Annotated in this window: 51 protein-coding genes and 2 pseudogenes (2 of these 53 running past the window's edge); 27 read left to right on the top strand and 26 right to left on the bottom strand. The window is 72.2% G+C overall.

Annotation, left to right across the window (positions count from 1 at the left end):
- Nucleotides 1-176 carry the 3' portion of a saccharopine dehydrogenase C-terminal domain-containing protein gene (locus tag ACFZCP_RS09135; protein WP_391425458.1) on the top strand. The gene continues 1045 nt to the left of window position 1, outside the view, so only the last 176 of its 1221 coding nucleotides appear in the window; its start codon lies beyond the left edge, outside the window; it ends in the stop codon at nt 174-176.
- A 95-nt stretch (nt 177-271) separates the two neighbouring features.
- Nucleotides 272-517, top strand: coding sequence for a WhiB family transcriptional regulator (locus ACFZCP_RS09130; protein WP_391425456.1), 246 nt, complete (start codon nt 272-274; stop codon nt 515-517).
- Between the two features lie 21 nt (nt 518-538).
- On the opposite strand, the gene ACFZCP_RS09125 is transcribed toward ACFZCP_RS09130, so the two are convergent.
- Genes ACFZCP_RS09125 through ACFZCP_RS09110 form a run of 4 tightly spaced genes read right to left on the bottom strand, consistent with a single transcriptional unit; the run spans nt 539 to nt 4696 of the window.
- On the bottom strand, nt 539-2368 hold the full coding sequence (locus ACFZCP_RS09125; protein ID WP_391425454.1) for an ATP-binding protein: 1830 nt from the start codon (nt 2366-2368) through the stop codon (nt 539-541).
- Complete coding sequence (locus tag ACFZCP_RS09120) at nt 2365-3072, bottom strand: response regulator (protein WP_391425452.1); 708 nt, start codon at nt 3070-3072, stop codon at nt 2365-2367. Before ACFZCP_RS09120 ends, ACFZCP_RS09125 begins: the two co-directional genes overlap by 4 nt.
- Nucleotides 3073-3083: 11 nt before the next feature.
- Nucleotides 3084-3233, bottom strand: coding sequence for a hypothetical protein (locus ACFZCP_RS09115; protein WP_391425450.1), 150 nt, complete (start codon nt 3231-3233; stop codon nt 3084-3086).
- A 41-nt stretch (nt 3234-3274) separates the two neighbouring features.
- Complete coding sequence (locus tag ACFZCP_RS09110) at nt 3275-4696, bottom strand: M1 family aminopeptidase (protein ID WP_391425448.1); 1422 nt, start codon at nt 4694-4696, stop codon at nt 3275-3277.
- Between the two features lie 165 nt (nt 4697-4861).
- On the opposite strand from ACFZCP_RS09110, the gene ACFZCP_RS09105 reads away from it, so the two are divergent.
- Nucleotides 4862-5212: a DUF488 family protein gene (locus tag ACFZCP_RS09105; RefSeq protein WP_391425446.1), complete on the top strand. Its 351-nt coding sequence runs from the start codon at nt 4862-4864 to the stop codon at nt 5210-5212.
- A gap of 16 nt (nt 5213-5228) precedes the next feature.
- On the opposite strand, the gene ACFZCP_RS09100 is transcribed toward ACFZCP_RS09105, so the two are convergent.
- Both ACFZCP_RS09100 and ACFZCP_RS09095 read right to left on the bottom strand, forming a co-directional pair.
- Entirely contained in the window at nt 5229-6902 is a 1674-nt protein-coding gene (locus ACFZCP_RS09100) for an FAD-binding dehydrogenase (RefSeq protein ID WP_391425528.1), read from the bottom strand.
- A gap of 35 nt (nt 6903-6937) precedes the next feature.
- A complete protein-coding gene (locus tag ACFZCP_RS09095) occupies nt 6938-7564 on the bottom strand; it encodes a TetR/AcrR family transcriptional regulator (RefSeq protein WP_362695815.1) in 627 nt (208 codons plus the stop codon).
- A 118-nt stretch (nt 7565-7682) separates the two neighbouring features.
- Between ACFZCP_RS09095 and ACFZCP_RS09090 the strand changes: the two genes are divergently transcribed.
- Both ACFZCP_RS09090 and ACFZCP_RS09085 read left to right on the top strand, forming a co-directional pair.
- The gene (locus ACFZCP_RS09090; protein ID WP_391425444.1) at nt 7683-8312 is read left to right on the top strand and encodes an alpha-ketoglutarate-dependent dioxygenase AlkB; all 630 of its coding nucleotides are present in this window, start codon (nt 7683-7685) and stop codon (nt 8310-8312) included.
- A 42-nt stretch (nt 8313-8354) separates the two neighbouring features.
- Nucleotides 8355-9632, top strand: a complete 1278-nt coding sequence (locus ACFZCP_RS09085) for a DUF4032 domain-containing protein (protein ID WP_391425442.1) — start codon at nt 8355-8357, stop codon at nt 9630-9632.
- On the opposite strand, the gene ACFZCP_RS09080 is transcribed toward ACFZCP_RS09085, so the two are convergent.
- Complete coding sequence (locus tag ACFZCP_RS09080) at nt 9633-10499, bottom strand: universal stress protein (RefSeq protein ID WP_391425440.1); 867 nt, start codon at nt 10497-10499, stop codon at nt 9633-9635. It lies immediately after the preceding gene.
- A gap of 56 nt (nt 10500-10555) precedes the next feature.
- Between ACFZCP_RS09080 and ACFZCP_RS09075 the strand changes: the two genes are divergently transcribed.
- From ACFZCP_RS09075 to ACFZCP_RS09060, 4 genes are all read left to right on the top strand, one after another.
- Nucleotides 10556-10912 (top strand): VOC family protein, encoded by a 357-nt coding sequence (locus ACFZCP_RS09075; protein ID WP_391425438.1) that lies wholly within the window; start codon nt 10556-10558, stop codon nt 10910-10912.
- 155 nt (nt 10913-11067) lie between these two features.
- Nucleotides 11068-12747, top strand: coding sequence for an FAD-dependent oxidoreductase (locus ACFZCP_RS09070; RefSeq protein ID WP_391425437.1), 1680 nt, complete (start codon nt 11068-11070; stop codon nt 12745-12747).
- Nucleotides 12744-14219 (top strand): ATP-binding protein, encoded by a 1476-nt coding sequence (locus tag ACFZCP_RS09065; RefSeq protein ID WP_391425435.1) that lies wholly within the window; start codon nt 12744-12746, stop codon nt 14217-14219. The genes ACFZCP_RS09070 and ACFZCP_RS09065 overlap by 4 nt, the downstream gene beginning before the upstream one ends.
- A complete protein-coding gene (locus ACFZCP_RS09060; RefSeq protein WP_362695801.1) occupies nt 14216-14566 on the top strand; it encodes a UBP-type zinc finger domain-containing protein in 351 nt (116 codons plus the stop codon). The genes ACFZCP_RS09065 and ACFZCP_RS09060 overlap by 4 nt, the downstream gene beginning before the upstream one ends.
- A gap of 115 nt (nt 14567-14681) precedes the next feature.
- Here the strand turns inward: ACFZCP_RS09060 and ACFZCP_RS09055 are convergent, their stop codons facing one another.
- The 5 genes from ACFZCP_RS09055 to ACFZCP_RS09035 form a co-directional block, all read right to left on the bottom strand.
- Nucleotides 14682-15896, bottom strand: coding sequence for a GDSL-type esterase/lipase family protein (locus tag ACFZCP_RS09055; RefSeq protein ID WP_391425526.1), 1215 nt, complete (start codon nt 15894-15896; stop codon nt 14682-14684).
- A gap of 26 nt (nt 15897-15922) precedes the next feature.
- A complete protein-coding gene (locus ACFZCP_RS09050; RefSeq protein WP_391425433.1) occupies nt 15923-18277 on the bottom strand; it encodes a glycoside hydrolase N-terminal domain-containing protein in 2355 nt (784 codons plus the stop codon).
- Nucleotides 18278-18397: 120 nt separating this feature from the next.
- Complete coding sequence (locus ACFZCP_RS09045; protein WP_391425431.1) at nt 18398-20191, bottom strand: carbohydrate-binding protein; 1794 nt, start codon at nt 20189-20191, stop codon at nt 18398-18400.
- Nucleotides 20192-20228: 37 nt separating this feature from the next.
- Entirely contained in the window at nt 20229-21416 is a 1188-nt protein-coding gene (locus tag ACFZCP_RS09040; protein WP_391425429.1) for an ROK family protein, read from the bottom strand.
- A gap of 167 nt (nt 21417-21583) precedes the next feature.
- Nucleotides 21584-23368: a M4 family metallopeptidase gene (locus tag ACFZCP_RS09035; RefSeq protein WP_391425428.1), complete on the bottom strand. Its 1785-nt coding sequence runs from the start codon at nt 23366-23368 to the stop codon at nt 21584-21586.
- A 304-nt stretch (nt 23369-23672) separates the two neighbouring features.
- Here ACFZCP_RS09035 and ACFZCP_RS09030 point away from each other — a divergent pair, with 304 nt between their 5' ends.
- From ACFZCP_RS09030 to ACFZCP_RS08995, 8 genes are all read left to right on the top strand, one after another.
- Nucleotides 23673-24899 (top strand): serine hydrolase, encoded by a 1227-nt coding sequence (locus ACFZCP_RS09030; RefSeq protein ID WP_391425426.1) that lies wholly within the window; start codon nt 23673-23675, stop codon nt 24897-24899.
- A 485-nt stretch (nt 24900-25384) separates the two neighbouring features.
- On the top strand, nt 25385-26659 hold the full coding sequence (locus tag ACFZCP_RS09025; RefSeq protein WP_391425425.1) for a CAP domain-containing protein: 1275 nt from the start codon (nt 25385-25387) through the stop codon (nt 26657-26659).
- Nucleotides 26660-26715: 56 nt separating this feature from the next.
- A complete protein-coding gene (locus ACFZCP_RS09020) occupies nt 26716-27393 on the top strand; it encodes an AIM24 family protein (RefSeq protein ID WP_362695787.1) in 678 nt (225 codons plus the stop codon).
- 155 nt (nt 27394-27548) lie between these two features.
- Nucleotides 27549-28589: a tetratricopeptide repeat protein gene (locus ACFZCP_RS09015; RefSeq protein WP_391425423.1), complete on the top strand. Its 1041-nt coding sequence runs from the start codon at nt 27549-27551 to the stop codon at nt 28587-28589.
- Nucleotides 28586-29617, top strand: a complete 1032-nt coding sequence (locus tag ACFZCP_RS09010) for a polyprenyl synthetase family protein (RefSeq protein ID WP_391425422.1) — start codon at nt 28586-28588, stop codon at nt 29615-29617. The genes ACFZCP_RS09015 and ACFZCP_RS09010 overlap by 4 nt, the downstream gene beginning before the upstream one ends.
- 502 nt (nt 29618-30119) lie before the next feature.
- On the top strand, nt 30120-31754 hold the full coding sequence (locus tag ACFZCP_RS09005; protein ID WP_391425420.1) for a protein kinase: 1635 nt from the start codon (nt 30120-30122) through the stop codon (nt 31752-31754).
- Between the two features lie 132 nt (nt 31755-31886).
- Complete coding sequence (locus tag ACFZCP_RS09000) at nt 31887-32927, top strand: hypothetical protein (protein WP_391425418.1); 1041 nt, start codon at nt 31887-31889, stop codon at nt 32925-32927.
- 149 nt (nt 32928-33076) lie between these two features.
- The gene (locus ACFZCP_RS08995) at nt 33077-33730 is read left to right on the top strand and encodes a DUF2238 domain-containing protein (RefSeq protein ID WP_391425416.1); all 654 of its coding nucleotides are present in this window, start codon (nt 33077-33079) and stop codon (nt 33728-33730) included.
- A gap of 522 nt (nt 33731-34252) precedes the next feature.
- On the opposite strand, the gene ACFZCP_RS08990 is transcribed toward ACFZCP_RS08995, so the two are convergent.
- The 6 genes from ACFZCP_RS08990 to ACFZCP_RS08965 form a co-directional block, all read right to left on the bottom strand.
- Complete coding sequence (locus tag ACFZCP_RS08990) at nt 34253-34747, bottom strand: DUF6328 family protein (protein ID WP_391425414.1); 495 nt, start codon at nt 34745-34747, stop codon at nt 34253-34255.
- Between the two features lie 52 nt (nt 34748-34799).
- The gene (locus tag ACFZCP_RS08985; RefSeq protein WP_391425412.1) at nt 34800-35783 is read right to left on the bottom strand and encodes an aldo/keto reductase; all 984 of its coding nucleotides are present in this window, start codon (nt 35781-35783) and stop codon (nt 34800-34802) included.
- Between the two features lie 284 nt (nt 35784-36067).
- The gene (locus ACFZCP_RS08980; RefSeq protein WP_362695769.1) at nt 36068-36664 is read right to left on the bottom strand and encodes a TetR family transcriptional regulator; all 597 of its coding nucleotides are present in this window, start codon (nt 36662-36664) and stop codon (nt 36068-36070) included.
- Nucleotides 36661-38154 carry an MFS transporter gene (locus tag ACFZCP_RS08975; protein WP_391425409.1) on the bottom strand — a complete coding sequence of 498 codons (1494 nt, stop codon included), beginning with the start codon at nt 38152-38154 and terminating at the stop codon, nt 36661-36663. Before ACFZCP_RS08975 ends, ACFZCP_RS08980 begins: the two co-directional genes overlap by 4 nt.
- A 110-nt stretch (nt 38155-38264) precedes the next feature.
- Entirely contained in the window at nt 38265-39086 is an 822-nt protein-coding gene (locus tag ACFZCP_RS08970) for a lipase family protein (protein WP_391425408.1), read from the bottom strand.
- A 64-nt stretch (nt 39087-39150) separates the two neighbouring features.
- Complete coding sequence (locus ACFZCP_RS08965) at nt 39151-40362, bottom strand: FAD-dependent monooxygenase (protein WP_391425524.1); 1212 nt, start codon at nt 40360-40362, stop codon at nt 39151-39153.
- Nucleotides 40363-40712: 350 nt separating this feature from the next.
- On the opposite strand from ACFZCP_RS08965, the gene ACFZCP_RS08960 reads away from it, so the two are divergent.
- Entirely contained in the window at nt 40713-41087 is a 375-nt protein-coding gene (locus tag ACFZCP_RS08960; RefSeq protein ID WP_391425406.1) for a tyrosinase family oxidase copper chaperone, read from the top strand.
- Nucleotides 41088-41121: 34 nt separating this feature from the next.
- Complete coding sequence (locus ACFZCP_RS08955) at nt 41122-41943, top strand: tyrosinase family protein (RefSeq protein ID WP_391425405.1); 822 nt, start codon at nt 41122-41124, stop codon at nt 41941-41943.
- Here the strand turns inward: ACFZCP_RS08955 and ACFZCP_RS08950 are convergent, their stop codons facing one another.
- Nucleotides 41944-42636 carry an RNase H family protein gene (locus ACFZCP_RS08950; RefSeq protein WP_391425522.1) on the bottom strand — a complete coding sequence of 231 codons (693 nt, stop codon included), beginning with the start codon at nt 42634-42636 and terminating at the stop codon, nt 41944-41946.
- Nucleotides 42637-42717: 81 nt separating this feature from the next.
- On the bottom strand, nt 42718-43512 hold the full coding sequence (locus tag ACFZCP_RS08945) for a VOC family protein (RefSeq protein ID WP_391425403.1): 795 nt from the start codon (nt 43510-43512) through the stop codon (nt 42718-42720).
- Nucleotides 43513-43820: 308 nt separating this feature from the next.
- Here ACFZCP_RS08945 and ACFZCP_RS08940 point away from each other — a divergent pair, with 308 nt between their 5' ends.
- The 4 genes from ACFZCP_RS08940 (at nt 43821) to ACFZCP_RS08925 (ending at nt 48297) form a co-directional block, all read left to right on the top strand.
- Nucleotides 43821-45263 (top strand): family 2B encapsulin nanocompartment shell protein, encoded by a 1443-nt coding sequence (locus tag ACFZCP_RS08940; protein ID WP_362695755.1) that lies wholly within the window; start codon nt 43821-43823, stop codon nt 45261-45263.
- 16 nt (nt 45264-45279) lie between these two features.
- Nucleotides 45280-46332, top strand: coding sequence for a family 2 encapsulin nanocompartment cargo protein terpene cyclase (locus tag ACFZCP_RS08935; protein WP_391425401.1), 1053 nt, complete (start codon nt 45280-45282; stop codon nt 46330-46332).
- 65 nt (nt 46333-46397) lie between these two features.
- Nucleotides 46398-47276 (top strand): geranyl diphosphate 2-C-methyltransferase, encoded by an 879-nt coding sequence (locus ACFZCP_RS08930; protein WP_362695751.1) that lies wholly within the window; start codon nt 46398-46400, stop codon nt 47274-47276.
- Nucleotides 47277-47406: 130 nt separating this feature from the next.
- The gene (locus tag ACFZCP_RS08925; protein ID WP_391425398.1) at nt 47407-48297 is read left to right on the top strand and encodes a phosphotransferase; all 891 of its coding nucleotides are present in this window, start codon (nt 47407-47409) and stop codon (nt 48295-48297) included.
- Between the two features lie 19 nt (nt 48298-48316).
- Here the strand turns inward: ACFZCP_RS08925 and ACFZCP_RS08920 are convergent, their stop codons facing one another.
- Nucleotides 48317-48799 carry a VOC family protein gene (locus ACFZCP_RS08920; protein ID WP_362695747.1) on the bottom strand — a complete coding sequence of 161 codons (483 nt, stop codon included), beginning with the start codon at nt 48797-48799 and terminating at the stop codon, nt 48317-48319.
- 121 nt (nt 48800-48920) lie between these two features.
- On the opposite strand from ACFZCP_RS08920, the gene ACFZCP_RS08915 reads away from it, so the two are divergent.
- Nucleotides 48921-50126 carry an alpha/beta fold hydrolase gene (locus ACFZCP_RS08915; protein ID WP_391425396.1) on the top strand — a complete coding sequence of 402 codons (1206 nt, stop codon included), beginning with the start codon at nt 48921-48923 and terminating at the stop codon, nt 50124-50126.
- Nucleotides 50127-50133: 7 nt separating this feature from the next.
- Here the strand turns inward: ACFZCP_RS08915 and ACFZCP_RS08910 are convergent, their stop codons facing one another.
- A complete protein-coding gene (locus ACFZCP_RS08910) occupies nt 50134-50526 on the bottom strand; it encodes a helix-turn-helix domain-containing protein (RefSeq protein WP_391425394.1) in 393 nt (130 codons plus the stop codon).
- A 231-nt stretch (nt 50527-50757) separates the two neighbouring features.
- On the opposite strand from ACFZCP_RS08910, the gene ACFZCP_RS08905 reads away from it, so the two are divergent.
- Nucleotides 50758-51645: a SigB/SigF/SigG family RNA polymerase sigma factor gene (locus tag ACFZCP_RS08905; RefSeq protein ID WP_391425392.1), complete on the top strand. Its 888-nt coding sequence runs from the start codon at nt 50758-50760 to the stop codon at nt 51643-51645.
- A gap of 184 nt (nt 51646-51829) precedes the next feature.
- Here the strand turns inward: ACFZCP_RS08905 and ACFZCP_RS08900 are convergent, their stop codons facing one another.
- Entirely contained in the window at nt 51830-52282 is a 453-nt protein-coding gene (locus ACFZCP_RS08900) for an ATP-binding protein (RefSeq protein WP_391425390.1), read from the bottom strand.
- A gap of 92 nt (nt 52283-52374) precedes the next feature.
- Here ACFZCP_RS08900 and ACFZCP_RS08895 point away from each other — a divergent pair, with 92 nt between their 5' ends.
- Nucleotides 52375-52890 (top strand): hypothetical protein, encoded by a 516-nt coding sequence (locus tag ACFZCP_RS08895; protein ID WP_391425388.1) that lies wholly within the window; start codon nt 52375-52377, stop codon nt 52888-52890.
- Here the strand turns inward: ACFZCP_RS08895 and ACFZCP_RS08890 are convergent.
- Nucleotides 52874-53278, bottom strand: coding sequence for a DUF6777 domain-containing protein (locus ACFZCP_RS08890; RefSeq protein WP_391425520.1), 405 nt, complete (start codon nt 53276-53278; stop codon nt 52874-52876). The two genes, ACFZCP_RS08895 and ACFZCP_RS08890, sit on opposite strands and share 17 nt — an antisense overlap.
- A pseudogene (locus tag ACFZCP_RS08885) lies at nt 53266-53394 on the bottom strand (DUF6777 domain-containing protein); the annotation flags it as partial. The gene ACFZCP_RS08890 and the pseudogene ACFZCP_RS08885, both read right to left, overlap by 13 nt.
- 636 nt (nt 53395-54030) lie before the next feature.
- On the opposite strand from ACFZCP_RS08885, the gene ACFZCP_RS08880 reads away from it, so the two are divergent.
- On the top strand, nt 54031-55320 hold the full coding sequence (locus ACFZCP_RS08880) for a streptophobe family protein (RefSeq protein ID WP_391425387.1): 1290 nt from the start codon (nt 54031-54033) through the stop codon (nt 55318-55320).
- Here the strand turns inward: ACFZCP_RS08880 and ACFZCP_RS08875 are convergent.
- Nucleotides 55317-56131, bottom strand: a pseudogene (locus ACFZCP_RS08875) (serine/threonine-protein kinase) (it continues 161 nt past the right edge of the window). The gene ACFZCP_RS08880 and the pseudogene ACFZCP_RS08875 overlap by 4 nt on opposite strands.

The following is a 56131-nucleotide window of genomic DNA, read 5'->3' as shown; positions in this document are numbered from 1 at the left end:
ACGGCTGCCAGGCGGTGGTGTGGCAGACGGCGGTCAACCCGGTCGTCGCCCTCGAACTCCTTGCCACCGGTGCCTGGTCGGGTGCGGGCGTCCTGGGCCCGGAGGCGTTTCCCGCCGGTCCGTTCCTCGATCTGCTGACCGCGTACGGCTCCCCGTGGGGCCTGCGCGAGCAGTGACCGGATACCGTTGTTTGGCGGTCGGCTCGACGGTGACCCGAACTCGCGTTACACAGATGCAAGGGCGCGGACGACATCGATCGCAGGTGACTTCCATGGGCAACTGGCGAGACCTGGCCGCGTGCCGCCACGCGGACCCCGACCTCTTCTTCCCGATCGGCACGACCGGACCCGCGACGGTGCAGACGCAGCGCGCCAAGGCCGTGTGCGCATGCTGCCGCGTCCGGGAGCAGTGCCTGGACTGGGCGTTGGGAACAGGCCAGCCGGTCGGCATCTGGGGCGGTACGACGGAGTCGGAACGCCGTGCGCTGCACCGGCGCGGGGGTGTGCGGCGCCCCTGATCGTGCGCAGGGCGCCGCTGCTCATCCCTCCGCCGGCGGTGCCGCCACGGGCAGCCGCAGGGTGAACACCGCGCCTTCGCCGGGCTCGCTCGTCACCTCGGCCGTGCCGCCGTGGGCCGCGACGAGGTGGCGGACGATCGGCAGGCCGAGGCCGCTGCCGCCGGTGCGGCGGCTGCGGGACCTCTCGGCGCGCCAGAACCGGTCGAAGACGTGCGGCAGGTCCTCGGACGCGATGCCCGTGCCGGTGTCGGCGACGCTGAGGACGACCTCGTCGCCGTCGCAGCGGGCGGTGAGGGTGACCGTGCCGTCGGCGGGTGTGTGGCGCAGCGCGTTGGAGACCAGGTTCCCGAGGGCCTGTCGCATCCGCACCGGGTCGGCCTCCAGCCAGGCCGTGTCGTCGGCCTCGGTGACCAGGGCGACGCCGGCGGCGTCGGCGGCCACCCGGTGTGCGGCGGCGACCTGCCCGAACAGGTCGCCGGCCGGGACCGGTTCGCGGTGCAGGCGCAGGGTGCCCGCGTCGGCGGCCGCGAGGTCCTGCAGGTCGTCGATGATCCGCTGGAGCACCAGCGACTCCTCGTGCAGCGAGGCGAGCAGGGCGGGATCGGGGTCGACGACGCCGTCGCGCACGACCTCCAGCCACCCCCGGATGTTGGTGAGCGGGCTGCGCAGTTCGTGGGCGATGTCGCTGACCATGGCCTTGCGCTGGGCCTCCAGGCGCTCGCGGCGCTCGGTCAGGTCGTTGAACGCCTCGGCGAGGATGCCGGTCTCGTCCCGGGTGGTCACCGGTACCCGTACATGCAGTTCGGGCGGTTGCTGCGCGGCCGCGGTCAGCGCGCGCAGGGGCCGTACCAGCCGCACGGCGACTACGGCGGTCACGGCGACGGTGACGGCGAGGACCAGCCCGGCCGCGCCGATCACCTTGGCCTTGTTGGCGGCGGACATGTCGAAGCGGGAGGGGTTCTGGTCCCCGATGCCGAGGAACAGCTCGGCCACCGGGGCGACATAGGGCTCCAGCTGGGTGCGGCGGGCGCCCAGCACACAGAGCTGCTCGGCCTGCCCGGCAGCCTTGACGTTGCGTGTCTTCGCGTACTTGAGCAGATAGCCGGCGCCCAGGGGATCCTTTCCGCTGGGGTCGAAGGTGAGGTACAGCGGGCCGCCGAAGTCGATGCCCGCCCGCTTCAGGCAGGGGCGGGCCAGCCCCGCGAGGTCGGTCAGGGCCCGCTCTTCGGTCGGGGTGGGGATGTTCAGCTCTCCGTCCGCGCAGCTCTGGGCGGCGTAGGAGGTGTCGGTGCCCTCCGGGCTCCTGAGCACGGGGCGTCCACTCGGGGTCCGTGCCACGGTGGCGTCGACACCGAACCGCTCGTAGCACGCCCTGCGCTTGGCGGCGAGCGCGTCCAGCCGGTCCCGTTCCTCGGCCGTGACCCGGTACGGGCCGACCACGCGCGGGTCGATGCCGCTGAGCTGGGCCCCGGTCTCGGTGTAGGTGTCGGTGCGCAGGGGGTCGACGGCGGCGGCGGGCCGGGGCGGCAGCGGGGTGCCGCGCGGCGCGGAGTCGGCGACCAGGGAGCGGTCGGCGCTGGTGAGGGCGATCCGCCGGCCGGTCTCGTGGGCCAGGTCGCGGACGGTGCGCCGGACGTCCGACCAGTCGGGGTGGGTGGCCGCGTAACCGCTGAGCCGGGCCAGGATGCTGTTGTCGGCGGCGAGGTCCTGGCCCTGTTCCTCCTTGAGGGCGCTGGTGGTGGTCGTCACCGCGAGCCAGGCGGTGGCGGCGACCGAGCAGACGGCGATGAGCGCCGAGACGGACAGCAGCCGGACGAGCAGCCGTTTGCGCAGCGGTATCCGGCGCTTCACGGCCGTGCCCCGCTCAGCTTGTAACCGACGCCGAACACGGTCACGAGGCGGACCGGCCGCCGTGGGTCGGCCTCGACCTTCCGGCGCAGGTTCATGATGTGCACGTCGACGGCCCGCTCGGTGGAGGCACGGTCGAAGCCGCGGGTGCACTGCAGCAGTTGCCGCCGGGAGAAGACCCGGTCCGGCTCCGCGGCCATGGCGAGCAGGATCTGGAACTCGGCCGGGGTGCAGTCGACCGGCGTCCCGTCGCAGCGCACCTCGTGCCGGACCGGGTCGACGCTGATCCCCGCGGCGCGTACGAGGGGGTCGTCGTCCCTCAGGCTCGCGCCGCGCCCGCCGCGTCTGAGGACCGTGCGGATGCGGGCCATCAGCTCGCGCGGGCTGTACGGCTTGGTCATGTAGTCGTCGGCGCCCAGTTCCAGGCCGAGCAGCACATCGTCCTCGGTGGCGCGGGCGGTGAGCATGACCACGGGGATGCCGGGGTCCTCGGCCTCTTGGCGCAGCACCCGGCACACGCCAAAGCCGTCGATCACGGGGAGCATCAGGTCGAGCACGACCAGGTCGGGTCTCAGGCGCCGGGCGGCGTCGATGGCGGCCGCGCCGTCGTGCACCACCGTGGCGGTGTGTCCCTCCGCCAGCAGGGTGCGGCGGATGAGTTCGGCCTGCTTCTCGTCGTCCTCGGCGACCAGCACATGTGCGCACACGAGTTCGGATCCTAGGCTGCTCGGCCGGCGCGCCGGGCGCCGTACCCCGTGGCGACGACGTGGTCGAAGGATCCGGCGAGGGGTTCGCCCTCGGCTCCGCCGCCGCCGGTGAGCAGCGGCGGGGAGGCGAGGAGAGCGACGGCGGTTCTGCGACGGATCACGCGTCGACCATCGCCGACACTTGTGTGGAACTCGTCAGGGTTCAGGCGTTCTTCGGCTTGCCCTTGGTGTAGAGCCAGGTGTGGAACAGTCCGTCCAGGTTCTTCCCGGACTCGCGCTCCGCGAGCCTCACGAACTGGGCCGTCGTCCCGTGCCCGGCGCGGTGCGCGGCCGCCCAGGCGTGCAGGATCCGGAAGAAGTTCCGGTCTCCGACGGCCTTGCGCAGCTCGTGCAGCGCCATGGCGCCGCGGGCGTAGACGGGTGTGCCGAAGAGGTTCTTGCCGCTGCCCGGATCGCCGGCCGGGTAGGCCCACAAGCCGTCGGTCGCCGGGCGGGCGTAGAGGTGGTCGAAGGTCTTCTGGGTGCTGTCACCGCCGTGCTGCTCGCTGTAGAGCCACTCGGCGTAGGTCGCGAAGCCCTCGTTGAGCCAGATGTCCTTCCAGGCGGTCAGCGAGACGGAGTCGCCGAACCACTGGTGGGCGCTCTCGTGGACGAGGGTGCTGATGTCGGGCGCCGAGTCGTAGACGGGCCGGCTCTGGGTCTCCAGGGCGTAACCGACGTCCGGGGCGTGGTCGACGATCGAGCCGGCGGCGCGGAAGGGGTAGGGCCCGAAGAGCTTGCTCTCCCAGGCGAGGACCGAGGGCAGCTTCTTCAGCACCGGTGCGGACGCGTGTGCCTCCCGGGGGTCGACGGCGTTGTAGACCCGGATGCCGTCGCCGGTGGTGTACTGCTGCACCTTGAAGGTGCCGACGGTGGCGGTCGCCAGGTAGGCGGCCATGGGTTCGGCCTGGTGCCAGCGGAAGGTGGTGAGGCCGTGCGCGGTGTGCTGCCCGCGCAGGACGCCGTTGGCGACGGCCGTGCGCCCCTGGGGGACCGTGATGGTGAAGTCGTAGGACGACTTGTCCCTGGGGTGGCTGTTGGCCGGGAACCAGGTCATCGCGCCCTGTGGCTCGCCCGCGACGAACGCCCCGTCGTCGGTGGGTATCCAGCCGTCGGCGGAGCCGTCCGGGTCGGTGACCGGCTTCGGGGTGCCGTGGTAGGAGACCGTGATGCGGAAGTTCCGGTCCTTGCGCAGGGCGTGGCGCGGGGTGACGACGAGTTCCTGGCCGCTGCGGCGGAAGCCGGCGGCGGTGCGGTCGACGGTGACGCCGGTGACCTTCAGTCCGTTGAGGTCGAGGTCGAAACGGCTGAGCCGCTGGGTGGCGCGGGCGGTGAGGACCGCACTGCCGTCCAGGTGCCGGGAGGCGGTGTCGTAGCGGAGCGTCAGTCCGTAGTGGCTCACGTGGTAGCCGCCGTTGCCGCTGAGCGGGAAGTAGGGGTCGCCTGCCCCGGCCGCGCCGGCCGTGCCTGCCGCCGGTGCGGCGGCGCCGAGCAGCGCCGCGACGGCGACGGGGACGGTGGCGAGCACCGCCTCGCGGCGGAGTACTGCGGTGCGTCTTACGGCCTGCCGGCGGGGGGTCGTCACAAGCGCTCCTCGGGGTGGCGGGTGATCGATCGGCCCACAGACTAGGCGCGCCGGCACGCCGGTTTCCCCCTCATTCTGGTCAAGTCACGCCGCGTCGCCCCCCGGCGGTCCGAAGCCGCCGCAGTACGCTCGCGGGACCGTCCGCAACCCGAGAAGGGCTCCGCCGTGAGCGTGCGTGTACGCCGGATCTACGACCCGTCCGAGCCCGACGACGGCCTGCGGGTTCTGGTGGACCGCCTCTGGCCGCGAGGGCTCGCCAAGGAGGCGGCGCTGGTCGACGAGTGGCCCAAGGGCCTCACGCCGTCGACGGAGCTGCGCCGCTGGTTCCACGGCGACGAGGGCTCCTACGAGGAGTTCCGGCGCCGCTACGAGGCGGAGCTCGCCGCTCCCGAGGCCGCCGAACTGCTCGACGGCCTCAGGGAGTCGGTCCGCAAGGGGCCGGTCACGCTGCTGACGGCCTCCAAGAAGCCGGAGCAGAACCATGCCACGGTGCTGGCGGAGCTGCTGCAGGACTGAGTGCGGCAGAACCGGTTCAGCCGGTCTGCTGCGCCGCCGCCCGGCCCGCCGCGCGGCCCGAGAACAGGCAGCCTCCGAGGAAGGTGCCCTCCAGGGCGTTGTAGCCGTGGACGCCGCCGCCGCCGAACCCGGCGACCTCACCGGCGGCGTACAGCCCGTCGACGGGCGTGCCGTCGGTGCCGAGGGCGCGGGAGTCGAGGTCGGTCTGGATGCCGCCGAGGGTCTTGCGGGTCAGGACGTGCAGCCGGACGCCGATCAGGGGGCCGGCGGCCGGGTCGAGGATGCGGTGCGGGGCGGCGACGCGGCCGAGCCGGTCGCCGATGTAGCGCCGGGCGTTGCGCATGCCCTGGACCTGGGAGTCCTTGCTGTACGGGTTGGCGATCTGCAGGTCGCGGGCCTCGATCTGGCGGCGTACCTCCGCCGCGTCCAGCAGGGACTTGCCGGTCAGGCCGTTCATCTTCTCGACCAGCTGTTCCAGGGTGTTCGCGGTGACGAAGTCCGCGCCCTTGTGGAGGAAGGCCTGCACGGGTGCGGGGGCGCCCTTGCCGAGGAGCCGGTCGCGCAGCACGGCCCTCCGGTCCTTGGCCGTGATGTCCGGGTTCTGCTCGGAGCCGGAGAGCGCGAACTCCTTCTCGATGATCTTCCGGGTGAGCACGAACCAGGAGTGGTCGTGTCCGGCGATGTCCTCGGTGGTACGCAGGTACTTGAGGGTGCCCAGGGTGTCGTAGCCGGGCAGGCAGGGGTCGGGCAGGCGGCGGCCGAGGGCGTCGAGCCAGACGGAGGACGGGCCGGGCAGGATGCGGATGCCGTGGCCGGGCCAGACGGGGTCCCAGTTCTGCAGGCCCTCGGTGTAGTGCCACATCCGGTCGCGGTTGACCAGGCGCACGCCCGCCCCGGCGCTGATGTCGAGCATGCGGCCGTCGACGTAGGCGGGGACTCCGGTGACCATCTCGGCGGGGGGTGTGCCGAGTCGCTCGGGCCAGTAGCGGCGCACGATGTCGTGGTCGGCGCCGATGCCGCCGGTGGTGACGACGACGGCCTGGGCGGTGAGTTCGAAGTCGCCGATGCGCTCGCGGTTGGAGGCGACGCCGCGCGGTGCGTCGTCGTCGGCGAGGACGGTGCCGCGCACCCCGCGCGCCGCGCCGCTCTCGATGACCAGCTCGTCCACGCGGTGGCGGTGGTAGAAGGTGAGCAACCCGTCCCGGGCGGCCTGCCGGGCGTAGCGGACGAAGGGTTCGACGACACCGGTGCCGGTACCCCAGGCGATGTGGAAGCGGGGCACCGAGTTGCCGTGCCCGTCCGCCCTGAGGTCACCGCGCTCGGCCCAGCCGACGGTCGGCAGCAGGGTGATGCCGTGCCCCTCCAGCCAGGACCGCTTCTCACCGGCGGCGAACTCGACGTAGGCGCGGGCCCAGCGCACCGCCCAGGAGTCCTCGTCCTCCAGCCGGTCGAACTGCGCGCTGCCGCGCCAGTCGTTCCAGGCGAGGGCGAAGGAGTCCTTGATGCCGAGGCGGCGCTGCTCGGGCGAGTCGACGAGGAAGAGCCCTCCGAAGGACCAGAACGCCTGCCCGCCGAGGTTGGCGGCGTTCTCCTGGTCGACCAGGGCGACGCGCCGGCCCCGGCTGGTGAGTTCGTGCGCCGCGACCAGGCCGGCGAGGCCCGCTCCGACGACGATGACGTCCGCGTCCATGGCGGCCATGGCGTCTGTGTCCTTCCGTCTGCGACTCATTCGGGGGTGCCGCTGCCGTCGGTCAGCAGGGCGGTGAGCAGTTGCTTGAGCCAGCCGCGGGCGGCGTCGCCGTCCCTGTCCAGCAGCAGCTGGGTGGTGACGCCGTCGTAGGCCGCGACCACCGCGCGGGCGGCGCCGTCGACGTCGCCGAGGACCGCGGGCAGCGCGGTGTGGCCCCGGGCCTTGGAGAGCCGGTCGGCGATGGCCTCTCGCAGCCGGGCACGGTGGTCGAGGAGGGCCTGGGCGACGGCCGGATCGCGGGCCGCGTGGACCAGGAAGTCGGTCTTCACCAGCAGCCAGTCCACGTCGAGCAGCAGGACCTCGGTGACCCGGTCCACGGAGGCGGGCACGTCGAGGTCCGGACCGTCCTGGGCGAGGGCGTCGGCCACCTGGGAGGCGATGAGGTCGGCGCGTTCCCGGTACAGGGCGAAGAACAGCTCGTCGAGGGTGGCGAAGTTGGAGTAGAAGGCGCCCCGGCTATAGCCGGCGGCCTCGCAGATCTCCTCGATGGAGACCCGGCCGAAGCCCTTGGCGGCGAACACCGCGAAGGCGGCGTCGAGCAGGTTGGCCCGTGTCCGGACCCGCCGTCTGGTGACCCGCCGGGCCGAGTCCTGCGTCGTCATCGCCTGGACCTCCGTTCGATACAGGAATGTATCCGATACATCGATGTATCGAAAGAGCCATACCCGACCCCGGGCCAGTCATGGGAACGTATTTTCGATTAAGGAGTACGCTGGGCGCATGGCCACGCACCTCCAGGGCTCCCTGTTCGACCAGACCGACGAGCTGCGGCTCGCCCGCCTCGACGGGCTGCACCGGACCGAACTCGGCCTCGGCGCCTGGATCGACGTGCTCCCGGGCTGGCTGAGCGGCGCCGACGCCCTGTTCGAACAGCTGGCGGCCGAGGTCCCGTGGCGGGCCGAGCGCCGCAAGATGTACGACAACGTGGTCGCGGTACCGCGTCTGCTCGCCTTCTACGCGGCCCACGACCCGCTCCCGCACCCCGTCCTCGACGAGGCCCGCACGGCTCTGTCCGCGCACTACGCCGCGGAGCTGGGCGAGCCGTTCACCACCGCCGGGCTGTGCTTCTACCGCGACGGCCGGGACAGCGTCGCCTGGCACGGCGACCGGATCGGACGGGGCGCCCGCGAGGACACGATGGTGGCGATCCTCTCCGTCGGCGCGCCCCGGGACCTGCTGCTGCGGCCGGCGCAGGGCGGCGGCACGGCGGTGAGGCACCCGCTCGGGCACGGCGACCTCGTCGTGATGGGCGGCTCCTGCCAGCGCACCTGGGAGCACTGCGTCCCCAAGACCGCCCGCGCGATCGGCCCGCGCATCAGCATCCAGTTCCGGCCGCACGGCGTGCAGTGAACCCCTCCGGGACCGCGTCCTGCGGGCCTTAGGGTTCGTCCCATGGCCTTGCAGATCAGCGCCACGAACCCGGAGCACCCCGCGCTCCTGCTCGCACTGCCCTGGGACGTTCCCCTGGAGGAGTGGCCGCAGGAGTGCCTCGTACCGCTCCCGAGGGGCATCTCACGGCACGTCGTGCGCTACGCGCGCGCCGGCACCGAGGTGATCGCCGTCAAGGAGCTGGCCGAACGGCCCGCGCTGCGCGAGTACGGGCTGCTGCGCGACCTGGACCGCCTCGGCATCCCCGCCGTCGACCCGCTCGCGGTGGTCACCGGCCGCACCGACAGCACCGGCGCCCCGCTGGAGCCGGTGCTGATCACCCGGCATCTGCGCGGCTCCATGCCGTACCGCTCGATGTTCGAGACCACGATGCGCCCGGCGACCATGCACCGCCTGATGGACGCCCTCGCCGTGCTGCTGGTGCGGCTGCATCTGGCCGGGTTCGCGTGGGGCGACTGCTCACTGTCCAACACCCTGTTCCGGCGGGACGCGGGCGCCTTCGCCGCGTACCTGGTGGACGCCGAGACCGGCGACCTGCACCCCCGGCTCAGCCCCGGGCAGCGGGAGTACGACCTCGACCTGGCCCGGGTGAACATCAGCGGCGAACTGCTGGACCTGGAGGCCTCGGGCGCGCTGCACCCGTCCGTCGACCCCGTCGAGTTCGGCCACGAGATCTGCACCCGCTACGACGGTCTGTGGCAGGAACTGACCCGCACCTCGGTGTACCCGGCGGGCAAGTACCACTACATGGAGCGCCGGATACGCCGCCTCAACGAACTCGGCTTCGACGTGGCCGAGATGCAGATCCAGCACTCCCCGGGCGGCGACACGGTCACCTTCGTTCCCAAGGTCGTCGACGCCGGACACCACCAGCGCCAGCTGCTGCGCCTGACCGGCCTCGACACCGAGGAGAACCAGGCCCGGCGGCTGCTGAGCGACCTGGAGAGCTGGATGGCCACCCAGGACGACCACACGCCCGGCGACCTTCCCCCGGGCTCCCGGCTGCGCCCGACCGGCGGGCAGCCCCCTGCCGCCCGCCCCGAGGTACTCGCCCACCGCTGGGTGCGGGACGTGTTCCGGCCCACCGTGCGCGCGGTCCCGGTGGAGCTGCGCGGCTCCATGGACCCGGCCGAGATCTACCACGAACTGCTGGAACACCGCTGGTACCTGTCCGAGCGGGCCCAGCACGACATAGGCCTGGACACCGCCGTCACGGACTACATCACAAACGTCCTGCCCAAGGCTCGCGCGACCCTGGAGCCGACGACACCCACCGACTAGTCACGCGTGCGGGACGACCGCCACCGGGCAGGCGGCATGGTGCAGCACGCCGTGCGCCACCGACCCGATGCGGGGTCCCACGGCCGCGCGGCGGGCCCGCCGGCCGACGACCAGCAACTGGGCGCTCCCGGCCGTCGCGAGCAGCACCTGCCCCGCGCTCCCCATCTCGACGTGCTCGGTCACGGGCACGTCCGGGAAGCGCTCCCGCCACGGCTGCACCGCCTTCGCCAGGGCCTTCTTCTCGAACGGCTCCAGACCGCCGGCGTCGTCCAGGAGCTTGAGCGAGCCGGGGCTGTAGGCGAACACCGGCGGCAGCGTCCAGGCCCGTACCACCCGGACCGTGGCGCCGCGGGCGGCCGCCGTCTCGAACGCGAAGCGCAGGACCTCCGCGCTGTCGTCGGGGCCGCCGTGCTGGCCGACCAGGACGTCCCGCCCGCCCGCCTCCGCCGCCGGCCGGTCGCCGGCGCGGACCAGGACCACGGGCCGGGTCGTCTCGGCGATCACCTGCTGTCCGACGGAACCCATCAGGAACCCGACCACGGCGCCGTGCCCGTGAGAGCCGAGCACCAGCATCTCGGCCTGCGCGGCCGCCTCGGCCAGCTCCGCCGCGGCTGCGCCCTCCCGCACGTCCGTGCTCACGGCCAGCCCGGGGTGGCGCTCCGAGACGCTGCGCACGGCGTCCGCCACCGCGTGGGACACCCAGGCGTGCTGCGTGTCCCGGTCGGCGGTGGCGAGCGAGTCGGCGTAGCGCCACACGTGCACGACCCGCAGCGGCAGCCCCCTGCGGACGGCCTCCCGGCCGGCCCAGTCCAGCGCGGCCAGACTCTCCTCGCTACCGTCCACCCCTGCCGTGATCGGGCGTGTCATGCGTGGGCCTCCTCGTTCTCCCGGTCTGCGGGGCCAGTCTTCCGTACGCTGCGGGCATGGCACTGGAATGGGAACAGGTGAACGTCGACGCGGATGATCCGGTGGCCCTCGGCCGCTGGTGGGCCGAGGCGCTCGGGTGGGTGGCGGTCGACGACGACGCCGACGACGAGTACGAGATCCGCCCCGCCGTGGACCGGTTGCCGGGACTGCTCTTCGCCCGGGTGCCCGAGAAGAAGTCGGTCAAGAACCGGCTGCACCTCGACTTCCGGCCCGAGGACCAGGCTGCCGAGGTGGCCCGGCTGCTGGCCCTCGGGGCCCGGTACGCGGACGTCGGGCAGGACGAGCAGACGTGGGTGGTGCTCGTGGATCCCGAGGGCAACGAGTTCTGTGTGCTGGGTGACCGTCGCCCCTGAGACCGCCGCGTCCGCGCGCTCGCGTCCGGCTTGGATCGCCGTCGGTGCCTTATCCCGGAGCGAACCCCGGCGATCGAACATACGATGGGCGGGAGCCGGTGCGGTGGGCCCAGCGACACCGTCCCGTGGAGCCGACCGCTCGGGGTGGGAGAGGCATGGCACAGGCCGCCGAGACAGCGCGGACCGTCATCCTGACCGTGGACGACGACCCGGGGGTGTCCCGCGCCGTCGCTCGTGACCTCAGGCGGCGCTACGGCGAGTCGTACCGGATCGTGCGCGCGGAGTCCGGGGAGTCCGCGCTCGGGGCGCTGCGCGAGCTGAAGCTCCGCGGCGAGCTGGTGGCCGTGATCCTGGCCGACTACCGGATGCCGCAGATGAACGGCATCGAGTTCCTGGAGCAGGCGCTCGACGTGTATCCCGGGGCGCGGCGCGTGCTGCTCACCGCCTACGCGGACACCAACGCGGCCATCGACGCGATCAACGTCGTCGACCTCGACCACTATCTGCTCAAGCCGTGGGACCCGCCGGAGGAGAAGCTCTATCCGGTGCTGGACGACCTGCTGGAGGCGTGGCGGCACAGCGACTACAAGCCCGTGCCCAGCACCAAGGTCGTCGGGCACCGCTGGTCGGCGCGGTCGTCCGACGTGCGCGAGTTCCTCGCCCGCAACCAGGTGCCCTACCGCTGGTACTCCGTCGAGGAGCCGGAGGGGCAGCGGCTGCTGGCCGCGGCCGGGCAGGAGGACGGGCAGCGGTTGCCGCTGGTGATCACCCCGGACGGCACGGCCCTGGTCGAGCCGGAGGCCCCGGAGCTGGCCGCACGGGTGGGTCTGGCGACGACGCCGACGGCCGACTTCTACGACCTCGTCGTGATCGGCGGCGGTCCGGCCGGGCTCGGCGCGGCCGTGTACGGCGCCTCCGAGGGCCTGCGGACCGTTCTCGTGGAGCGTTCGGCGACCGGCGGGCAGGCCGGGCAGAGCTCCCGGATAGAGAACTACCTCGGCTTCCCCGACGGCGTCTCGGGAGCCCAGCTCACCGACCGGGCGCGGCGCCAGGCGGCCAGGTTCGGGGCCGAGATCCTGACCGCGCGCGAGGTGACGGGGCTGGAGGTCAACGGGGCGGCGCGCGTCGTGCGGTTCGCGGACGGCTCGGCGATCGCGGCGCACAGTGTCATTCTGGCGACCGGTGTGCAGTACCGGCAGCTGGAGGCGCAGGGCTGCACCGACCTGACGGGCTGCGGGGTCTTCTACGGCTCGGCGCTGACGGAGGCGGCCGCCTGCCAGGGGCACGACGTGTACATCGTCGGCGGTGCCAACTCGGCGGGTCAGGCGGCGATGTACCTGTCCAGGTTCGCCAAGTCGGTGACGCTGCTGGTGCGCGGCGCCGATCTGTCGGCGTCGATGTCGTACTACCTGATCCAGCAGATCAACGAGGCGGCGAACATCTCCGTGCGCAGCCGGACGGTGGTCGACGCCGCGCACGGTTCGGACCGCCTGGAGAGTCTGACGCTGCGTCAGCTGGAGAACGGCGACAGCGAACAGGTCGACGCCCAGTGGATGTTCGTGTTCATCGGCGCGGCCCCGCTCACCGACTGGCTGGGCGACACGGTGCTGCGCGACGGGCGCGGCTTCATCCTGGCGGGTCCCGACCTGACCGCCGACGGGCGTCCGCCGGCCGGCTGGGAGCTGGACCGGCCGCCGTACCACCTGGAGACCAGCATTCCCGGCGTGTTCGTGGCGGGCGACGCGCGCGCCGAGTCCGCCAAGCGGGTCGCGTCCGCCGTCGGAGAGGGAGCCATGGCCGTCATGCTCGTCCACCGGTATCTGGAGCAGTCATGAGCGGGCAGCCGATGCCGTGCAGCCCCGCGGAGATCAGGTCGCTGTTCCTCTTCGAGAAGCTGTCGCCCGAGCAGCTGGGGCGGCTGTGCTGCGAGGGCCGGGTGGAGCTGTTCCAGCCCGGTCCGGTGTACACCGAGGGCGAACCGGCCACCTGCTTCTTCGTGATGATCGAGGGCACGGTCGTGCTCTCGCGGCGCGTCGGCGAGGACGACGTGGAGGTCATCCGCAGCTCGCAGCGCGGGGTGTACTCGGGCGCCATGCAGGCGTACATCGGGGACCGGGTGCGGCAGGTGTACAACAACTCGATGCGGGTGACGGAGCCGACGCGGTTCTTCGTGCTTCCCGCGGACACCTTCGCGGCCGTCATGAGCGAGTGGTTCCCGATGGCCGTGCACCTGCTGGAGGGCCTCTTCTTCGGTTCGAAGAGCATCCAGGCCGCCGTCGGGCAGCGGGAGCGGCTGCTGGCGCTCGGCTCGTTGTCCGCCGGGCTCACGCACGAGCTGAACAACCCGGCAGCGGCCGCGGTGCGGGCCACGTCGACCCTGCGCGAGCGGATCGCGAAGATGCGGCACAAGCTCGCCGTGATCGCCGAAGGCCCGTTCACCCGGGACCAGTTGGCGAGTCTGATCGAGATCCAGGAGCGCACCGCCGAGCGGGTCGCCAAGGCGCCGGTACTCAGCCCGCTGGAGACCTCCGACCGGGAGGACACCCTCACGGACTGGCTGGAGGACCACGGCATCGACTACGGCTGGCAGCTGGCGCCCACCTTCGTGCAGGCGGGTCTGGACGTCGACTGGCTGGAGCAGGTCGCGGCGGCCGTGGGCGAGGAGATCCTGCCCGGCGCGGTCGGCTGGCTCAACTACACCGTCGAGACCGAGCTGCTGATGACCGAGATCGAGGACTCCACGACCCGTATCTCCCACCTCGTCGACGCGGCCAAGCAGTACTCGCAGCTGGACCGGGCGCCCTACCGCGTGGTGGACGTGCACGAACTCCTCGACAGCACGCTGCTGATGCTCGCCGGGAAGATCGGTGGGCGCATCCAGGTGGTCAAGGAGTACGACCGTACGCTCCCGCAGGTCCCCGGCTATCCGGCGGAGCTGAACCAGGTGTGGACCAACCTCGTCGACAACGCGGTGTCCGCCATGAACAGCGCGGGCGGGGACGGCACGCTGACCGTGCGGACCGCGCTGGACCATGAGCGGGTGCTGGTGGAGTTCCGGGACACCGGGCCCGGGATCCCGCCGGAGATCCGCGACCGCATCTTCGATCCGTTCTTCACCACCAAGCCGGTCGGCGAGGGCACCGGCTTGGGCCTGGACATCTCGTGGCGGATCGTCGTGAACAAGCACCACGGCACCCTGCAGGTCGAATCGGTGCCCGGTGACACCCGTTTCCAGGTGCTGCTGCCGCTGACCGCGGAGACACCGGAGGAGGCGGCCGCCCTGACGACCCCCGAGGAGGCAGCATGAGCGGCGATCCCGCGATCGACCCGAACGTTCCACCGAGCGGCACCGGGTGCGTGGAGTGCGACGAGGGCGGCGGCTGGTGGTTCCACCTGCGCCGGTGCGCGGCCTGCGGGCACATCGGCTGCTGCGACGACTCCCCCGCCAAGCACGCCACCGCCCACTACCGGGCCACCGGGCATCCGGTGATCCGCAGCTTCGAGCCGGGCGAGGGCTGGTTCTGGAACTACACCACGAACGACGTGTACGACCCCGGGGTCGACCTCGTGCCGCCGGTCAGCCATCCCGAGGACCAGCCGGTGCCGGGCCCGGCCGGGCGGGTGCCGGCCGACTGGGCCCAGACGCTGCGCTGAAGCGGCCACGGGAGGCACACCCGCGGCCGGCAGGCCGCGGTCGGCCGGGAGGACCTGGACGGTCCGGCCGGCCGTGAGGACCTGGACGGCCGGGCGATCCGGCCGCCCCCGGGTCTCAGCGTGTGCAGTCGAGGCGGCCCGGGTCGACGGCGTCGGCCAGGGCCTGCATCCCCTTGTCGTTGGGGTGCAGATGGTCGCCGCTGTCGAAGAAGGGCAGGATCCGCTCGGGATCGTAGGGGCTGCGCAGTACACGGTCGAAGTCGGTGACCGCGTCGAACTCGCCGCTGTCGCGGATGAACCGGTTGACCTCCTGCCGTACGGCTTCGGCGGCCGGGTCGAACTCGGGCCAGCCCTTGAACGGGCCGACGGTCGCGCCGACCACGCACTTGCCGGCCGCGTGCGCCCGCCGGACGATCTCCCGGTATCCGGCGATCAGATCGGCCGCGGTGACGCCGGTGTGCGCCTTGAGGTCGTTCACCCCCTCGAAGAGGAACACGGTGCGCACGCCCGGCTGCGACAGGACGTCGCGGTCCAGCCGGTGCAGGGCGCTCTGCCCGGCGCCGTCCGCCAGGACCTTGTTGCCGGAGATGCCCTCGTTGGCCACCCCCTTGACGTGCGTCCCGGCCCTGTCCAGGCGCCGGGCGAGGTAGTCGGGCCAGCGCCGGTCGAGGTCGGTGGTGGACTGCCAGCCGTCGGTGACGGAGTCCCCGAGCGCGGCCACGGCGCCGGTGGCGGTGTCCGACGGGCGGACCGAGACGGCGTCGAGGTACCACCAGGAACCCGTCATGACCGTCCAGGCGGCCGCCGAGTCCTCGGCGGTGTGGTCGCCCTGGGTGAGGTAGGAGGTCTGCATCGCCATCCCGTGACCGGTCGCCGGACCGGCCGCGTCCGGGGTGTGGAGGCTGACGACCAGGTTGGCGCCGGCGGGGACCTTGCCGGGCCGCGGATCGCTCCACACGGAGGCGCCCGCCGGGACGGTGACCGCAGCGGCCCCGCCGAAGGTCAGCCGCCGGTTGGTGCCGGGCCGCAGTGCTGCACCCTCGCTCTGCAGGCCGGCGCGGACGCCGTCCAGGGTCAGCGGGCGGTCGCCGAAGGCGTTGGACAGCCGCACGCGCAGCTCGCTTCCGGCGACGCTGGTGTGCACGACGAGCCGGTACCCGCGGTCGGCGGCACCCTCGCCCAGGCGGTCGGCGCTCGCCGCCCAGGTGACGGTTCCGGGGGCCCGTACGGTGGCCTGCGGAGCGCGGACCACGGCCCGGGCGGGAGCGGACTGGCAGGCGACGGCCGCGAGCAGGACCGCGGCGATCCGGCCCACGCGCCACAGACGCATACGGTGCGCGGGGCGCAGTGGGGCGGTCACCGGGCGAAGTCCTTGAGCGTGACGGACTCGCCGGGCTCGAGGCGGACCGTCCGGGACGTTCCTGCGTACCCCACGCAGGTCATGGTGCCGCCGACGCTGCGGATCCGCACCTCGGTGGGTTTCCCGTCCCTCCAGTGCAGGTCGACGACGAAGCCGCCGCGGGCCCCTGCGCCGGTGAGCGCACCCAGGGCGGCCCAGGCGTGCGGGAGGGCCGGCAGGAGTTCCAGGTGGCCGGGGCGGGAGTACAGCAGCATCTCCACGACGGCGGCCGGAGTGCCGAAGTTGGCGTCGATCTGGAAGATGCCCCGGCCCTGTTCCACCTCGTAGATGTCGAAGAGGTTGGGCGCGGTGCCGTTGCTGCCGCCGTCCGACGGACGGAGGTTGTTCACGATCAGCCGGTAGGCCCGGTCGGCGTCCTTCAGCCGGGCCCAGCACAGGGCGCGCCAGGCGTTGGCCCAGCCGAAGCTGTCCATACCGCGGGCGGTGAGCAGGGCGGTGGCGCCGGCGACGATGCCGGCGGGGGTGGAGCCGTCGGGCCGGATGCGGTCGCCGGGGAAGAGGCCGATGAGCGGCGACAGGTGCCGGTGGGTGGTCTCGCCGAGGTTGTCGGGGGACATCCACTCCTCCAGCCAGCCCGTCTTCGGGCTGACGACCGGGAGGTAGAGACGGTCGCGGAGCGCGCCGACGGTACGGGCGTACTCGGCGTCCCGGCCCAGCTCGGACGCCGCGGTGCGGTAGTTGCCGAAGAGCGCCCGGACCAGTTCCTGGGCGTAGGTGATGCCCTTGGCGTCGAGGGGGCCCTGTTCCGGTGACCAGTCGCTGTCGGCGACGAGGACCTCCTGGCCGGTGTCCGGCAGAGTGTGGGTGAGCAACCGGGCCTCCCAGAACTCGCAGGCGCCCTTGAGGAGCGGGTAGATCTTCCTCAGATGGGTGCGCGACGCGGTGAACTCGTAGTGCTCCCACAGGGAGTTGCACAGCCAGGCGTTGCCCGCCGGGTGCCACCACCAGCCCCCTCCACCATAGGGGTTGGTGGAGATGGCGACCGTCCAGCCGGCGTTCTTCCCGCTGGAGTTGCGGTAGCGGTTGCGGGAGTCGTTGAAAAGCCTCCTGGTGAGGTCGGTCCAGGAGGGCAGCTGGGCGACGCAGTAGTCGGTGAAGGCGTCGAAACAGGGCGACAGGCCCGTCCGGTCCGCCATCCAGTAGTTCATCTGGACGTTGATGTCGGTGTGGTAGTCGCCCATCCAGTCGGGGTCGTTGCCGTCGAGCCACAGTCCCTGCAGGCCGAGGGGCAGGCTGCCGCGCGAGCCGGAGATCATCAGGTAGCGGCCGAACTGCAGGTAGGAGGCCTCCAGTTCGGGGTCGGGCACGCCGTCGCGGGCGCGGGCGCGGATGCGCTCCCAGGTGTCCAGGGCGCGCTGCCCGGCCGAGGACGTGCCGAGCCGGATGTCGAAGCGGCCGTAGAGGGCGTGGTGGTCGGCGACGTGGGTGCGCAGCAGTGTGCCGGCCGAGTGGCGGGCGGCGGCGCCGGCCTTGGTGCGGGCGAGCGCCTCGGGGTCGAGGGAGGGGTCGCGGTAGTGGGCCGAGGCGTCCGGCGCGTAGTCGGTGCCGCCGCTGACCACCACGGTCAGTTCCGTGCATCCCGAGAAGGTGACACGGGTGCCGTCGACGCGGACGGTGCCGCCGCTGCCGCGGGCGGTGATCGCGGCACCGTAGCGCAGTCCGTTGGCGAGGGAACCCGCGAAGGAGGTGGCGCTCGTGGTCCGCTCGCCGTGCGTGCCCTCCAGGGTCACGGTGCCGGTGTAGCGGCCGCCGCCCTGCTGCGTGAAGTGCAGTACCACGACGTCGTCGGGGCGGCTCGCGAACAGCTGCCTCCGGTACGTCGCTCCGGAGCGGACGTATGACGTCGTCACCACGCCCTGGGCGAGGTCGAGGGTGCGGCGGTAGCCGGAGACGGCACCGAGGTCGTGGCCGGGAAGGTCGACGGTGAGCCGGGCGAGGAGGGTGAAGGAGCCGAAGTCCTCGCGGCCGTAGGGGAACTGGCCGTCGGGGTCGAGCGTGTCGTTGAGGCCGCCGGTCCACAGGGTGGCGTCGGTGAGCAGCAGGAGTTCCCGGCCGGGGTCGTTGGTGGCGAGGGCACCGAGCCGGCCGTTGCCGACGGGGAGGCCCTGCCGGATCAGCGAGTGCTCGTCGGCGGGCGCCTGCCACCACAGCTGGTGGCGGGGGTCGGGCGCGGGAGTGGCCGTGGGCCGCTGCGGGGCGGCCGTGGCGGTGAAGGCGGGCAGCGAGGCGAGGGCTCCGGTGGCCGCGGCGAGGGCGAGGAATCCGCGTCTGCTGGGGGTTGTGGGGTCCATGACAGGCTCCGGGTTGTGCGGTGAGGGTCGGTGCGTACAGCGCGCCCCTCAGGGGCGCGGGGAACAGCGCGAGCAGCCACAGTGGACCCGCAGGTCCCGAACGGCGCTCCCGGCGGAGCGTCAGCGCGGCGAGACGGGAACGTCGATCCGGTCGATGTCGGGCGCATAGTCCGAACCGCTGTCGAAGGTGACGGTGTTGGTGCCCGCGTGCAGGGTCACGGGCACGCTCACCGTCTCCACGCTTCCCCAGTCGCCGGTGGAGGGGAACCTGTGGCGCACGGGGCTGCCGGAATCGGCCGAGACGTTCACCGGGCGGGCGTCGCCGCTGACGTACGCGACCTTGATCAGGTAGGTGCCGGGCCTGTCGACGACGATGTCGTTGAAGCGGAGCCTGCCGCCGAGGTAGAGGTTGCCGACCTTCTTGCCGCCGGAGCAGGCGGAACAGTCGGCGACGGAGGCGTTGCCGCCGAGCGTGTTGCCGGCGGACTCGGCCTCGTGTCCGGTGGTGCGCAGGGCGCTGCCGTGCGGGGTGACGGTGAACAGACGGGAGCCGTGGGCGGGCAGTGCCTCGGTGATTCCGTTCCTGTGGGAGCCGAGGTTCTCGTGGTTCCACAGGTCACGGACGCCGGCCCGGCCGGTGAAGCCGAGCGAGGACCAGTCGGCGGTGACGGCGGCGGGGGCGTCGGCGAGGTTGAACAGGGCGACGGTGTAACCGCCGTCGGGGTTCTTCGCGGCCCACACCTGCTGAGGGTCCAAGGCGGTGACCGGCTTGGCGGGCGGGGTGTCGCCCTGGTCGACGGCGATCACCTCGCGGTTGGTGAGGAGCTTGACGCCGTAGTCGTCGAGCCTGGTCAGGTCGTCACCGGTGTAGAGCGGGGACTTGGCGACGGCCCAGAGGGTGGCGTAGGTCTGGCGTTCGGCCTGGGTCAGGCCGTCCATGGCGCCGTTGCCGACGTCGAGGGAGTCGAGGTCGTTCCAGCCGCCGGGGCCTGCGTGCTTCGTCCAGGCGGGGGTGTCGTCGAAGCGGTCGTCGACGGAGTTCTCCCAGCTCACCAGGGTGTTGCAGTAGCACTCGACGTCGGTGTCGAGGCGCCAGCCGTTGGAGTACTTCTTCCAGTCGGCGGCGTGCCCGATGTCCAGGGACCAGGAGATCTCCAGGTGGACGGGCCGGCCGGTGGCGGCCAGCGCCTTCTGCCAGGCGGCCACGTCGGCAACGTTGTCGTAGTTGTCGCCGCTCTTGAACGAGCCGGGGCCCACGCCGTCGAGCTTGAGGAAGTCGTAGCCCCAGTCGGCCAGTTGCCGGGCCTGGGAGTCGACGTACTTCTGGGCACAGGGTCTGGAGAAGTCCAGTTTGTAGGCGCTGTCCCAGCCGTTGGTGGTCCGCAGGTCGCCGTAGACGATGTCGGCGGTGGTGCAGCCGTCGGCGTCCCGGATCGGCACCCTGCCGTCGCCGTAGGCCTCCTTCTCCAGGCCGACGGGCAGGTAGATGCCGGCCTTGAGGCCCTTGGCGTGGATGTGGTCGGCGACCGCCTTCATGCCGTGCGGGAAGCGGGCGGGGTCGGCCTGCTGGCGCGCGTACGCGTCGAACTCCGGTTTCCAGTTCTTGTCCCGCCACCAGCCGGAGTCGATGTTGACGTACTCGTAGCCGTACGCCTTCAGCCTGGCGGCGAGGGCGTCGGTCTGCTTCAGGACGTTCGCCTCGGTGAGGTAGCTGTAGTCCCCGTCCGGGTTGAGTCCGGGGTACTTGGACGACTGCATGCTCCAGCTGGACCAGCCCATGTAGGGCCTGTCCGCCACGGAAGCCGTTGCCGCCCGCGCCGGCGCGGCGGACGTGGAAAGGCCCGCGGTGAGGGCCAGGGCGACGGCGCAGCCGAGCCCGCGTGCGGGCAGGCCGGAGTACGAGGGTGACCGCATGGGCCGTACCTCCTGGGTGGGTTCGGGGCGGGGCCACTCAGCCCTGTCCGCTGCTGGGGGTCGAGGTGATGAAGGACTGGATCGCGACTGCCGCGGCGCCGCGCGCCCACTCCTCGAAGGGGAGCGGGCGGGTCTGTACGTCGCACTGCGCGGCCGAACCGAAGGCGGCGGCGGTGAACGCCTCACGGATGTGCTCGGCGAAGAGGTCGTAGGCGGCCAGGCCCTCACCGGAGATGATCACGCGTTCGGGTCCGAGCAGGTTGGCGACGGTGGCGATCCCCCGACCGATCGCCTCCCCCGCCCGCGCGTAGACCTCGCGGGCCCCTGGAACGCCCTGATGGGCGAGGGCCACCGCCTCGGCGCTGTCGGCGACGGGGCGGCCCGTCACCTCGCGCATGCGGGTCACGATCGCGGCGTCCCCGGCGATCGCCTCCACACAGCCGTGGTTGCCGCAGTGGCAGGTCGGTCCCGCCGGATCGACGACGACGTGGCCGATCTCGCCCGCGACGCCGTGTGCGCCGGCGACCACCCGTCCGTGGACGACGAGTCCGCAGCCGATGCCGGCGCCGACGGTCACCACGGCGAAGTCGCTGAGGCCCGCGCCCGCGCCGAACCACTGCTCGGCGACGGTCAGCGCGCGCACGTCGTTGTCGACGGTGACCGGCAACCCGCTGGTCATGGCGGCGAGTCGGGCCAGGGGAACGTCCCGCCACTCCAGGAAGGGCGAGTAGCGCACCACGCCCTCGGCGCGGTCGACGTCGCCGGAGACGGCGATGCCGAGCCCCAGGACGGGGGCGCCCGACTCGGTGGCGTGGGCGAGGAGTTCGTGGACCAGGTCCGCGACCGCGGCCAGCACCTTGCGCCTGGCCCGGTCCGGCAGCGGGGCGCGCCGGGCGAGGCGGATACGGCAGCACAGGTCGGTCAGTACGGCGATCAGTTCGTCGCCCGTCACCTTGACGCCGATGAACAGCGCCCGTTCGCCGTTGACCCGGACCAGGCTGGCGGGCCGGCCCAGCGCGGGGCGGGCTTCCTCGTCGGCGCCCTCCACCAGGTAGCCGGCCTCCAGCAGGGGGCGCACGGCCTTGGTGACGGCGGCCGGGGACAGCCCGGCCCGGCGGCCCGCGTCCAGGCGGGTCAGGGGGCCGTGGGAGAGGACGGTCGTGAAGACCTGCGAGACGGCCGGAGTGTGGGCCGGGAACGTCTCGGCGGCGGGGGTCGAGCGCATGGCCGGGAACCTAGGGCCATTATTTTCCGCTGTCAATAAAAGAAACAGGGGTTGTTGCGGGGGCAGTTGCGGACCTGCGGGGCGGCGCCCCCGGGCAGGTGTCCGCCGGACATGCGGATGCCCCGCGCAAGGCGGGGCATCCGGTGGTGCTGGTGTGCGGCCGTCCGTCAGTGGCGGGAGGCCGGCGTGTTGGCGGCGGTCACGTTGACCGCGGCCCACGCCTTGTCCACCGTCTTGTACTCGGTGCTGCTCGCGCCGTACAGGTCCTTGGCCGCCTTCAGCGTCGCGACGCGCGCGTCGTGGAAGTCGGTTGTGGAGACCATGTAGCGGGTGAGCGCACGGTAGTAGATCGCGGTGGCCTTCGTGCGGCCGATGCCCTTGACCGTCGCGTGGTTGTACGTCGGCGAGTCGTAGTTGACACCGTTGATCGTCTTCTTGCCGCTGCCCTCCGCGAGGAGGTAGTAGGCGTGCGAGGAGACGCCGGAACCGGCGTGCACCTCCGTGGAGTACACCTCCGGCTTCCAGTAGTCGACCGTGCCCTCGAGCTTGTCGAGCGAGGGGTGGTCGAGGCGGCGCAGGAACTTCTGGGCCAGGCCCAGCTTCTCGCCGATCAGGTAGTCCGGCGTGTCCTTGGTGTTCTTGGCGTAGAACTCGACGTTGGAGCCGAAGATGTCCGCCAGCGACTCGTTCAGCGCACCGGGCTCGCCGTACTGGTTGCCCTGCGGGTCGACGTACGTCGGCTCCAGCTTGGCGGTGGCGTCGACCACACCGTGGGTCAGCTCGTGACCGGTGACGTCGAGGACGACCAGCGGCTTCTTGAACATGTCGCCGTCGCCGTCGCCGTACAGCATGCAGTTGCAGGTCGGGTCCCAGAAGGCGTTCGCGACCTTCTTGCCCCAGTGGACCATGCCCTGGGCGGCCTTGCTGTTGTTGGCGATGCCCTTGCGCCCGAAGGTGCTCTTGTAGAAGTCCAGCGTCTTGGTGATGCCGTACTGGGCATCCGCCGCGGCGCTGGCACGGCTGGTGGTCTGGCCGTTGCCCCACACGTCGGTCGTGTTGGTGAACTTCGAGCCCGCGCTGAACTTCTCCGTGTAGGAGCCCTTGGCGTCACGCGTCTCGGTGCCGTACCGGCTCGGGTCCTTGAGCTGGTAGTGGCCGCGCGAGGTCGCGGTGGTGGTGAGGCCGACGGTGCCCACGAAGAGGGTCTTGCCGGTGCCGTGCGCGGTCGCCGGGTAGCTCGTGGCGCCGGAGGCGCCCGAGCCGAGCAGGCCGGCGGCGGCCGGGGCGGCGGTGCCGGTGGCCGGGTCGGCACTCTCGCCGCGCTTGCGCATGGCGTCGAGCAGCTTCGGCGACAGGAACTCGTCCGCGTCGGGCGTGTTGCTGCGCACCTTGCCGGTGAGGGCGTCGATGACCACGGTGCTGGAGGTGCCGTCGTCGGTCACCGTCACCTGGTAGGCGAGGGCGGCGGAGCCGCCGCGGGCGTCCACCACCAGCTCGGCGCTGCCCGCGTCGCCCTTGGCGACCTGGGCGGCCTTCGACGCGGCCTGGTCCGCGGTGAGCTTGGCCTTGGTGGCGGCAGGCTTGACCGCGTGGGCGGCCGCGCTGGTGGCGCCCGTGTAGGCCAGCTGCCGGTTCAGGTGGACGATGAGGTCGCCACCGAGCACCGGCATTCCGTTGTGGGTACGGATGAAACGGACGTGGCGCGCACCCTCGGGGTCGACCATCACGTCCTGGGCGTGGAGTTCGTCGCCCTTCGACACGCCCGTGGCCGTCGCGTGGGTGAAGGCCGCGACCTGCGCCGCCTCCACCACCGCGTCGGCGCTCGTGGCGGCGGAGGCGGCGGACCGCTCCACCCCCCGGGAGGGGCCTGCGAAGGCCGTACCGGCCAGGCCCGTGGCAGCCGTCGTCACCGCGACGGCAACGGCAACGCTGCGTATGTGCGGTCTACGCACAGATCTCCTTCACTGGAAGGCAGCCGGATCACCAACCGCCTTGAGGCATGACGCCGTTGAGCGCCATGGGGGCTGGTCGGGCCCCAGGGCGCTCACCCTTACGGATGAGTCATGCACGCGTAAAGATGGAATGATCCATTTCGCGACCTTCTATGGCAATCCTTTGCAAATGGGCGCCATAGAGTGATCGCAGGATGACCAACTGTGTGTCGACTGTGGAGACGTTGCCTCAATCGCCTAGGTTCCCAGGCCGGAATGTGACCGAAATCGCATCAGAAACCGTCGCGATGGGAGTGGGAGCCGGATGGTCTCAGCAACGGTGGCCAGGACCGCGGTACTCGGGGCGGTGGCCCTGTCACTGCTGATGGTTCCGGCACGGGCCGCGACCGCCGCGGTCCACGCCCCGGCGACGGCCCTCGCCCCCGCGCCGGCGCATGCCCCCGCGCCGCCGGCCGCACTTCCGACGCCCGACGTCGCAGGCCTGGACGAGGCACTGCGCACGGTGGTGGCGGACGGCGCGCCCGGTGCGCTGGCCCGGATCGACGACCACGGCAGCACCTACCGGGTGACCCGGGGACTCGCCGACCGCGGCACGGGCCGGAGCATCGGCGCCGACGACCGCTTCCGCATCGGCAGCGTCACCAAGTCCTTCTCCACCGTCGTCCTGCTGCAGCTGGCCGACGAGCACCGGCTGGACCTGGACGCCCCGGTCGACCGCTATCTGCCCGGGCTGCTGCCGGACGACCGCATCACCGTCCGGCACCTGCTGAGCCACCGCAGCGGCCTGTACGACTACACCGAGGACATGTTCGCCCGGAGCGTGGACGGCTTCGAGGCGGTGCGGAACAAGGTCTTCACCTATCAGCAGCTGGTCGCGCTCTCCCTGCAGAAGCCCCGCACCAACGAGCCCGGCGCCGCCTACTCCTACTCGAACACCAACTTCGTCGTCGCCGGCCTGCTCATCGAGAAGCTCACGGGACACTCCGTGGCGACCGAGTACGAGGACCGCATCGTCGAGCCGCTCAAGCTGCGCGACACCTTCTACGTCCACCCCGACACCCGGATCCCGGGCCGGTACGCGCACGGGTACCTCACCCCGGACACGCCCGGCACCGAGCCGGTCGACGCGACCGAGCAGACGGTGTCCTGGGCACAGAGCGCGGGTGCGATCATCTCCAGCGCCCAGGACCTGAACACCTTCTACTCCGCGCTGCTCGGCGGGAAGCTGATGTCCTCGGCACGGCTCGCGGAGATGGAGCGGTTCGTCCGGGTCGACAGCACGACGTCGTACGGGCTCGGGCTGCGGCGCCGTGACCTGTCCTGTGGGATCGCGGTGTACGGGCACACGGGCACGGTGCAGGGCTACTACACGTACGCGTTCGCCACGCAGGACGGGCAACGGGCGGTGACTGCCGTCGCGAACACCTCCAACAACGGGGAGGTGCTGGGTGCGCTGGCGGGGGTGCTGGAGGCGGCGTTCTGCGGGGGGCTGCACGGCTCGGCCGGTGAGGGGCAGGACGCGGCGGGGTAGGGGTTTCGTCGCCGGCTGCGGGCAGCGGGTGCCGGTCGCGCACTTCCCCGCGCCCCCTTCGGTTGGGCTTCGCGCCGTCTGCCGGGAGGCGATGGAGTATCGGCCTCGCTGTCAGGCGCGGGTCGTGGGGGCTGGTCGCGCAGTTCCCCGCGCCCCTTCAGGTGGGGCATCGCGTCGTTTGGCCGGGAGGACAAGGAGTAGGGGTCTCGTCGTCAGGTGCGGGTCGTGGGTGCCGGTCGCGCAGTTCCCCGCGCCCCCTTCGGTTGGGCCGCGCGCCGTTCGGCTGGAAGGCGGAGGCTTGTCGGTCTCGCTGTCACGTGTGGGGCGTGGGGGCCGGTCGCGTGGTTCCCCGTCGCCGTTCAGGTGGGGTATTCCCCTGTTTGGTCGGAAGTGGAGAGTGTCAGGGGCGCTGTCCGGTGGGGGTGGGGAGGGGGCGGGCAGAAGGTGCTGGAACTCGGCGGCCCCTGGCGTGCGTTCTCGTTGGTGTGACGAGCGACCTGGTTCCCGGGGGCAATACGGCCCTGCCCGGTGGTGAGCTGCGGCTGCGGGTCGCCGGGCCCTTCGACGTGTCCGCCCTCGTCACGGACGGGGACGGGAAGGTCGGCGGGGACGGCGACTTCGTGTTCTACAACCAGCCGGATGCGTCCGGAGTCCGGCTGCGCGGTGATGCCCTGTACGTCGATCCGGCACGGCTGCGGCCCGGCGCCGTCCGGGTCACCGTGGTGGTCAGCGCGGCCGATCCGGGCACACCGCTCGGAACTCTGCCCGCGCCCCGGCTGGAGGTCGGCGAGCGTTCGGGCCGCACGGTGGCCAGGTTCGCTCCGGCGCGCCCCGGACCGGAGACCGTGCTGCTGCTCGCCGAGCTGTATCAGCGGGGTACCGGCTGGAGGCTGCGGGCGATCGGGCAGGGATACGCCGACGGGCTGGCGGGGCTGGCCCGGGACTTCGGGGTGACCGTCGCCGACGAGGGGGCGCCGCCCCGGTCCGCCCCGGACGCCGACGGCTTCCTCGGCCTGGTCAACTCCGCCCGCGCGCAGGCCGGGCACCCGCCCGTCACCCCGGACGCACGTCTGGCCTCCGCGGCACAGGCGCACGCCTCGGCGATGGCGGTCCTGGGCCGGCTCGCCGCGGAGGGGCCGGACGGCGTGTCGGTCCATCAGCGGATCAGTGCCGCCGGATACGCGTACATCACGGTCGGCGAGCACCTCGTCTCCGGTCCGCGCACCCCGGCCGAGTTCCTCGACTACTGCCTGCGCACGAGCCAGGCCCGACGCACCCTTCTCGACCCGGCCTTCACCCATGCCGCACTGGCCCATGCCGACGCGGGCGACCGGTACTGGACCGCGCTGTGGGCCCGGCCCCTCACCGGGGGCGCGCTGTCGAGCACGGCCGCCGAGGTCCTCGCCCTGACCAACGCCGAACGCGCACGGGCCGGACTGCTGCCGCTGGCGGCCGATCCGCTGCTCGCCACGGCCGCCCAGGCGCACTGCGCCGACATGGTGGCCCGCGACTTCTACGCGCACACCTCCCCGGAGGGCAGCGAGCCCTGGGACCGGGCAGCCGCCGCGGGCTCCCGCCGGTCCACGATCGGCGAGAACATCGCCTGCGGACAGCGCTCCCCCGCCGAGGTGGTGGACGGCTGGATGAACAGCCTGGGCCATCGCGCCAACATCCTCAAACCGGAGTTCACCCACCTCGGTGTCGGCTTCACCGGCGGGGGCCGGGCGGGCACCTACTGGGCCCAGCTGTTCGGTGGCTGAACGGTTACCTTCCGCGATCTTGGCGGAATGGCAGGCTCCGGGCCACCATGCCGGGCATGAAGGGTGATCTTTTCTCCAGTGCGCACATGGTGCAGCCGGCCGCCGAGCCGGGCATGACCATCGAGAACGCCAAGTGCATCAAGTACACGGTCAACGGCGAGATGTACGCCCGCCAGGGCGCCATGATCGCCTACCGTGGCAACCTCCAGTTCGAGCGCAAGGGCCAGGGCGTCGGCGGCATGCTCAAGCGCGCGGTCACCGGCGAGGGTCTGCCCTTGATGGCGGTGCGCGGGCAGGGCGAGGTCTGGTTCGCGCACGAGGCGCAGAACTGCTTCGTGCTCGACGTGGAGCCCGGCGACCAGTTCACCGTCAACGGACGCAACGTGCTCTGCTTCGATCCGTCGTTGTCGTACGAGATCAAGACGGTGAAGGGCTCGGGCATCGCCGGCGGCGGTCTGTTCAACAGCGTGTTCAGCGGACAGGGCAGGCTCGGCCTGGCCTGCGAGGGCAACCCGCTGGTCATCCCGGTCTCGCCGCAGTACCCGGTGTACGTCGACACGGACGCGGTGGTCGGCTGGAGTGCGCACCTGCAGACCTCGCTGCACCGCTCGCAGTCCATCGGCTCGATGCTGCGCGGCGGCTCCGGCGAGGCCGTGCAGCTGATGCTCCAGGGCGAGGGACACGTCGTGGTGCGGCCGAGCGAGGCGACCCCGCAGAAGGTCCAGCAGCACTGATCCGGCTGTGAGGTGATCTCCGCCTCACAGGCAACCTGCTTCGGCATGCCCGCGTCTTGACCGACAACAGAACGGAGCCCTGGCCTCCGGGCCAGGGCTCCATTTTCGACGCACTATACACACCATCTATACACATCGTTTATAGAAGGGCATGCATGTACGGCAAGGCTTTCGCCCCGGAGTACCAGGGCGCCCTGACCACCCTGTCCGTGAACTCCTCGCTGGTCGATGTGCTGGCCGAGGGCACCGAACGGCTGCGCGAGGCCGAACGGTCCGGCCGGCCCGAGGAGGCGGCGCGCTGCGGGCTCGCCGTCGCCGAGGCGCACCGACGGCTCGGCCAGGTACGGGAGGCCGACCGGGCCTGGAAGGCGAGCTACCGGTCCGCCCGGGCGGCCGGGGACACCGGCGCGATGGCATGGGCGCTGTGGAGCGGAGGCACCCTCGCCCGGCAGCGCGGGGCGTTCCCGCTCGCCTGGCGGCTGCTCGGGCTCGCGGCCGAACTCGGCGAGCGCGGCGGAGACATCGTTGTCCGGGGCTACTCGCTGGCGGGACTCGCGGAGACCGGCCGTATCCAGGGCGACTACGAGGCGGTCGGCCGGCTGCACGAGCAGCTGCTGGCCGAGGCCCGCCGGCGCGGGGAGGCCCGGCACACCGTGTGGGCCCTGGAGGGCATCGCGCAGATGCACCGCAACACCGGGGACTACGACGGTGCGTACGCACTGTTCGAGGAGGCTGCGGAGATAGCCGAGCGGGCCGACGACCGGCGCGGCCACGCCTGGGCGCTGCGCGGACTCGCCGACGTGCTCTCGGTCCGCGACAAGGACACCGAGCGGGCGCTGGAGCTGCTCTCGCGGGCCGAGACCACCTGCCGCACGATGAACCTCACCAGCGCGCTCGCCTACAACCACAAGATGCGCGGCAACGTCCTCTACCGGTCCGGGCGTTACGCCGAGGCCCGGGAGATGTACGGGCTGGCCCTCGAGGAGTTCCGGGCGATGAGCGAACCGCGCGGCGAGGCGCTCTCCCGCCTCGGCCTCGCCAAGGCACTGGCCCAGCTGGGCCGCGACCGGGCCGAGACGGCGGCCGAACTCGCCGACCTGGCACAGGTGCTGGAGCGCAGCGGGCTGCGGCACGCGCGCCAGATGGTGACCCGGGCGCAGGAGGAGTTCGGCCTGGACGCGGAGGTGGCCCGGTGAACGCGCTCTCCCCCGCGGTGCAGGCGCCGCCGTCGGCACTCGACGTCCTCGGCCGCTGCCGGGAGCTGGCGCGTCCCGCACTGACGGAGGCGGTCGGGCGGCTGCATCCCTGGGTGGCGGAGATGGCCGGGTACTCCTTCGGCTGGTGCGAGGTCGGCGGCGCGCCCGTCGCCGCGCCGGGCGGCAAGGGCGTGCGGCAGGCACTGGCGGTGCTCGGCGCCGAGGCGGCGGGCGCCGACGGGCGGGCCGGGGTCCCGGCGGCGGTCGCGGTGGAGCTGGTGCACGCCTTCTCGCTGCTGCACGACGACATCATGGACGGCGACGCGACGCGGCGCCGGCGCCCCGCGGTGTGGAAGGCGTACGGCACGGGTCCCGCGGTGCTCGCCGGGGACGCCCTGTTCGCACTCGCCGTGGAAACCCTCGCCGCAGCGCCGGGCGGGCCCGGCGCCGTGCGCCTGCTGTCCACGGCCCTGGCGGATCTGGTGCGCGGACAGGCCGACGATCTGCTGTTCGCCGCACGGCCCTTCGGCGGGCCCGAGCGGGTGACGCCCGAGGAGTACCGGGCGATGGCCGAGCACAAGACCGGCGCGCTGCTGGGCTGCGCCGCCGCGCTGGGGGCCGCGCTCGGCGGGGCTCCGGAGCCGGTCGTCACCGCGCTGGACCGCGCCGGGCGCCATCTGGGCGTCGCCTTCCAGCTGGTCGACGACGTGCTGGGCATCTGGGGCGATCCGGCCGTCACCGGCAAGCCCGTCGGCGGCGATCTGCGCGAACACAAGAAGACCTACCCGGTCCTGGCCGCGCTCGGTTCCCCCGAGGCCCGCCGCCTGCCCGCGCTCCTGGACTCCGGTGCACACACGCAGGAGGCCGCCGCGCTGATCGAGGAGGCCGGCGGACGGGCGGCCGCGCTGGCCGAGGCCAGGGCACACACGGCCGCCGCACGGACCCTGTTCGCGGATCTGCCCGTGGCCGCCGGTGCCGCCGGCGAACTGCGCGCCCTGCTGGACTTCCTGGTGGGCCGCGAGCTGTGAACGCGTGAGCCGCCGCTTGCCGAAGCCGTGCCGCCCCACGCTGCCGAGCCCCGGCCTCGCGGCGCCGTTCGCCCGCAGGGGCACGGGCCGACGAGTAGGGCACAGGAGGAAGGCGGTGGCGCGGTCCGGCAAGCGGAGGTGCGGCCCCGCAAGCAGTGGCGCCGGTCGACAAGCAGTGGCGCCGGTCGGCAGGCGTTGGCGCCGGTCGGCGTCAACGCCCGGCGGGGGCTCGTCGACGTGCCGGGGCCAGGCGACGCAGGCGGATCTCCTCGGACGGGCGAACCGGTTCGGTCGGCCGCCCCACAACACCCCGGCACCCGAACACTTACCGTCGGTTACCCTCAGGTCAAAGCCAGAGCGGGAGCCACCATCCCAAACCTTCAAGCCCTTTCGAAGAATTGAACGAAAGGCAGGAACGGGCCAGAGTCGACGATTCTTTGAACACACCCCCACGCGCCCCGCGTACCCCTGGGAAAGGACGATTCAGGGGTTTCAGCGAAGGATGACCATGGTCAAGGCGCATGTCTCCACACACGAGTTGGTCGCCGGCCGATACCGGCTCCTGGACGTCTTCGCCCGGGAGACCAACCGTCTGTGGTGGTACGCCGAGGACGTGACGGCCGGCCGGCCCCGTCTGGTGGCGCAGACCGCCCTCCCGGAGCCCTGCGACGAGGACACCAGCCGCCGCGCGACGGCCCGTGTCGTGCGAACCTCCGAGATCATGCGCCTGCTCGTCCCGGGCCAGGTCGCCACCGTCGTCGACGCCGTCGTGCAGGCGGGCACCCTGTGGACGGTCACGGAGTGGATCGACGGCGCGCCCCTCGGTGAACTCCTCGACCGCGAAGGTCCGTTCAACCCCGTGCGTGCGGCCCGGCTCGGTCTCGACATCCTCGATGTCCTGCAGGCCGCGCACGACGAGGGCATCACCCATGGCGAGCTGAGCCCCGGCCAGGTCTTCGTGCGCGAGGGCGGCTCGGTCGTGGTCGCCGGGTTCGGGCTGGCGGGCACGACCCTGGTCCCGAGGCTCACGGCACCGTCGTACGCCTCGCCGGAGCAGGCCCGTGACGAGCGCATCGGGCCTGCCGTGGATCTGTGGGCGCTGGGCGCGATCCTGTACACGGCCGTCGAGGGGCGTCCGCCCTTCCGTGACCGCGGGCGCCCCGACGCCACCCTGAAGGCCGTGGACCGGCTGCCGCTGCGGGCACCGCTGCGCACCGGCCCGCTCACCCAGTCCGTGCAGGGCCTGCTGCGCAAGAGTTCCCTGGAGCGGCTGAGCCGGCCGGTGCTGCGCGAGGGACTGACCCGGGTCCTGGCCGAGGACCCCGACCAGGACTGGTCCCCCGCCCCGGCTCCCCGACTGCGCGGCGCGTACGCGGCCGTGGGGCTCGGCGGACCGGGACGGAGCAGACGGGTCATGGCCGCCGGGACCGCCCTCGCCGTCCTCACCGTCGCGGCCGCCGTGCTGGCCGCGACCCACCACCTGCCGGGCATCTCCGCCAGCTCCGCGGAACGCCGGGCGAGCGCCACCGCCACACCGGGCGAGCGGACCGAGCACAACACCCCGGGCCCCCGACCCGACAACACCCCGAGCACATCTTCGAGCACATCCCCGAGCGGCAGCCCGAGTGCCGGCGCCGGCCCCGGCGCTTCCCCCACCTCCTCCCCCACCCTGCCTGCCGGCTACCACCGCTACACCGCCCCGGAGGGCTTCTCCGTCGCACTGCCGGGCGGCTGGAAGCGGCTCGCCACGGCGCGCGGAACCGATCACGCCTACCGCGCCACCTTCGGCACGAGCGGCGACTCCCCCACCCTCGCCGTCACCTACAGCGAGCGCGTCGGCCCGGACCCGGTCGCCGTCTGGCGCGACGACGTGGAACCGGGGCTGGAGCAGCTCCCCGGCTACCAGCGGGTGGGCACCATCCGCGCCACCACCTATCAGGGCCACAAGGCCGCCGATCTGGAATGGCTGTCGGGGACCGGCGGGGCGCAGGAGCACACCCTCGGACGCGGGTTCCTCCTCGGCGGCCACCGCGGCTTCTCGCTGCGCTTCACCACCCCGGCGGGGGCCTGGAACGACGCCGCCAACCGGCTCGCCCTGAAGACCTTCCTGGCCACCTTCGGCCCGGCGGGCGCCTGACGGCGGTCCGGCCGGTTCCCACCGACCGGACCGGCGCCGTCAAAGCATTGCCAATGGGGCCATATAGGCTTCCTGTCTGCACCCGCGCACCGGGTGCGATCCCGTAGAGCCATGCCTCCAGGAGAGTCATCCGTGACCCTTGCGATCGACCCGTCTGAGACGTCCGCCCCGGCCGCCGCACCCCTGTCCGACCTCGTGGCGCGCGACGCGCGCGAGTTCGGCGTCTACGCGCGCACCGGAGGCTGGGCCTTCGCGCTGATGGTGGCGCGCAGCGTGCGGCCGGGTGGTCAGGCCGCCGGTGGGACACCGAAGGTGTCGGCGAAGGAGTTCGCGGAGCTGGCCGGCTGCTCCCCCGAGCGGGTCATGCGCTACTACAAGGCCTGGGACCGTGCGGCCGACGACGGTCTCGTCCCGCACTTCGAGGCGCTCGCGCCGGGCCAGGAGACCGAACTGCCCGACGCCGACATGTGGCTGAGCTACTACGTCTCCCGCAACAGCGCCGCCTCCGAGCGCGGCACCGCCATCGCCGAGGCCGCCGAGGCCGAGGGCATCCGCCCCACCAAGGCCCTGGAGGTCGCCGAGAACCCGACCGCGCTGCGCGCCGCGATCCTCGCCGATCCCTCGACCGCACGGGCGGCCCGCTCCGCCCTGCTGGACCGGGTCAAGGAGGACCCGGACCTCCAGGCCGAGCTGGCACGGGACGTCGTACGCACCGACGACCTGAAGAAGGCCGTCGCCACCGAGAGCCGGGCGGCCGACCGGATCGGCTATGTGCGGCAGATCGCCGAGTCCGGCCAGATCAAGACCCCGGCCGGGCAGACCGTGGACGCACCCGCCGCGCTGCGCGAGGAGGCAGAGCGCCATCTGTCGCTGATCGACGAGCTGGAGGACGACGAGGACACCGGTGGGTGGGCCACCGAGGCCTACGACACGATGAAGACGCTCGTCGCCGAGACCGTCGAGGCCGATCCCGAACTGCGCGTCCAGGAGCGGCGGACGAAGTTCTACAGCAGCCTGCAGAAGGCGACCAAGGCGTTCGAGGAGCTGACCTTCGACGACGCCCAGGACTTCTACGAGGACGACATGGTCCAGCGCCTGGAGGAACTCCAGCAGGCCATCGGCACCTGTCTGACCGCGCTGCGCGGCACCCGTGGACACCAGCCGCGGGACTGAACGCCACGGGCGTGGCAGAGGCGGCTCCGGCCGGGCGCGAGGGGCGCGCACGGGACCCCAGGGCGGGCTGAGTAGCGGTACTCATGCCCGCGCCGACCGGCCGGCGCCACGATGAGGCTCCACCGAGACCACCGGCAAGGAGCCCCGCCATGACCGCCGTGCACCACGCCCCGCTTCCCACGCCGCGCCGCGTGCCGCCCGCCCTGTTCGCGGCCGTGGCGGCCGTGGGCGTCGCCGTCTCGGCGTGGGGCGTGCACGACCGCACGACCTGGTTCCTGGAGACGTTCTGGGTGCTCGCCGGACTGCCGTTGGTGGTGCTGATGTGGCGGCGCTTCCCGCTGACCGGGCTGCTGTGCGGCCTGCTGGCCGCGCACGCGCTGGTCCTCGCGGCCGGCGGCCACTACACCTACGCACAGGTACCGGCGGGCGACTGGGTGCGGGACGCCTTCGGCCTGTCCCGCAATCCGTACGACAGGTTCGGGCACCTGATGCAGGGCTTCGTACCGGCCGTCCTCGTCCGCGAACTGCTCAGCCGTACCTCGCCGCTGCGCGGCAGCCGCTGGCTGGCCCCGCTCACCGTGTGCGCCTGCCTGGCCTTCAGCGCCTTCTTCGAACTGCTGGAGTGGGCGGCCGCCGAGATCGGCGGGTCGAGCGCGGACGCCTTCCTCGCCACCCAGGGCGATGTGTGGGACACACAGTGGGACATGTTCTGCGCCCTGATCGGGGCGGTGGTGTCGCTGCTGCTCCTCAGCAGGGCCCACGACCGCCAACTGACCACCCTCGCATCCCGTACGGCCGCCTAGGGCCTCACTCTTCCCTCGCGAGGCGTCCGGCAGCACCCCTGGCGAGCATCGGTACGGTGGGCTGGCATGCCGGGCTCCATGAAGATCGCTACAGCCCAGTTCACCTGAGTTCCTGCAGACATCCCGGCCAATGTGCGGTTCAACCTGCACGTCGTCGTGGCCAACCATGTCGGCCCTGCCAGTGCGTGGACCGGCTGTGGCCGCTCCGGGCTGTGGGCCGCAGGCGGCGGCCTTCTCGCGCAGGCCGACGGCAGCACTCCCATGGTGGTCACCGCCGAGGTCGGTTGGAGCGCGGCCCGGATGCCGCGCCGCCGACGACCCGCGCGCATCACGCCGTTGCCGCATGCCGTCAGCACACCGTGCCGCATGCCGTCAGCACGCCGTTGCCGTATGCCGTTTCCACGCCGATGTCGTCCGGCAGCCGCCGTGGTCGGCCCGTGGTGATCCCGCGGGGACGGCCGAGGTCGTCGTCTGTCGCACCGCCTCCGCCGAAATCGGGCGCAAGCGCCCGTGCGCGCACTCCTAGTCGTCCGGCCGGCCGGTGTGCCGGTGGCGTGCCCACAGGGGCATGCCGTACCAGCACAGCAGGTACCAGACGACGACGGGTACGACCAGCCAGGCCACCGGGCCCTCGGGGGCGGCCACCCGGAGGATCAGTACCAGGGACGAGGCCATGGTCGCGAGCAGCAGGGCCAGGCCGATGAAGGTCATCCGGGCGGCCAGCCGCACCGCCTGCGGCTTGACTCGGCGGCCGGCGACCATGCGGTGCAGGGAGACCGGCCCGATGAGGGCGCCGGTCGCGCATGCGCCGAGGATCACGGTCACGATGTAGATCACGTGGTCGGCGCTGGGCAGCCGCGCGTACGTCGCCTGGAAGACGACGGTCAGCAGGAAGCCGAACAGGATCTGCACACCGGTCTGGGCGACGCGGACCTCCTGGATGAGTTCGCCCCACATCCGGTCGGCCCGCTCCTCCTCGCTCTCGTCGCGGCCCCTGCGCCGCGCCTCCTGGCTCATGCGGTGCGGGTAACCGTAGGGACGTTCGTTCAAACGGAGGGTCCCCCGGCTGCTACCAGCGGTGCTCCACCTGGTCCTTGATCCGGCGCTCGTACAGGCCGCGGATCGCGGTGAACACCTGCGCGGGCAGCGGCGGGAGCTTGGCCGCGGCGGCGTTGGCGCGGGCCTGTTCCGGGGTGCGGGCGCCGGGAATGACGGTGGTCACGCCGGGCTGCTCGACGATCCAGCGCAGGGCCAGCTGCGCCGGGGTGTACCCCTCGGGAGCGAGCGCGGCGAACTCCGCGGCCGCCTCGACGCCCGTGGCGTAGTCGACGCCGGAGAACGTCTCGCCCTGGTCGAAGGCCTCGCCGTGCCGGTTGTAGGTGCGGTGGTCGTCGGCCGCGAACACCGTGTCCCTGGTGTACCTGCCCGACAGCAGGCCGGAGGCGAGCGGCACGCGCGCGATGATGCCGACTCCCGCCTCCTGCGCGGCCGGGAGCACGTCGTACAGGGGCTTCATGCGGAACGGGTTGAGGATGATCTGCACGCTCGCCACGTCAGGCCGCGCGATCGCGGTCAACGCCTCGGCGCAGGTCTCCACGCTCACGCCGTAGGCCGCGACGCGCTCCTCCGCGACCAGGGTGTCGAGGGCGTCGAAGACCTCGCCGGAGGAGTAGACGGGGGTGGGCGGGCAGTGCAGCTGCACCAGGTCGAGGCGGTCGACGCCGAGGTTGCGGCGGGACCGGTCGGTCCAGTCACGGAAGTTGTCCAGGACGTAGTTCTCGGGGATCTGCGCGACCCGGCGGCCCATCTTGGTCGCCACCAGCACGTGCAGGTCGGGCCGGCCGCCCAGGAAGGCGGCGATGGAGGACTCGCTGCGCCCGTCGCCGTAGACGTCGGCCGTGTCGAAGAAGGTGACCCCCGCCTCGGCCGCCGCCTCCAGGACGGACAGGGCCTGCTTGTCGTCCACGTCGCCCCAGTCGGCACCCAGCTGCCAGGTGCCGAGACCGACGACTGATGCCCGCTGACCCGATCTGCCCATTGTGCGTTCGTCCATGGCGCCAGTCTGTCATCCGGCCGCGCACCCGGCGGAACGGCTCGCTCCGGCGGGCCGTCCGGCTGTGTCTCACCCGCACGGGCGGCGGATTTTGCCGGACGGCCGGGGATCGCCGGAGGGTGCACGGCGCGCACGGCCGATCGTCCGTGCAGCAACAACGTCCCTGCGTTCGGCGGAAGTCGGGCGCCCTTCGGCCGCCGTGGGCTCTCTCACCGATCGGGCGCGCAGAGGGCGTTCCTCGCCGACGTCCGGGCGCAACCGGCGGGCCCCGGAGCGGGGACGGCTCAGCCGACGGGCGTCAGCAGTTCCTGTACGACGGGGCCGTAGCGGTCGGCGATGGTGTCGATGCCGGTCTCGCGCAGGTGCGGGCCGCGCGCGATGCCGTACATGACGCCGAGGCCGACGAGTGCCGCGACGGCGAGTTCGGCGCGCAGTCCGGCGTCGTGGCCGGCGAGGCGGCCGGCGAGGCGTTCGGTCACCTGGGCGCGGAAGTTGGCGCGCAGCACGTCGCCATGGTCGCCGTGCAGGGGCGCGAAGGCGATGCGCAGCAGCGGGTCGGCGCCGCGCTCGCACTGGCTGTCCAGCACATGGCGGACCATGTGGCGGCCCAGCTCCGAAAGGGGCGCATCCAGCAGGTCGTCGGCATCGGTGTCGAAGGACATCACGCGGGCGAAGAGGGTGTCCTTGTTGCCGAAGTACTTCAGGATCAGCGGCGGGCTGACACCGGCCCGCTCGGCGACCGCCTTGAGCGTGATGTCGGCGTGCGCGTGGCGGGCCAGGAGGTAGCGGGCGGCCTTGAGGATGGACGCCTTGGTGGACTCGGCGTCACGGCGCGCGGGGACGGGCGCCGCGGGGACGGAAGGGGTGCTCACGGTGCTCATGCTCCCTCCATCGCCTCGTCCCGGGCGCCCCGGGTGGCCCCCCGGGCTCGGCGCATGTCGCCGCGGGGCGTGTCGCCGGGGATCGACAGGGCCGCGGCGCACGCGGCCAGGGCGATCGCGCCCGCCATCGCGAACGCCAGCAGATAGCCGTGCAGCGTGGGCACCGGGACGCCGCCGAGGGGGCTGCTGTGGTGGACGAGGATGGCGGCGACGGCGGCGCTGGAGGTGGCCTGGCCGATGGTGCGCATCAGGACGTTGACGCCGTTGGCGGAGGCCGTCTGGCCGGCCGGGACGGCGCGCAGGATCAGGGTCGGCAGCGCCGAGTAGGCGAGGGTGGTGCCGGTCGCCACGACCGTGGCGCCCAGGATGATCATCCACAGGTCGCGGCTGTCGGCGATGCGGACCGCGTACCCGCAGGCGATGACGGCGGCGCCGAGGGCGAGGGTGATGCGCGGGCCGCGTGCGGCCGAGATGCGGGCGGACAGTGGCGAGAAGAGCAGCATGGTGACGCCGCCGGGCAGCAGGCACAGACCGGTGGCGACGATCGACAGCCCGAGGCCGTATCCGGTGGCCTTGGGCGCCTGCACGAGCTGGGCGGTCACGAGCGAGTTGGCGTAGAAGGCGAACCCGGTGAGCAGGGCCGCCACATGGGACAGGCCGACCCTCGGCCGGGTGACCAGGCGCAGGTCGACCAGCGGCCGCTCGGCGCGCAGTTGCTGCCGCCACCACAGGGCGAGGACGCCGGCGGCCGCGAGGAACAGCCCGAGGATGCGGGGACTGCCCCAGCCCCACTGCCCGCCCTGGGAGACGCCGAGGAGCAGGGACACCAGGGCGGCGGCCAGGCCCAGCGCGCCGAGGACGTCGAAGCGGCCCGGCTCCCGCACGGGCGACTCCTTGACCGCCCACCAGGTGGCCGTGACACCCAGCGCGCCCAGGGCGCTGGTCAGCCAGAACATGGTGTGCCAGTCGGCGTACTGGACGACGAGGGCGGCGAGCGGCAGGCCGAGGGCGGCGCCGATGCCGACCGTGGAACTCATCAGGGCCACTGCCGATCCCCGGCGCTCGGGCGGGAGTTCGTCGCGCAGGATGCTGATCGAGAGCGGCACGACGGAGGCGGCGGCGCCCTGGAGTGCGCGGGCGGTGATGAGCACGCCGATGTCGGAGGTCAGGGCGCACATCACCGAACCGGCCGTCATCAGGCCGAGGGCGGCGGTGAGCACCCGGCGCTTGCCGTACATGTCCCCGGCCCGGCCGAGCACGGGGGTGAGCACGGCTCCGGACAGCAGTGTCGCGGTGACCGTCCAGGAGACGGCCGCGGCCGAGGAGCCGGTCAGCCGGGGCAGGTCCGGCAGGAGCGGGACGACCACGGTCTGCATGACCGCCATGAGGATGCCGCCCGACGCCAGCACGGGGATGGTGAGGCGGTCCCGCAGCCGGGGCGGCAGGGTGCCGGTGAGGGGCGGCTGGGATATGGGGGCGGGCTGGTCCATCGGCGCTCCTGCGGGCGGCACGGTGACGAGGTGAATAACAATTCACCCTACCGGGTGAATGCGTATTCACCAATGTTTCCCTGCCCGGCGCCGGGCCCGCGGCCGGCGGCTCAGGCGAGGTTCTTCTCCAGGGCGGTCAGGTAGTTGTGCATGAAGTGGTCACGGACGCCGTCGGAGGCGGGGGCGAACGGGTCGGCGGTCAGCCCCTTGGCCCGGTCGCCCAGCGCGGTCAGCATCGGCATCGTCTCGTGCACCCTGCCGTGCGAGTCGATGTAGCGCAGCGCCCTGACGTGGGTGAAGACGGGCTCCGGCGGGAGCTGGGGGACGACGTCGTTGTTGTTGACGAAGCGGTACATGCGCCCACCGAAGCCCTTGTCGAACGCCTCTGCCAGCAGCCGGTCGCAGGTACGGGGCTGGCCGTAGGTGTAGACCCCGTCGGCGGCCAGGTGCGGCTCCTCCAGGTAGAGACGGGCGCCGGCCAGCATCGCGAGGGCCCCGCCCAGGCTGTGTCCGGTGAAGTAGAGGGTCTGGCCGTTGCCGCGCAGCTCCGCGAGGGTGTCGTGGACGTCCGGGTAGACCGATCGGAGAGCCTCGGCGAATCCGTGGTGGACGTAGCCGTTCCCGCCGGGGCCGGGCGACGGCGGGGTGGTGGCGTCGGAAAGCCAGTCCCTGATCCGGGCGGGCTCCGTGCCGCGGAACGCCGTGACGATCATCCGGTCACCGGCCATCGTGTACGCCTGGGTGTCCTGGAGCGGGAAGGGCGGGGTGAAACGGGTGTGATGGTGCCTGACCCGGCCGAAGCCCCACTGGGCGGCCTGCTCCTCGATGGCGGCCGGGGCCTTGTAGGCCAGGTCGGCCGCCCGGGCGAGCCAGTAGGCGCGCTGGAGGCTGTAGCCGGTCGAGGCGTGGTCGAACGAGACGGGTACGGCCATGAGGAGGGACTCCTTCGGTGCGGGAGAGCTGTCGGGGACGGGAAGGCGGGCGGGGAGAATCGGGCTAGTCCCGGTGGGCCGTGGAGCGGGCCTGCAGGGCTCGGGCCACCGGGGGGCCGAACCGTCGCTTGAGCCGGCGCAGGACCTCCAGCTGCCCGAGGGCCCTGTCGAGGCCGTAGTAGAGCTGGGGCGGGACGTACGGCAGCAGGGGCGAGTGGCGCTGGCCGAGCAGGGCGAACATGCGGTGCGGGGGGAGGTGGATGTAGCGGGGCAGGTTCTCGTACCACTGGGCACTGTGGCGGGCCGCGCTCTGCGCGGACAGCAGCTCGGACCTGCGGCGCTGCTCGTAGGCGGCGAGGGCCTCGGGCAGGGTGGCGCGCGTGCGCAGGGCGGTGGCGAGGCACATGGCGTCCTCCAGGGCGAGGGTGGTGCCCGCGCCGATGGAGTAGTGGGTCGTGTGCGCGGCGTCGCCGAGCAGGACGAGGTTGCCCCGGTGCCAGGTGCGGTTGGTCAGGGTGCAAAAGGTCCGCCAGGACGCGGCGCCCGCGGCCCCGGAGGGACCGATGAGGGGGTGGCCGTCGAGGATCCGGGCGAAGAGCTTCTCCAGCAGCGCGAGCCCCTCGCCCTCGTCCGCGCGGTCCAGTCCGAGTCCGGAGAAGGTCTGCGGGGAGCACTCCATGACACAGGTGCTGTGCTCGCCGCTGTAGCCGTAGCCGTAGCACCAGATCCAGCCGTGCGCGGTCTCGACGAAGGCGAAGGTGAAGGCGTCGAAGACCTTGGTGGTGCCGAGCCAGACGTAGGGGTTGCGGCCCTCGGTGCGCCGTGTGCCGAAGTCGGCGGCGTGGCGGGTGCGCAGGGCGCTGTGGACGCCGTCGGCCGCGACGACGAGGTCGGCCTGCGGCTGATCGCCGACCGTGATCCCGCTCTCGAACTCCAGGCGTACACCGAGGGAGCGGGCGCGCTCGGCGAGGATCGCGAGCAGGTGATGACGGCCGATGCCGTGCCCCCGGTCGCCCGGCTGACGGGTCACCAGGTCGCGCACGTGGGCCACGCCCTGGTCCCAGCACACCGAGCCGTCCTCGATCGCGCACGCGGACGGGGGGTCGTGGGCGTGGAGCTTGTCGAGCAGTCCGCGCCAGTACGTCACGCCCCAGCCGTAGGTGGAGCCTTCGGGGTTGCGTTCGTGGACGGTGATGTCGTGGGAGGGGTCCTGCCGCTTGAGCAGGACGGCGAGGTACAGGCCCGCGGGCCCGCCTCCGACGCAGACGATCTTCATGCGCACACTGCCGATCATCGCTCGAAGTAGTCGATCGACTGCGCAGAGTAGCAGCACCGAAGGGACCTGCCGGACTTCCCGATCGCGCCAGTCTGGTGCCGTGACCGGCGCCACTCGCGTGGGCCCCGGTCGCGAAAGTCCACCGGAATCCAGGGCTCCCCGGCAAGGAATTTCCCGTTCCGCAACAGCCGAGCCCGCGTCAGAGCAAGATCATTCTTGTTCAAGTCCGTACGACATTTGGCCAATTGTCCGGATCAGGACCAAGCGGTTACGGGCGATTTCTTCCTCTCGGACGCGGCCCGGTAGGTATGCGGTGTCACCACTCGAACACCTCTCCCAGGAGGACACGTATGCCCGAACTCACCCGGCGCCGCGCGCTCACCGCGGCGGCCGCCCTCGCCGCCACGGCCTCGGCCGTCGCACTCGTCGCCCCCGCCGAGGCCGCCACCGAGCACCAGCACGGCGCCCCGGATTCCTTCGACGAGGTCTACAAGGGCCGGCGGATACAGGGCCGTCCTTCGGGCATGGGTGGTCACCACCACGGACACGGCGGCGGCTACTCCGTGTTCGTCGACGGGGTGGAACTGCACGTCATGCAGAACGCCGACGGCAGCTGGATCAGCGTCGTCAGCCACTACGACCCGGTGCCCACACCGCGCGCCGCAGCCCGCGCCGCGGTGGACGAGCTGCAGGGTGCGCCCTTGCTGCCGTTCCCCGCCAACTGACCGCACCCGCAAGGACATCCGGAGTACCGCGCACATGACCGTACGCAAGAACCAGGCCACCCTGACCGCCGACGAGAAGCGGCGGTTCGTCGCCGCCGTCCTCGAACTCAAGCGCAACGGACGCTACGACGAGTTCGTCCGCACCCACAACGCCTTCATCATGTCCGACACGGACACGGGCGAGCGGACCGGGCACCGCTCACCGTCCTTCCTTCCCTGGCACCGCAGATTCCTGCTCGACTTCGAGCGGGCACTGCAGTCGGTCGACTCCTCGGTCGCGCTGCCGTACTGGGACTGGAGCACCGACCGCACGGTGCGCGCCTCGCTGTGGGCACCGGACTTCCTCGGCGGCACCGGGCGCAGCTCCGACGGCCGCGTGATGGACGGCCCCTTCGCCGCGGCCTCCGGCAACTGGGCGATGAACATACGGGTCGACGGCCGTTCGTTCCTGCGCCGCTCGCTCGGCACCGGCGTGCGCGAACTGCCGACGCCCGCGGAGGTGGAGTCGGTGCTGGCGATGTCCACGTACGACATGGCGCCGTACAACAGCGCGTCGGACGGCTTCCGCAACCACCTGGAAGGGTGGCGCGGAGTCAATCTGCACAACCGGGTCCATGTGTGGGTCGGCGGGCAGATGGCCACCGGCGTCTCCCCCAACGACCCGGTGTTCTGGCTGCACCACGCCTACATAGACAAGCTGTGGGCCGAGTGGCAGCGTCGGCACCCGGACGCGGGCTATGTACCGACCGGCGGGACGCCGGACGTGGTGGACCTGAACGAGACGATGAAGCCCTGGAACGACGTGCGTCCGGCGGACCTGCTGGACCACACGAAGTTCTACACCTTCGACGCCTGATCAGGCCTCGGCGGTACGGCATTCCGGGTGGCCCCAGCCCTGGGCGTTCTTGGCGATGGGCTCGCCGGCGGCGTAGGACCGGCCGCACGGACAGCGCCCGGGGAACTTCGCCTTGATGGTGCGCGAGGACGCTGAGCCGCCGGTGCTGCGGGGCGCCTTGCGACGCGGGGCGGCGGCCTTCGGCGTGTCCGGCGACGGCGGCGGCACCGGGGAGCCGAGGGCGGTGCCCGCCGCCTCCTGCACGGAGGCGGCCTGGCTCGCGGCCCGGTCGGCGAAGTCGTTGAGCGGGTCACCGTCGACCTGGTGGGCGGGGACGTAGCGGAACTCGACGGACCGGCCGTCGAGCAGCTCGTCGATGCGGACCACCAGGTCCTGGTTGGCGACCGGCTTGCCGGCGGACGTCTTCCAGCCGTTGCGCTTCCAGCCGGGCAGCCAGGTGGTGACGGCCTTCATCGCGTACTGGGAGTCCATCCGGATCTCCAGCGGCACGTCCGGCTCGACGGCCGCCAGCAGCCGCTCCAGGGCCGTCAGTTCGGCGACGTTGTTGGTGGCCCGGCCGAGCGGGCCCGCCTCCCAGCGGGCGGGCGTCCGCTCGTCGTCCGAGACCACCCATGCCCATCCGGCCGGTCCGGGGTTTCCCTTCGAAGCCCCGTCGCACGCGGCCACCACTCGTTCACGCATGCGGTCGATCATGCCATGACCGCGCGGCCCGACGGTCCGGGACTGCTCGGGCATCCTTGATCGCCGCTCCGGGGATCTCCGGTCAGGGGCTGCTCAGACGTCCTTGACCGTCGGCATCTCCCCCTCGGTGGTCGTGATGTCGATCACCGAGAAGTTCGCGCCCTGCGGGTCGGTGAGCGCCGCGAACCGTCCGAAGGGGCTGCTCATGGGCCCGAAGCGCAGCACGGCGCCGTGCTTGACGGCCCGGGCCACGGCTTCGTCGCAGTGGTCCACGGTGAAGTACAGGTTGACGTACGACGGCACCTCCGGCGGGAAGTCGTCGGTCATCCGCATCCGGCCGAGGACGGCGTCCTCGCCCAGGTCGAACAGCCGGAAGTCGACAGCGTCGTCCTCGATCTGCTTGGCCCGGTACGGGAAGACGGCGGTCAGGAAGGTGTCCGCCTTCCCGGGCTCGCGGGTGAAGACCTCGGCCCAGCAGTAGGCGCCGGGCGTCGCCGTCGCCTCGAAGCCCTCGTGGGTACCCGGCTGCCAGACCCCGAACACGGCCCCGCTGGGCTCCCTGGCCAGGCACATCGTGCCGAACTCGCCGACCTGCATCGGCTCCATGAGCACCTCGCCGCCGTTGTCCCGGATCTTCGCCGCGGTCGCGGCGGCGTCCGGCGAGGCGAAGTACAGGCACCACTGCGACTGCCCCTCCTGGCCGGGCATGGGCGGTACGACGGCGGCCACGGCCCTGCCGTTCGCATAGGCCTGCGTGTAGTTGCCGTACTCCGACGACGACTCGCCGAAGGTCCAGCCGAGGACGTCGCCGTAGAAGCTTTTGGCGCCCTCCAGGTCGCTGAACATCGCATCGGCCCAGCAGGGCGTTCCTTCAGGTTGCACGGCCATGGTCCGGACCCTCCCGGTCGGATGAGCTGTCCCCCGACATCACGCTAGTCACGTTGGGGTCCGCCCGCGCGCCGAACGGCCTGCACGCCGTCAAACCCGGGCGAGGGGGCAGGAGACCGGCGTGAGATCACCGGCTGCGGCGCACAACGCCCTCACCAACGGGTTTGCACCACGCGGAGATCAAAAGCGCCCCTTTCACGCTGTACCCGCGGATCACGTGTCCTGTTTGGCTGGTCCGAGCGCACCGGCACCCCGCGCACCACCGACCGATCCGCACCACCCGTGTCCGCCTCTCCGCAGGAGGGAATGTGTCCACTCCGGACATCGCCACCGGTTCCGCAGTCGACGAACCCGACCCCGTGCCCCCGGCCGACGGTCAGCTCACCAGTCTGAGCACCCGCGCGGCCCGCCAGCTCACCACCACCACCAAGTCCGAACCGCAGATGCAGGCCATCACCTCGCGATGGCTGCTGAAGTCCCTGCCATGGGTGGACGTCAGGGGCGGCGCCTACCGGGTCAACCGCCGTCTGCAGCTGCGGACCGGTCGCGGACGCGTGCACTTCGAGCAGAACGGCGCCGACGACATCCGGGTCATCCCCGAGACGCTGACCGAGCTGCCGATCCTGCGCGGCTACCCCGACACGGACGTGCTGCGGGAGATGGCCACCCGCTTCCAGCCCCGGGAGGTGCGCCCGGGCCAGGTGCTCTTCGAGGCCGGGCAGCCGGTCACGGAGGCGTACCTGGTGGTGCACGGCCGGTTCACCCGGTACGCCGTCGGCAAGTACGGCGAGGAGGAGGTCGTCGGAGTCGTCACCGACGGCGACCAGATGGGCGACGAGGCGGTCGACCAGTCCGATCCACTGTGGCTCACGTCGGTCCGGGCGGAGACGGCGGGGGTGGTGCTGGCGCTGCCCTGGGGCGTGGTCGAGGAGTTCACCGAACGGGTGCCGTCCCTCGCCGCGCACCTGCGGGCCTACGCCGAGCAGCAGCGCAAGCCGATGAACCGCAAGGGCGAGGCCGAGGTCCCCGTACAGGCCGGTCATGTGGGCGAGCCGACCCTGCCGGGCGGCTTCGTCGACTACGAACTCGCGCCGCGCGAATACGAGTTGTCGCTCACCCAGACCGTGCTGCGGGTGCACACCCGGGTCGCCGATCTCTACAACGACCCGATGGACCAGACCGCCCAGCAACTCCGTCTGACCGTGGAGGAGATCCGCGAGCGGCAGGAGTGGGAGCTGGTCAACAACCGGGAGTTCGGGCTGCTGCACAACGTCGACTACGGCCAGCGGATCAGCACCTTCACCGGGCCGCCGACGCCGGACGACATGGACGAACTGCTGTCGATGCGGCGCAAGACGAAGGTGTTCCTGGCCCATCCGAAGGCGATCGCGGCCTTCTTCCGGCAGTGCAACAAGCGGGGCCTGGTGCCCGGCACCGCGAGCGTCGACGGTCACGAGGTGCCCGCCTGGCGGGGGGTGCCGATCTTCCCGTGCGGCAAGATCCCGGTCAGCGCCGACCACACCAGCAGCATCATCGCGCTGCGCACCGGCGAGGCCGACCAGGGCGTCGTCGGCCTCTACCAGACCGGCATCCCGGAGGAGTACCAGCCGGGCCTGAACGTCCGTTTCATGGGAATCGACAGCGCCGCGATCATCAATTACCTCGTCACGGCCTACTACTCACTCGCCATCCTGGTCCCCGACGCGGCGGGCATCCTGGAGAACGTCCAGATCGGCCGGACGGCCGAGTGACGGCCTGGAGCACGTCATGACCACACCCACCCACTCCTATCGGCTGCCCGGGCCGCCGAACATCGCCCGGAGCATGCGCAAGGACCGGCGCACCGGGGCGATCCCCGGGCTCCACCACCGCCCGGCCGCTCCCGCCGACCCGGACAAGGCCGCCGAGATCGACCGCCGGCTGGAGACCTGGGCCCGCGAACTGGACCTGTTCCCGCGGGCCTGGCAGGGGGACTTCTCCGGCTTCCAGTTCGGCCGGGCCGTCGCGCTGCAGCACCCGGGCGCCCTCGACCTGGACCGGCTGACCGCCGCCGGCAAGCTGCTGCTCGCCGAGAACGTCGTCGACTCCTGCTACTGCGAGGAGGACGAGGGCCGCGGCGGGGAGCGCCGGGGCCTCGGCGGCCGGCTGATCATGGCCCAGGCGGCCATCGACCCCTACCACGGCACCCCGGAGATGGAGGAGGAGTGGCGGCAGGGCATGCGGGCCGACGGCCCGCTGCGCTCCTACCACTTCGCCCTCACCGACTACGCCGCCTTCGCGACGCCCAGCCAGACCGGACGGTTCGTGCACGACATGGCCCGGCTCCACCTGGGCTATCTGGCGGAGGCCGCCTGGGCCGAGACCCGGTATGTGCCGCGGGTCTGGGAGTACCTGGTGATGCGGCAGTTCAACAACTTCCGGCCGTGTCTGGCGCTCGTCGACGCGGTCGACGGCTACGAACTGCCCGAGCAGGTCTACGCCCGTCCCGAGATCCAGCGGATCACCGCGCTGGCCTGCAACGCCACCACCATCGTCAACGACCTGTACTCCTTCACCAAGGAGCTGGCGAGCGACCCGACCCACCTCAACCTGCCGCAGGTCGTCGCCGCCAACGAACACTGCGGGCTGAAGGCCGCCTATCTGGAGTCCGTCGAGATCCACAACCGGATCATGGAGGCCTTCGAGGAGGAGTCGGCCGTCCTGTCCGCCACCTCGCCGCTCGTGGAGCGCTACGCCCAGGGGCTCGCCTCCTGGGTGTCCGGAAACCACGAGTGGCACGCGACCAACACCCACCGCTACCACCTGCCCGACTACTGGTGAACCGCCCTGCTCCGCAGAGCCTCGCCCCGGGTCAAGACCGTAATTCGCGCTACGAGGAGCCACCTTTGACCACCGTCCCCGTCGCCCGCACCGCACCTGCTCCGGTACCGGCTCAGTCGATCTACCAGAGCCGCGTCGCGGACTACTGGAACGCCGAGGAGAACCCGGTCAACCTGGAACTCGGGAAGATCGACGATCTGTACCACCATCACTACGGCATCGGCGCCGCCGACCTGTCGGTGCTCGACGAGCCCGACGCGGACCTGCGCCGGGAGGCCATCACCACCGAACTGCACCGGCTGGAGCACGCGCAGGCCGAACTGCTCGCCGCCCACCTCGGGCCGCTCTCCCCCGCCGACCGGGTCTTCGACGCCGGCTGCGGGCGCGGCGGCGGCAGCGTCACGGCGCATCTGCGCTACGGCTGCCACGCCGACGGCGTCACCATCTCCGCGAAGCAGGCCGACTTCGCCAACGAGCAGGCCCGCGCCCGGGGCATCGACGGCAAGGTGCGCTACCACCACCGCAACATGCTCGACACCGGCCTCACCTCCGGTGCGTACGCGGCCTCGTGGAACAACGAGTCCACCATGTACGTCGAGCTGGAGCTGCTCTTCGCCGAGCACGCCCGGCTGCTGCGCCGCGGCGGGCGGTACGTGGTGATCACCGGCTGCTACAACGACACCTACGGACAGGCCTCCCGCGAGGTGTCGCAGATCAACGCGCACTACATCTGCGACATCCATCCGCGGTCGGCGTACTTCCGCGCCATGGCCGACAACCGGCTGGTGCCGGTGCACGTCCAGGACCTCACGGAGGCGACGATCCCGTACTGGGAACTGCGCCGGGAGGCGGACCACCTGGTCACGGGTATCGAGGACACCTTCCTGTCCGCGTACCGCAACGGCAGCTTCCAGTACCTGCTCATCGTGGCCGACCGGGTCTGACCGATCGTGGGCCGACCGGGTCTGACCGGCGGCAGTCGGCAGAGGGGGCGGTGTCCTGGACACCGCCCCCTGGTATTTCGCTTGGTATTTCGTTCGACGGCGCGGGCGGCAGGGCGTTGGATGGGCGCCGATGTGTGCTCTGAAGATGCGTGCGGGCGAGGTCGACATCGATGCCCGGCTGGTCGGCAGGCTGATCGCCCGGCGGTTTCCCGCCTGGGCGTCGCTGCCCGTGCGGCGGCTTGCGACCTCGGGTACGGAGAACGCGATGTTCCGCCTGGGGACGGACCTGGTGGTGCGGCTGCCCCGGCATCCCGGTGCGGTCGCGGACGTGGCGCACGAGCAGCGCTGGCTGCCCCGCCTCGGTGCGTCCCTGCCGGTGGCCACGCCCCAACCGGTGGGCCTTGGCGAGCCGGACGAGGACTTCCCGTGGCACTGGTCCGTGTACCGCTGGCTGGACGGGCGCAATCCGGTGGCCGGCGCCGTCGAGGAGCCGCACCTGCTGGCCCGGGAGCTGGGGGCGTGCGTGGCCGCACTGCGCCGGATCGACCCGCAGGGCGGGCCGCCGGCGAACCGGGGCGTTCACCTGGCGGCCCGGGACGCGCCGACCCGCGCGGCCCTGGAGCAGCTCGCCGGCCGGGTCGACACGCACCGGGTGACGTCCCTGTGGGAGCGGGCGTTGCGCGCCCCGGAGCACGACGGGGCCCCGGCCTGGCTGCACGGCGATCTCTCCCCCGGGAACGTTCTGGTCGGCCGGGGACGGCTCAGCGCCGTCATCGACTTCGGCTGTGCCGGGACCGGCGATCCTGCCGTGGACCTGATCGTGGCCTGGAACCTGCTGCCGGCGGCCGCCCGGGACACCTTCCGCACGGCCGTGGGCGCGGGTGAGGCCGAGTGGGCGCGCGGACGGGGCTGGGCGCTGTCGGTCTCGCTGATCCAGCTGCCGTACTACTGGCACACCAACCCGGCGCTGGCCGAGAACTCCCGTCATGTGATCGCGGAGATCCTCGCCGAGGCCGGATGATGGTGTTCTCCCCCGTGTGTCACTCGCCCGCGTACGCCTTCTCCAGGCCGGCGATGTCGAGCTTGCCCATGCCCAGCATGGCCCGGGTGGTGCGCGAGGCCTTCTCCGGGTCCGGGTCGCCGATCAGATCGGCGAGGCGGCCGGGCACGACCTGCCAGGAGACGCCGTACCTGTCCTTGAGCCAGCCGCAGGGGCCGGGCTCGCCGCCGTTCTCGGTGAGCTTCGTCCAGTAGTGGTCGATCTCCTCCTGGTCGTCACAGAAGATCTGGAAGGAGATCGCCTCGTTGAACGTGAACTCGGGGCCGCCGTTGAGCGCGACGAAGCGGTGGCCGTTGGCCGTGAACTCCACGGTCAGCACCGTCCCGGCGGGGCGCGGGGCACCCTCGGGATAGCGGGCGACCCGCCCGACGCCGGAGTTCTTGAAGATCGAGACGTAGTAGTCGGCGGCCTGCTCGGCCTGGTCGTCGAACCAGAGACACGTGGTGAATCCGTCCATGGACATGGGCACCTCCTGGGGCGTGGAACGCGGTCACTTCTACGACCGTTCCTCGCACCGGAACTCATCGGCCGGGCCGGGATCCGGCCCTGCCGGGTGACGACGTTCTCGCACTAGCATCCGGATCATGACCTCTTCGCCCGACGAGAACATCCAGCCCTTCCGCCTGTCGATCCCCCAGAGCGACCTCGACGACCTGTACGACCGCCTGGACCGCACGCGCTGGCCGGACGGGCTGCCCGGCACCGGCTGGGCGTACGGGGTAGCGCCGGAGTATCTGCGGGAGCTCGTGCAGCACTGGCGGCACGCGTACGACTGGCGTGCGGCCGAGGCGCGGCTGAACGAGTGGCCGCAGTTCACGACCACCGTCGACGGGGCGCATGTGCACTTCGCGCACGTCCGCTCGCCGGAGCCGGACGCCACCCCGCTGATCGTCACGCACGGATGGCCGGGTTCGATCGTGGAGTTCCTGGACGTCGTCGGGCCGCTCACCGACCCGGCGGCCCACGGCGGGGATCCCGCCGACGCCTTCCATGTCGTGGTGCCCGGCATCCCCGGGTTCGGGCTGTCCGGACCCACGACGGACACCGGCTGGGAGGCGGGCCGGGTGGCCGACGCGTGGGCCGAGCTGATGGGACGGCTCGGCTACGAGCGGTTCGGCGCGCAGGGCGGCGACTGGGGCGCGGCGATCTCCCGCGAGCTGGGCCGTGCCCATCCCGCCCGGGTGATCGGCGTTCACCTCAACCTGCTGCCGGGTGCGCAGGCGACCACCGAGCCCACCGAGGAGGAACTGGCCGCACTCGCGCCCGAGGAGCGGGAGCGCACGCTCACCTCGTGGCGCCGCTGGTCCGCGTGGTCCGGCGACTCGTCGGCGTACGCCCTGCTGCACTCCACCCGGCCGCAGACCCTGGCGTACGCGCTCACGGACTCGCCCGTCGGCCAGCTCGCCTGGATCGTCGAGAAGTTCCGGGAGTGGACGGACAGCGCGGAGCTGCCCGAGGAGGCGGTCGACCGGGATCTGCTGCTGACGAACGTGATGCTGTACTGGCTGACCGGGACGGCCGGTTCGTCGGCCCGGATCTACTACGAGCGCGCGCACGCCACGGGCCGCGCGGCCGCGCCGTCCGAGCCGTCCACCGCACCGACCGCGCTGGCGGTGTTCCCGGCCGAGCTGCAGATCCCGCTGCGGCACCGGGCGGACCGCACGGACAACATCGTCCGCTGGACGGAGTTCGACCGGGGCGGGCACTTCGCCGCGATGGAGGAGCCGGACCTCCTGGTCGGTGATGTCCGGGCGTTCTTCCGCGGGTTGCGCGAGAAGGGGATCGGCTGACAGCGCCTCAGGCTGCCAGGCACAACCCCCCGTACGGCCTGCGGTGCCCGGTCGTCGTGGCCGCACGGCGAGCCGCAGCGCTTTGGCGGATCAACTCGCTCTGCGTGAGCGACAGCAGGTCGCCGAGGCCGAGACCCAGGGCGTGGGCGGCGGCCGCGAGAACCTCCGAGGAGGCCTCCTTGCGGCCGCGCTCGACCTCGGACAGGTAGGGCAGTGAGATCCGGGCCGCGTCGGCCACGTCCCGCAGCGTGCGTTCCTGCGCAAGCCGCTCCCTGCGCAGCACCTCGCCGACCAGATCCCGCCACAGGGGCTCCCTGGGCGCGGGATCGGGGGCGTCGGGCCGCGCGGGTTGCGGGCGCAGCGGGATCACACGGGCTTCGTCGCTCACCTGATTGCTCACCCCGGCAGCCTAGGCGGGGGCCTCGTACTCATGTCCCGGTAACGCAGATTTCCCGCCAGCCGGGGCAGAGGGGCGCATGCGTCGCGTCACCGCGGGTAAGCGCCCAGCGAGCGACGCAGCGGGCCGGCATGGAAGCCCGGGCGCCGGGTACTCGGTGAGAACGTCCCGGTCAGGGATCGGACACACAGAGAGAACGGCAGCCGTCGAAGCGTCACGTTCAGGGGAGAGGCAATGAGGACCGCCGGGATCCGGTCGGAAGCAGAGGTCGTTGGCAGGACCGAGCAGGACAGGACGGGCGAGGCAGCACTGCCTGGCATCGAGGACCCGGCGTCCGTCGCGCCGCGTGACGCGCGGGAGCTGTCCCGCCAGTTCTTCCGGCGGCTCACCGAGGTGGAGGAGGGCACGCACGAGTACCAGTACGCGCGCAACACCCTCATTGAGATGAACATGTCGCTCGTGCGCTTCGCGGCCGGACGGTTCCGGGGCCGCGGGAACGACATGGAGGACGTCGTCCAGACCGGCATGATCGGTCTGATCAAGGCCATCGACCGCTTCGAGCTGTCGCGCGAGGTCGAGTTCACCTCCTTCGCGCTGCCGTACATCATGGGCGAGATCAAGCGGTTCTTCCGCGACACCACGTGGGCGGTGCACGTGCCGCGGCGGCTGCAGGAGCTGCGCGTGGAACTGGCCAAGGCACGCGAGGAGCTGTCCAGCAGGCTGGACCGGGACCCGACGGTCGCCGAGCTCGCCACGCTCATGAACATCTCCGAGAACGAGGTGGTCGAGGGCCAGCTCGCCTCCAACGGGTACAACTCCGCGTCGCTGGACGCGGCGCTCAACGGAGACGGCCCCGAGGACGGCGAGGCCGTGCTCGCCGACTTCATCGGCGTGGAGGAGGAGGGGCTGCGGCTCGTCGAGGACTTCCACGCACTCGCTCCGCTCATGGCTCAGCTGAGTGACCGCGACCGGGAGATCATCCACCTGAGGTTCGTCGAAGAGGCCACCCAGGCGGAGATCGGGGAACGGCTCGGCTGCTCGCAGATGCACGTCTCCCGGCTGATCAAGCAGATCATCACGCGACTGCGCCGGGGCATGCTGGGCGAACTCGGCTGCGCCTGAGCGCCCACGCCCGGGGCCGTTCTCGGCCCCGGGCCGCTCAGGCCCGGCCCTGCTGCCGGGCCCGCTCGGGTTGCGCCCAGCCTCGGCGAATCGGGCTCAGGCCTCGGCGGACAGGGCTCGGGCCTCGACGGGTAGGGCTCAGGCGCCACTGACAGGGCACGGACAGGGGCTCAGGGCTCCAGGCTCACGCCCGCAGCGGAAGCCGCGCGCACACGCGCTTGCCGACCGGAACCCGCTCGACGGTCACTTCGCCGGCGAGCGCGTGCACGATCTCCAGACCGTGCCGGCCGACGCGTTCGGGGTTCTTCGGGAACCGGCGGGGCAGGGCCACGCTGCTGTCGTAGACGGCCACGGTCACCGCGTTGTCCGTGCCTTCCAGCTCCAGGATGTACGGGCCGCTGCTGTGCTGGTCGGCATTGGTGACCAGCTCGCTCACGACGAGCAGCAGCTCGCCGTCGGCCCGGCTGTCGATGACGGCGCACCACTCGGTCCGCAGCCGTTGCAGGAACCGGGCCGCGAAAGCCCGAGCCTCGGCGATGCATCCGGGTTCGCCGGTGTAGTGCGCCGCGCATCGCAGCGGCTCCACGGGTACGTCGAAACCAGTCGGTATCACTGCCCCGCCCAGTTGGTCGCTCATGCGCGTCTCTCTCGGAAGCCGGGTCCGTCGATCGATGGTGCACCAGTCCTCGTACCCCGAGCCGGGCCGGGCAGTCCCCCGGTGCGTTCGCCGTGCGCGCACAGCGCGGGATCACGCCCCGGAGGAGGCATTGCTCGGCGGCGCCCCGGCGCTGGAGGTCGCCGTCGGCCCGCCGGACTCCGTGGACGCGGAGGAACCGGACGGGGACTGCGTCCTGGAGGACTCCGAGGAGGGGGACGGCGAGCCGGAGGTCCTCCTTCGACGGCGACTGTGAGGTCGGTGACTCGGACGACGGGGTCTTCGACGACGGCGACTGCGAGGTCGAGGAGGAAGAAGAAGAGGACGAGGACTCGGACGACGAAGGCTGCGAGGACTTCGAGGAGGTCGAGGAGAAGGACGACGACGACGCCGAGGACCCGGACGACGCGGACGACGACGGTGAGGAGGTCGACGCGGGCGCGGTCGTGGAAGGGCTGCTCGCTGCCGACGTCGACGGGCAGGGCACCGCGGAGGCGCCCGGCGTCCCGGTCGTACCCGGCGAGGACGCGCAGGGCAGCGGCCGGTTCCAGGGGTCCGGGTGTTTCGGGGGCTTCACCGGCTGGTCCTGACGGCCGGTGTCGTCGCCGCGTGGCGGTGGAACCAGCCGCCGCGGTCGGAGTCGTAGATCACGAAGACGTTGACGGTCGTCGGCGCGGGCAGCACCATCACGGTGGTCGAGGGCCGGTACGCCGCCCAGTGGTCTCCTGTCAGCCGCGGGGTGGCGCGCTGGGCGACGGGCGGGGTCAGCGGATTGCCGCAGATGCAGCGCGCCCGGGGCACGCCGTGCGCGTCGACGAGGACGGCGGTGCCGGCCTGGAGGACGGACTGGAAGCTGGTGGCGCCGCCGTCGCAGCCGTGGTTGGTGACGCGGGTGTCGCGACGCGCAGGGTCACCGGGGTGAGCGAGCGCAGGTAGGCGGGGACGGCGGCGGGCCGGACACCGGCCTGGGCGGCGTATGCGCGGTTCTTCGCCGGGTCCGCCTGGAGGGCCTTGATCTGTTTCTCGACGTCGCAGCTGGGGCTGTCCCGGGTACCGCTGTAGAGGCCGGCCGCGCCTCCCTGGACCGCGCGCACCTCGTTGCCGGGTGCGGCGGAGATCGACGGGGTGGCCGTCGCCGCCGGGGCGGACCGTGTCGTCGCGGTCGACTCGGTGAAGGGGTCCGGGCCGGTGTTGCCGGCGGCCTGCAGGAAGACCTCGCCGCCCTTGGCGGAATCCGCCGCCCCCGGGTCGGGTGAGGACCAGCGCCGCGACGACGGCGGCGGCGGCGACCACGAGGGCGCTGAGCGCGGCTATTCGGGGTGCGGACTTCCACCACGGCGGGTGCGGACCCCCGGGACCGCCCGCGGAAGGGCCGCCCGGCGGGGGCGAAGGGGGTCCGCCGCCCGGTGGACGTGAAGGGGGCCCGCCGCCCGGTGGGGGCGAAGGGGGGCGGCTGCGCGGTGGGGGCGAGGGGGGGCCGGCGGGAGGCCGGGAGGGTCCCGACAGAGGGCCGGAGGGCGGCCCGGTCGGGTGGCCGGAGGACGGAGGTTCGACGCTCACGAGCCCTTCTTCCCGTCGCAGTGCGCGGCTTGTCTCAGCGAAAGTCATGCTTCATGCGCACTTCATCCACAATGATCCCATTGCGTGCTCGGCTCCCGTGCGGCTCGCAAGCCGACGCGGACGGCCCACCCGGCGGGCGGTCCGCCGGGCCGCTGCCTAGCGTGGCCAGGGTGAGCCCTCCGACCGCCGCCCCGCGGCCCCTCGCCCGTCACGGCTGGACGCAGGCAGCGGCGGTGGTGCTGACCGGGCCGGCCGTCATGGTGCTGCTCGCCGCGCCGGGGCTGTGGGCGGCAGGGGCGGCGGACCTGCCCGACGGGGCGTTCGCCCGGGTGGTGGCGGCGACCGTCGTGGCGGCGGTCGGCGGCACGCTGGAACTCTCCGGGAACGCGGGTGCGCTGGCACGGACCCGGGCGGATCTCACCGTGCTGCCCCTGTCGGTGACCCTCGCCGGTGCGCTGGTGATCGGCTCGGGTTTCCTGCGGCCGCTGCGGCACCGGGCGGTCGCCTCGGCCCGTGAGCTGGCCGGCTGGGCCGCCCGGATCGCGGTGCTGTGGCTGTGCGTGCTCGTGGTCCTGGCCCTGGTCGCCCGCCAGAGCTTCGCCGTCGACGTGGGCAACGGCACGCTCAGCGATCTCACCGGCCTGTTCGACGCGGCGCCGAGGATCGGGTTCACCGCCGACGCGCCGCTGACCGTGCTCTTCGGGCTGCTGTGGCTGGCCGGGGTGCTGGTGCTGGCCCTGCTGGTCGCGCCCACGGCTCCGCTGCCGGGGCGGCTGCTGCGCTGTCACGGGTCGGTGCGCCCGGCGGCACATGCCATGCTCGTGCTGCTGCTCGCCCACGTGTTCCTCGGCCTCGTCGTCGCCCTGGTGGTGGCGGCGACGCGCGGGCGGCCCGCCGAGACCTTCGCGCTGATCCTGCTCGGCCTGCCCAACCTGGTCTGGCTCGCCCTCACCCTCGGCCTGGGCGCCACCTGGCACGGGCGGGTCGACGGCCCGTTCGGACTGCCGATGCCCCATGTGCTGGACGAGATCCTGCGCACCCCCGACGTCGCCACGCTGAACCTGCGCACGCTCACCGCCCACGACGGCAGGATGTGGTGGCTGCTGGTCACGGAGGTGGTGCTGGTGCCGGCCGTCGCCCTCGCGGCGGCGACGCGTTCGCCCGCCCGCGTCCGGGCCCGGCAGCACGCCGTGCGCCTGGGCGTCGCGCTGGCCCTGACGGTGTTCATGGTCTGCCTGCTGTGCCGGATCTCGGCCCACTACGGCCTGTCCCTGCTCGGCATCGGCGATCTGGGCGGCGGTCTGTCCGGGGAGGTGTTCCTCCGGCCCCGGCTGTGGCAGGCGGTGGGCCTCGGGGCGCTGTGGGGCCTGGCCGCCGGCTTCCTGGGCGCACTGCCGGCCCGGCCGCTGCGAGGGTGGGCCGGGCGGGCACGCCCCGGTGTACGGAACGAGAGGCCCTAGCGGAAGACGGGTCCCGCCCACCGGGGCGGGTGTGGGGGCGGTCCGGACGTTGCTGCGGTGTCCGGCTCATGGGCCAGGTGGCTGTCGCCGGGATCATCGGCCGGGCGGCTGCGCAGCGCGGCGACGAACCCGAGGCAGGTGTCGAAGCGGCTGTCCGGGCTCTTGGCGAGGGCCCTGGCGAAGACGGCGTCGACGGCCGCGGGGAGGTCGGGGCGCGCTCCGCTCGGCGGGGGCGGTTCGTCGTACTGGTGGGCCCACAGCAGGGCCATGTCGTCCTCGCGCTGGAAGGGCGGGCGCCCGGCCAGGGTCTCGTAGACGACGCAGGGCGAGGCCGTAAACATCGCAGCGGCCGTCGACGGGCCGGCCGGAGATCTGCTCCGGTGCCACGTAGTCGAGGGTGCCGACGAACTGGCCGACGCTGGTGAACCCGGTCAGGGACAGCGACTTCTTCGTCAGGCCGAAGTCGGTGAGGTAGACGTGCTCGGGATGGTCGCTGTCGGTGCCGCGGGCGACCAGGACGTCGCCGGGCTTGACGTCGCGGTGGACCAGACCGTGTTCATGGGCGGCGTCGAGCGCGGAGGCCACCTGTGCGGCGATGCGCACGGCGGCCTCGAAGGGCAGCGGTCCGTGATCGTCCAGGAGACGGCGCAGATCGCTGCCGGGGACGTACCGCATGGCGATGTAGAGCACGCCGTCCGTCTCGCCGGCCTCGAAGACGGGCACGATGTGCGGGTGGTCGATCGAGGCGGCCACCCGGGACTCCTGGGTGAACCGCTGCCGGAAGGTGTCGTTGCGGGCGAGTTCCGGGGCG

Source organism: Streptomyces sp. NPDC007971, assembly GCF_042958635.1.
Classification (GTDB): Bacteria; Actinomycetota; Actinomycetes; order Streptomycetales; family Streptomycetaceae; genus Streptomyces.
Note: the sequence above shows the minus strand (reverse complement) of the source record. Positions and strands in the feature narration are given on the sequence as shown.

Excerpts from the sequence above, each read along its gene's own strand:
- ACFZCP_RS09130 (WP_391425456.1), top strand. The coding sequence starts at position 272 with ATGGGCAACTGGCGAGACCTGGCCGCGTGCCGCCACGCGGACCCCGAC.
- ACFZCP_RS08980 (WP_362695769.1), bottom strand. The coding sequence starts at position 36,664 with ATGAGCACCGTGAGCACCCCTTCCGTCCCCGCGGCGCCCGTCCCCGCG.
- ACFZCP_RS09085 (WP_391425442.1), top strand. The coding sequence starts at position 8,355 with ATGGCCTTGCAGATCAGCGCCACGAACCCGGAGCACCCCGCGCTCCTG.
- ACFZCP_RS09020 (WP_362695787.1), top strand. The coding sequence starts at position 26,716 with ATGAAGGGTGATCTTTTCTCCAGTGCGCACATGGTGCAGCCGGCCGCC.
- ACFZCP_RS09060 (WP_362695801.1), top strand. The coding sequence starts at position 14,216 with ATGAGCGGCGATCCCGCGATCGACCCGAACGTTCCACCGAGCGGCACC.
- ACFZCP_RS09040 (WP_391425429.1), bottom strand. The coding sequence starts at position 21,416 with ATGCGCTCGACCCCCGCCGCCGAGACGTTCCCGGCCCACACTCCGGCC.
- ACFZCP_RS09045 (WP_391425431.1), bottom strand. The coding sequence starts at position 20,191 with ATGCGGTCACCCTCGTACTCCGGCCTGCCCGCACGCGGGCTCGGCTGC.
- ACFZCP_RS09050 (WP_391425433.1), bottom strand. The coding sequence starts at position 18,277 with ATGGACCCCACAACCCCCAGCAGACGCGGATTCCTCGCCCTCGCCGCG.
- ACFZCP_RS09015 (WP_391425423.1), top strand. The coding sequence starts at position 27,549 with ATGTACGGCAAGGCTTTCGCCCCGGAGTACCAGGGCGCCCTGACCACC.
- ACFZCP_RS08990 (WP_391425414.1), bottom strand. The coding sequence starts at position 34,747 with ATGAGCCAGGAGGCGCGGCGCAGGGGCCGCGACGAGAGCGAGGAGGAG.
- ACFZCP_RS08960 (WP_391425406.1), top strand. The coding sequence starts at position 40,713 with ATGCCCGAACTCACCCGGCGCCGCGCGCTCACCGCGGCGGCCGCCCTC.
- ACFZCP_RS08985 (WP_391425412.1), bottom strand. The coding sequence starts at position 35,783 with ATGGACGAACGCACAATGGGCAGATCGGGTCAGCGGGCATCAGTCGTC.
- ACFZCP_RS08935 (WP_391425401.1), top strand. The coding sequence starts at position 45,280 with ATGACCACACCCACCCACTCCTATCGGCTGCCCGGGCCGCCGAACATC.
- ACFZCP_RS08920 (WP_362695747.1), bottom strand. The coding sequence starts at position 48,799 with ATGTCCATGGACGGATTCACCACGTGTCTCTGGTTCGACGACCAGGCC.
- ACFZCP_RS09095 (WP_362695815.1), bottom strand. The coding sequence starts at position 7,564 with ATGACGACGCAGGACTCGGCCCGGCGGGTCACCAGACGGCGGGTCCGG.
- ACFZCP_RS09005 (WP_391425420.1), top strand. The coding sequence starts at position 30,120 with ATGACCATGGTCAAGGCGCATGTCTCCACACACGAGTTGGTCGCCGGC.
- ACFZCP_RS09070 (WP_391425437.1), top strand. The coding sequence starts at position 11,068 with ATGGCACAGGCCGCCGAGACAGCGCGGACCGTCATCCTGACCGTGGAC.
- ACFZCP_RS09090 (WP_391425444.1), top strand. The coding sequence starts at position 7,683 with ATGGCCACGCACCTCCAGGGCTCCCTGTTCGACCAGACCGACGAGCTG.
- ACFZCP_RS08945 (WP_391425403.1), bottom strand. The coding sequence starts at position 43,512 with ATGGCCGTGCAACCTGAAGGAACGCCCTGCTGGGCCGATGCGATGTTC.
- ACFZCP_RS08900 (WP_391425390.1), bottom strand. The coding sequence starts at position 52,282 with ATGAGCGACCAACTGGGCGGGGCAGTGATACCGACTGGTTTCGACGTA.
- ACFZCP_RS08965 (WP_391425524.1), bottom strand. The coding sequence starts at position 40,362 with ATGAAGATCGTCTGCGTCGGAGGCGGGCCCGCGGGCCTGTACCTCGCC.
- ACFZCP_RS08975 (WP_391425409.1), bottom strand. The coding sequence starts at position 38,154 with ATGGACCAGCCCGCCCCCATATCCCAGCCGCCCCTCACCGGCACCCTG.
- ACFZCP_RS09065 (WP_391425435.1), top strand. The coding sequence starts at position 12,744 with ATGAGCGGGCAGCCGATGCCGTGCAGCCCCGCGGAGATCAGGTCGCTG.
- ACFZCP_RS08905 (WP_391425392.1), top strand. The coding sequence starts at position 50,758 with ATGAGGACCGCCGGGATCCGGTCGGAAGCAGAGGTCGTTGGCAGGACC.
- ACFZCP_RS08995 (WP_391425416.1), top strand. The coding sequence starts at position 33,077 with ATGACCGCCGTGCACCACGCCCCGCTTCCCACGCCGCGCCGCGTGCCG.
- ACFZCP_RS08955 (WP_391425405.1), top strand. The coding sequence starts at position 41,122 with ATGACCGTACGCAAGAACCAGGCCACCCTGACCGCCGACGAGAAGCGG.
- ACFZCP_RS09075 (WP_391425438.1), top strand. The coding sequence starts at position 10,556 with ATGGCACTGGAATGGGAACAGGTGAACGTCGACGCGGATGATCCGGTG.
- ACFZCP_RS08915 (WP_391425396.1), top strand. The coding sequence starts at position 48,921 with ATGACCTCTTCGCCCGACGAGAACATCCAGCCCTTCCGCCTGTCGATC.
- ACFZCP_RS09100 (WP_391425528.1), bottom strand. The coding sequence starts at position 6,902 with ATGGACGCGGACGTCATCGTCGTCGGAGCGGGCCTCGCCGGCCTGGTC.
- ACFZCP_RS09055 (WP_391425526.1), bottom strand. The coding sequence starts at position 15,896 with ATGCGTCTGTGGCGCGTGGGCCGGATCGCCGCGGTCCTGCTCGCGGCC.
- ACFZCP_RS08925 (WP_391425398.1), top strand. The coding sequence starts at position 47,407 with ATGTGTGCTCTGAAGATGCGTGCGGGCGAGGTCGACATCGATGCCCGG.
- ACFZCP_RS09080 (WP_391425440.1), bottom strand. The coding sequence starts at position 10,499 with ATGACACGCCCGATCACGGCAGGGGTGGACGGTAGCGAGGAGAGTCTG.
- ACFZCP_RS09030 (WP_391425426.1), top strand. The coding sequence starts at position 23,673 with ATGGTCTCAGCAACGGTGGCCAGGACCGCGGTACTCGGGGCGGTGGCC.
- ACFZCP_RS08950 (WP_391425522.1), bottom strand. The coding sequence starts at position 42,636 with ATGATCGACCGCATGCGTGAACGAGTGGTGGCCGCGTGCGACGGGGCT.
- ACFZCP_RS08970 (WP_391425408.1), bottom strand. The coding sequence starts at position 39,086 with ATGGCCGTACCCGTCTCGTTCGACCACGCCTCGACCGGCTACAGCCTC.